Origin of the sequence: Pseudomonas sp. EYE_354, from assembly GCF_023148575.1 — a bacterium.
Taxonomy (GTDB): Bacteria; Pseudomonadota; Gammaproteobacteria; order Pseudomonadales; family Pseudomonadaceae; genus Aquipseudomonas.
In genome coordinates, this window is sequence record NZ_JAHXNQ010000005.1 from 286,164 (window position 1) to 337,165 (window position 51,002).

The following is a 51,002-nucleotide window of genomic DNA, read 5'->3' on the forward strand; positions in this document are numbered from 1 at the left end:
ATGGTCAGGCCTTCGACGGTGCCGGCGTGGCCCGAGTCGAGCACCACCCAATCGCCGATCGACAGGGTGTCTTCGATGATGATGAACAGCCCGGTGATCACATCCTGCACCAGTTGCTGGGAGCCGAAACCAATGGCCAGCCCGACCACCCCGGCGCCCGCCAGCAGCGGCGCGACGTTGATGCCCAGGTTGGCCATGGTGGTAATCGCGCAGATCACCACCAGGATGATCTTCACCGCATTGCGCAGCAACGGCAGGATGGTTTTGACCCGCGTGCTAGGCTGGCGGCTGGAGCGTTTGTTGACCGGTGGTTTGAGTGCCTCCTGGATCGCGGTGTCGAGCACCACCCAGAACAGCCAGGTCATCAGCAGGATCAGGCCGATGCTGCTGAGCGAGTTGCTGATGGCACGGCCTATGGAGTTGCGTTCGGCAAACTCAAACAACGACACGCCCCAGATCCGCCCCAGCACCTCGATAAACGCCACCGCCATGACGATGCGCAGCACCGCGTGCAGCAAGCTGAGGAAGCGCTCTTTATAGGCACTGCTGCGCTGGATCGCCACCTGGCTGCGGGACTTGAACAGGTGCTGCAGCACCGTACTGAGAAACACTGTGCCGATCAGCAAAATCGTGGTGAACAGCGCACAGCGCAAGACCTTTTGATTATCGTCACCGGCGCCGATCAGGTTGATCGCCGAGACCAGCACCATCAACAAAATCGGCCAGTACCAGAGCCCCGAGAAAATCCGCAGCGACTGTTGCAACGCCGGGTGCTTGAGGCGTTGGGCCAACGACCGATTACGGATCAGATGCGCCACGGGACGGCGCAGCCGCACCACCAGCACACCGAAAATCAGCGTGGCGAACAACGCGGTAAACACCGCGATGCCGCTGGTGATATTGCCGCCGAACTGACGGGCGATCTGCGGGCTGGTCAGGGCGTCGCTGAGCGCGGCGAGAAAGCCGATCAGAAACAGCGGTTTGGGACAGTAGTCACGAATAATCCGTACGGCCGTTCGCTTGTGGCCGACGTTGAACATCACGATCACGCACAGCAGCAGCGAGGTGGAAAATATGCCGCTGCTGGTGGCGTAGGCAAAACACAGCGCCAGCGCGCGGCCGACGGAGGTGTCCAGAAAGTGGCTGACGTACAGGGTCAACGGCAGGCAGACGATCGCCGCAATCGTATAGGGCAGCCCGTAGCCCAGCACCGCCAGCAAGCGCCCGCGCCGCTCGAAAAATATGCGCCGGCTCAGCCGTCCCACGATGAAGCGCCCCAGCAGCGTCAACAGCGTAAAGGCGCCGATCCACACCCCGGACAGCAACAGGAAATCCCCGGCCACGCTCCACGGCGAGCGCGCGGCGGTCTGGTCCACCAGGCGTCCGACTTCATTCGCGGCCCGGTCGGCACGCAGGCGCCATTCATCGATGACGTTCTGGTTCAGATCGAGTTTCTGTTGCACGTCATCGATGCTGGAACTGATGGCCCCGAGCAGGCCGCCCTCTACCAGCAATTCCGGCTTGGCCGGTGCCTCGGGTTCGGGCGCGGTCGCCGCGGCCTGCAACGCGCCGCTGGAGCAAAACAGCAGTGCGCCAAGCAGTAATGCAGTCTTGAGATTCAGCAAAACACCGGCCTCGTTCAGAAGGGTCTGTAAGGAACTGACGGGTTTGCGCCACGATCGTTCCCGGGTGCCGTCTGTAGGCGCAGCGAAACTTTCACGCAAATCTCGCAGTCATCCCTCAACGACCCTATTCCCATGGGAGCAATCATGGCGGCGATTCACATCGGCATTTCCGGCTGGCGCTATAAGCCCTGGCGCGGGGACTTCTACCCCGAGGGGCTGACTCAAAAACGCGAGTTGCAGTTTGCCTCACGTGCCGTCAACAGCATCGAAATCAACGGTTCGTTCTATGCACTGCAAACGCCAGCGCGCTATGCCGAGTGGTATGCCGATACGCCTGAGGACTTCATGTTCAGCGTCAAGGCGCCGCGTTACATCACGCATACCCTGCGCTTGAACGACGTGCACGGGGCGCTGGCGAATTTCTTCGCCTCCGGTGTCTTGGAATTGAAAGACAAGCTCGGGCCGTTCCTGTGGCAGTTCCCGCCCAGCTTCAAGTTCGATCCGCTGCTGTTTGAGGCTTTCCTCAAGCAGTTGCCAGCCGACACGCGACAGGCCGCCGCCCTCGCCCGTCAGCACGAGCCACGCCTGAACGGCAAAGCGAGCCTTAAGCCCCACGGCACACGCCCGGTGCGCCACGCGGTGGAGATTCGCCACACGAGTTTTGCCGTACCGGAGTTTGTGCAACTGCTGGACAAATACGGCGTGGCCCTCGTGGTCGCAGACACGGCCGGCAAGTGGCCGTATCTCGAAGATGTGACCGCCGACTTCGTGTACCTGCGCCTGCACGGCGACAAGCAGTTATACGCCAGCGGCTATACCGACGAAGCCCTCCAGCGCTGGGGGGATCGCATTGACTGCTGGCGCCACGGCAAACAGCCGGCGGATGCGCACCTGGCCGCCCCGCAGCACAAGCCCCGCGCACGCAAAAGTCGCGATGTGTTGTGTTTTTTCGACAACGACATCAAGGTCCTGGCCCCCTTCGATGCGCGCCACTTGCTAGAGCGTTTCGACCTGGACAAGCACCTCGCCACGGCGCCAGGAAAACTGCCTGAGCCGGGAGTCCTGCCATGACGCACCCTGAACTGATCCCCGTGACACCAAGCGCCGCCATCACGCATTTCACGGTGCTGACGGTGAATATCCACAAGGGTTTCACCGCCCTGAATCGTCGCTTCATCCTGCCTGAATTGCGTGAAGCGGTACGCAGCGTGGGCGCCGACATCGTGTTTTTGCAGGAAATCCACGGCACCCACGAACGCCATCCGCAGCGCTACAGCGATTGGCCGAACATGCCGCAGTACGAGTTCCTCGCCGACAGCATCTGGCCGCAGGTCGCGTACGGGCGTAACGCGGTCTACCCGCATGGCGACCACGGCAATGCGCTGTTGTCCAAGTTCCAGATTGTGAGTTACGACAACCTCGATATTTCCCAGAGCGGCCATGAAAACCGAGGGCTGCTGCACTGCGTGCTGCGCCTGCCGGGCACCGGGCAAAAGGTGCACGCGATCTGCATGCACCTGGGGCTGCGCGAGGTGCATCGCCAGCAGCAATTGCGCCTGCTGGAACAGCGTATCCGTGAGATTCCCGCCGATGCGCCGCTGGTGGTTGCCGGCGATTTCAACGACTGGCGCCAGCGCGCCGACCTGAGCCAGAGCGGCCTTACGGAGGTGTTCGTGCAGGCCAACGGTAAACCTGCGCGCACCTTCCCGGCGCGCCTGCCGCTGCTGGCGCTGGACCGCATCTACGTACGCAACGTGAAGGTGCACCAGCCACGGGTGCTGAATACGCGCCCGTGGTCACATTTGTCAGACCACGTGCCGTTGTCGGTGGAGATTGAACTATGAACATCGCAGTCGAGCACATTTCCACCGACCAGCCACCGGATGACGCCAAGGCTCGCGATTTGGACTACGGCTGGCAGAGCGGCAACCAGCTCGAGTTGCTGGAAAATGGCGAGGCGTATTTCCCGAAGGTGTTCGAGGCCATGCGCCAGGCCCAGCGCGAAATCCTGCTGGAGACCTTCATTCTTTTCGAGGACAAGGTGGGACATGAGCTGCAAGGCATCCTGATCGACGCGGCGCGGCGTGGCGTGAAAGTGGTCGCGAGCCTCGACGGTTTTGGTTGCGGCGAGCTGAGTGCGTCGTTTCTCAAAGAATTGGCGGACGCCGGCGTGATGGTGCAACTGTTCGACCCCGCATCCAAGACCTTGGGTATCCGCACCAATTGGTTCCGCCGCCTGCATCGCAAGATCGTCGTGGTGGATGCCACCGTGGGGTTTATCGGCGGGATCAATTTTTCGGCCGATCATCTGGGGGATTTCGGCCCCGAAGCCAAACAGGATTACGCCGTGCAGGTGACGGGGCCGGCGGTGGCCGACCTGCATCATTTCGCCCTCGCACAGAGCGGGCGCCAGGTGCGCGCGCGGCGCGGTTGGCGGCGGCGCCAGCAACGGCCCTCGGCATGGCCAGCCGATAACGGCGACGGTCTGGTGCGCCTGATCTACCGCGACAACCTGCAACACCGCGACGACATTGAAGAAGCCTACATCCATGCTTTGAGCAAAGCCCGCACACGCGCGGTGATCGCCAACGCCTACTTCTTCCCCGGCTATCGCCTGTTGCGTGAAATTCGTAACGCGGCGCGCCGGGGCGTCAAGGTGCAGTTGATCATGCAAGGTCAGCCTGATGTGCTGCTGGCCAAGCTCGCGGCACGCATGCTCTATGACTATTTGCTCAAGGACGGTGTGGTGATCCACGAATATTGCCAACGACCACTGCACGGCAAGGTGGCGTTGGTAGATGACGAATGGGCGACCGTGGGCTCCAGCAATCTGGACCCGTTGAGCCTGTCGCTGAACCTGGAAGCCAACGTGCTGATCCGCGACCGCGCGTTCAATCAGTGTTTGTACGAACGCTTGCAAGCACTCGCCGAAGAGCATTGCCAGACCATGCCGGAAAACCGCAAGCCGCGCCTGTGGCTATGGCGCTTGACCGTGGGTTTTCTGGTGTTTCATGTGATGCGTCACTTCCCAGCGCTGACCGGCTGGCTGCCGGCGCATAAACCGCGTCTGAAACCTTTTGAGAGCCACGCCCATGACGTCTGATACCGGCGGTTCGCGTTTCAAGCGCTGGAAGAAACCGTTGACCATCGTTTTTTTCCTGCTGCTGATCGTACTGTTCACCCTGCTCGCGCGGCGCATCGACTGGAGCGAGGTGTTCCAGACCCTCGGCGACTTCAAGCTGCGCACGTTGCTGATCGCCAGCGCGCTGACCCTGTGCAGCTTCCTCGTCTACGCCTGCTTCGACCTGATCGGTCGCACTTACATCGGCCAGAATCTGCGCTGGAAACAGATCCTGCCGGTGGGGGTCATCAGCTACGCGTTCAACCTCAACCTCAGCGCGTGGGTGGGCGGGATCGCGATGCGCTACCGGTTGTATTCGCGGCTGGGGGTGAGCACCAGCAACATCGCGAAAATTCTGGGGCTGAGCCTGGCCACCAATTGGTTCGGCTATATGGCGCTGGCCGGTGCGGTATTCAGCAGCGGGCTGGTGACCATGCCACCGGGCTGGAAGCTCAGCAGCGGCGCGCTGCAAGGCGTCGGTGTGTTGTTGGTGCTGGCGAGCCTGGGGTATCTGGCGGCGTGTCGGTTTTCGACGAAGCGTGCCTGGTCGGTCCGTGGCATTGAGATCAACCTGCCGTCGTTGCGCATGGCGTGCCTGCAATTGGCCCTTGGCGCGTTGAACTGGTCGCTGATGGCGGCGGTGATTTTTACCCTGCTGCCGGCCAAGCTGGATTATCCGCTGGTGCTCGGCGTGTTGCTGATCAGCGCGATTGCCGGCGTGGTGACGCATATCCCCGCCGGACTCGGGGTTCTGGAGGCCGTGTTTATCGGGTTGTTGCAGCATGAGGCATCACGCGGCAGCCTGCTGGCCGGGTTGATTGCGTATCGGGCGATTTATTTTATTTGCCCGCTGTTGATCACCCTGGTGATGTACCTGGGCGTGGAGGCCAAGGCCAAGTCGTTGCGGGTGAAGAAGACCGCCTGACGGCGCGCTAAGGGCAGTGACGAATTATCGGGACTGGATGATGCTCAAGCGCTCACCCACCACCATCTCGGTAATCCAGTCGACCAAAATGGACGTGTAGGCCTGTTGAGACACTGGGTCGCTCAACGAATGGTCCGCGCCATCGATGATGCGGTGGGTCAGGGAATGGGTCTGCTGGCACGCCGCGCGGTAGCTCATGATGGTGGCGTGGGGCACGTGGTCGTCGGTTTCCGATTCGACGATCAGCACATCCCCGGTGAATGCCGAGCACGCATGCAGTGCACGATTGGTGTCGGCCTGCACCAGCGTACTGCGGTAATCCATCAAGTCCATCTTGTCCAGATCACGCTTGGGCTTGGTCCACTCCTGGTCGCGGTACAGCGCCGGCACCCGCAGCGCCAGCCAGCGCACAGGGCGCAGCGAGGTGAGAATCGCCGCCAGGTAACCGCCATAACTGGTGCCCACCACCGCCACAGCCGAGGTGTCGATGGCCGGGTGGGAAAGCAGCCGGTCGTAGGCCGCCAATAGATCTCGCAGGTTATCTTCGCGCGTCACGCGGTTGAGCGGGATACCGGCGCCGGCGTGGCCGCGCAGGTCGAAGGTCAGACATACACACCCGAGCCCGGCAATGCCTTTGGCCCGCTCGAGGTCGCGCTCCTGGCTACCGCCCCATCCGTGCACGAACAACACCCCCGGCACTTTGGATTTTGGGCTGAGGAACGTGCCGCTCATTTGTTCGTCGTCGATATCGATCGCAATGCTTTCGCTTCTAGCCGTCATAAGCTTTAACCGTCACGTATTTCAAAAGAAAGTCGCTGTTCTCGGCCGGGCCGCAGTACACCTCGATCGCATCCGCCGGCAGGGCCTGGTCCTCGTAGGTTTCCACTGAGGACACGCGGATGGCCTTGAGGCCTGGATCCTGGATAAAGCTTTGCAGCGCCGCGACTTCCGCGCTGCTGGCCCCACCCATGCGCCAGGACTGCTCAAGCACGCCACTGCGCTGCCGGCCCTTGCTGTCGCGGCCCTGGGCGATGTCGTAATTGCGCCGCGACGCATAGAAGCCGGGGTAGGCCTCATCGGCGGCGGCGTCAAATACCTGCGCCTGTTCGACGGCCAGGCGCACGTCGTCGGGCAGGTCCAGCCTGAGCAAGGCCTCGTAATAGCCTGGCACTACCAGCAGGTTCGAGCCGCCATAGACCTCTTCGCCCTGCCCGTCCCGCGTCAGATATTGCTCGCCGCAGTAGCTGAACACGTGATCGCCGATAACACTCTGGCCCACACTGTGGGTGACCACATCCTTGAGGTCTTGTTCCAACACCACCCCCTCGCTGAAGCTTTTTGCGGCGTCGGGCCGCGCCAGAAGCGCATCGAATTCGTCGAGGCTGTGGATAACTTCTTGGCCACGTCCGGCGCAGGCGTGCACCGGTTTCACGCGCAGCGGACCGTCGTTGAGCAGGCGCGTAGCGGCAGGTAGTGCATCTTCCAGCGCGAATACGCTGAAGCCGTCCAATACGACGTCCCGCACACGCTCGCAGAATAATGCCGACCACCCCTCGGGTGCCGTGGCGTCCGGGCTTAACAGGCCGTGGCTGATGGCTTTAGTGCAAATAAAATCGTAGTCAACATAGCCGCCCCATAGATCTTCCGGGCCTTTGACATTGAGCGCCCGTGCTTGCGCCGGACCTACCAGGGTTTGGGTCGGCAACAGATAAAGCTCACGGTTGGCGTGTTTGTGCGGGTCGTAGCTGCCGTCGAATGTGAGTCCGAGGATTTGCGCCAGCCAACGGGCCAGCGCGCGGTTAGTATCCACTTCGTGCTGGGGCGCCCCCTCCCTTGTGGAGTGAGCAACTACCCATTTCTTGCGTTGAATCGGGGTCATGCGTCCCCCTTGGCCATCCCGCCATGTGTGTAACGGAAATGTTGCAGGGATCAGGCCAAGGCGCGTTGGCGCAGGATGCTTTTGAAATCAATCAGTTGCTGCAGGGCCGATGGCAGTTGGCCTGTTTTATTCTGCACGACGCTGCCGCGCAGGCGCGGTGTTCTGCACGATTCACACCCCAAATCGGCTGCGGTAATCACTCGGTGCCAGGCCGGTGATTTTCTTGAACGTGGCGCGAAAAGCGCTGGGGTCCTGATAGCCCACGGTCCAGGCGATATGGTCAATGGTGCCGTTGGTGAATTCGAGCATCTGCCGCGCCTTGCCGACGCGCAGGTGCTGGCAGTATTCGGTGGGTTTCAAACCGGTGGCGCTGCGAAACCGCCGCAGGAAAGTGCGCTCTTCCAGCCCCGCCTCTTGCGCCATGGCGGCGATGGACACATCCACCGCGCCGCTGGCCTGCAACCCATGTTGAACCTTGAGGATAGCCGCGTCGCCATGGCTGAGAATCGGCGCGAAGTTACTGCCGCACAGGCTGGCGCTGTCGCTGTGCTCGATCACCAGAAACCGTGCGGTGTCGGCGGCAATGCTGGGCCCCATCAAGCGGTCGACCAGGCGCAGGCCCAGTTCAGACCAGGCCATCAGCCCGGCGGTGGTGATCAAGTCGCCGTCATCGACGATGGGTTTATCGGCTTCCAGGCGCACGGCCGGGTAGCTGGCGGCGAAGGACTCGGCAGAGGACCAATGGGTGGTGGCGCTACGCCCGTCCAGCAGGCCGCTGCGCGCGAGCATGATCGAGCCGATGCACACGCCGCCGAGCACAGTACCCGCGGCATGCTGTCGGCGAAGCCAGTCGAGCAACGCGGGCGGCGCCTGTTCTTCGGTGAACTCGCCAATCGACGGCGGCACCAGCACCGCCATCATCGGCTGGTCGGGGCCGGGGTGGCTGTCGAACGTCCTGGTGGGGCTGCCCCCGTCATCGACGTGCCAATGGCTGATACGTAGCAGCGGCAATTGCGCAGACTGGTGCTCGGCGGCGATCCGGTTCGCCACCCCAAACAGGTCCGTCAAGCCATGCACGGCGGCCAACTGCGCACCTTTGTAGATCAACACGCCCAGCTCAACCACAGCCATTGTCAGTTTTCCCCCTGTTATTGTCGGTGCAGCCAATGCCCGGCGCCGGCGCCAGCTAAGATACTGGGCCCATCAACCCATCACGAGGCAACACCCATGGCCAAGCAAGCGCTCATCCTAATCGATATCCAGAACGACTACTTCCCCCAAGGCAAGTGGCCGCTTGACGGCGTGGAGGCCGCGGCAGACAAGGCGGCCCAGGTGCTCAAAGCGTTTCGTACTGCGGGGGATGCGGTGATTCACGTGCGGCATGAGTTCACGTCCGAAGACGCGCCCTTCTTCACGCCCGCCTCGCAGGGCGCGCATTTGCACCGCAAAGTGCTGAACGAAGGCAACGAACCGGTGGTGCTTAAACACTTTGTGAACGCGTTTCGCGAAACGAACCTGCGTGCCCTGCTGGAGCAGCGCAGCATCACCGAACTGGTGGTGGTCGGCAGCATGAGCCATATGTGCATCGACGCGGTGGTACGCGCGGCGGCAGACCTGGGTTACACGGTCACGGTGATCCATGACGCCTGCGCCACCCGCGACTTGGAGTTCAATGGGCAGGTGATTCCGGCAGCGCAGGTGCATGCCGCGTACATGGCATCGCTGGCGTTCGGCTATGCGGGCGTGATGTCGGCGGATGAGTATGTGCAGGCGCAAACAGCGGCGGCATGACCGCTGCGGAGCCACATGCGGTCATCGGGTCGCGATGATGAACAGGCGCGGAAAGGGCAGCAATACTGTGCCATCGGCCAGCGCAGGATAGGCCTGGACGATGCGCGCCTGGTACTCCTGCAGGAACGCGGCTTTTTCGCCCTCGGTCAAGGGTGCCAGAAAGGGCCGCAGCGCCGACGCTTTGAACCACTCCACCACCGCTGCGTGATCCGCCAGCGGATGCAGGTAGATGGTGCGCCACACATCGACGGTGCTGCAGTGCAGGCTCAGCAGTTCGTAGTAAAAACTGGCCGCGTGGCGCTCATTGTGTTTGACCGCACCGATCTTTGCAGCCCAGGGCCCATCAGCCGCGACGTCGCGCGCCAGACGGTGCGCAGGCTCGTCGAGATTGTCCGGGGTTTGCACCGCCAGCGTACCGCCGGGCGTCAGTTGCCTGACCAACTGTGGATACAGCGTCGCGTGGTGCGGCAGCCATTGCAGGGAGGCGTTGGCGAGGATCACGTCGAACGCGTGCGCAGGGTGCCAGGCGCCGATATCCGCCAGTTCGAAATTGAGCTGCGGCAGGCGTCTGCGGGCGTCGACCAGCATATCGTCGGAACTGTCCAGGCCGGTGACATGCGCCAGAGGGAAGCGCGCGGCCAGCACTTCAGTGGAATTGCCCGGCCCGCACCCGAGGTCGACGGCGGTGCGCACGTCAGTGGTCGCAATAGCCGCCACCAAATCACGGACGGGACGAGTGCGCTGTTGTTCGAACAGCGTGTACTGCTTGGCAGACCAGGTCATCGCGGCGCTCCTTGTTTGTCAGGGGGGTTACAGACTAAATCAGTGGCACCGAGAAGAACAAACCCTGGGGGAGCGAGCATCAGGAGGCTCACACGATGTTTATCCAGGAGGGTGCGGGTTAATCGCCGGGAGTACAAAACCGCAAACAAAAAGCCCCGAGAGCGGGACTCTCGGGGCTTTGGGGAGTAACTTTTCAGGCGGGCCTGAGCGATAACCTAGAATGGGATATCGTCATCAAAACTGTCGAAATCCGGAGCCGGTTGCGGCGCGGCCTGCTGTGGCGCTGGACGCGACTCACGCTGGGGCTGCTGGCTTGGCTGCGGACGCGACTGCTGTGGACGTGGCGCCGAGTTGGACATGCCGCCCTGGCCCTGTTGGTCGCCCTGTGGACGGCCGCCCAGCAGTTGCATGGTGCCTTGCATGTCGACCACGATTTCGGTGGTGTAACGCTTGATGCCGTCTTTTTCCCACTCGCGGGTTTGCAGTTTGCCTTCGATGTACACCTGCGAACCTTTGCGCAGGTATTCACCCGCGATTTCTGCCACCTTGCCGAACATCGACACACGGTGCCATTCGGTCTTCTCGACCTTCTGACCGGTCTGCTTGTCGGTCCACTGTTCGCTGGTCGCCAGACTCAGGTTGGTCACGGCGTTACCGTTAGGCAAGTAGCGAACTTCGGGATCCTGGCCGCATGTACCGACCAATATGACTTTGTTAACCCCACGGGCCATAACGTTCTCCTAGGCTGGGCGCGCTGTCGGCACTGGGTTAACCAGTTGCTCGAGCGTCGCGCGATCCAATAATTCGGTGTCCAATTTGATGTAAATGGCCGCTTCTTCATCGACCACGACTGCATCCGTTACCCCTACGACGGCCTTCAGGCGCTCTACCAGACCCGCTTCGCGGATCGCCTCGGGCGACAGCGGCAAACGCAGACTGGTGACATAGGGAGGTTCGCGCATGGTAACAGCAAAGGCCAGCCAAAGTGCAGCCAGCCCGGCGCATCCAAGGAACACAACCGACAAACCGCCATGCTGGAACATCCAGCCGCCCATGATGCCACCCAGCGCGGAACCCAGGAACTGGCTGGTGGAATACACCCCCATCGCCGTGCCCTTGCCACCTGCCGGTGAAACTTTACTGATCAGCGACGGCAGCGAAGCCTCCAGCAAATTGAACGCGGTGAAGAACACCACCGTGCCGATCACCAGCGCCCGCAGGCTGTCGCCGAACTGCCAGAAGAATAGTTCAGTGAGCATTAAAGTCGCGACGGCGCCGAGCAAAACTCGTTTCATTTTGCGTTTCTTCTCGCCGTAGATGATGAACGGGATCATGGCGAAGAACGAAATCAACAGTGCCGTGAGGTACACCCACCAGTGCTGTTCCTTGGGCAGGCCGGCTTTTTCCACCAGTGCCAGGGGCAGCGCGACGAAGCTGCACATCAGCATGGCGTGTAATACGAAGATACCTAAATCGAGGCGCAGCAGGTCCGGGTGCTTGAGCGTCGGCAATAACGCTTTGCGCGCAACGCCGGATTCACGATGCTGCAGCGTGCCGGTGGAGCGCGGCACCATAAAGGCCACGATCACGATACCGAACAGCGCCATGCCGCCCGTGGCCAGGAACAACCCGTGCAAACCGAACGCGCGCGTCAGCAACGGGCCCACCACCATGGCCACCGCAAACGACAGGCCGATGGTCATGCCGATCATGGCCATGGCTTTGGTACGGTGTTGTTCGCGGGTCAGGTCGGAGAGCAGCGCCATGACGGCTGCGGATATCGCGCCGGCGCCTTGCAGGATACGGCCGGCGATCACGCCCCAGATCGAATCGGACTGCGCGGCGAGCACGCTGCCCAGGGCGAAGACGATCAGCCCCAGGTAGATCACCGGGCGACGACCGATACGGTCGGAGATGATCCCGAATGGAATCTGAAAAATCGCCTGGGTCAGCCCATAGGCGCCAATCGCCAGACCGATCAACGCCGGGGTCGCGCCGGCGAGGTCCATGCCATAGGTCGCCAGCACCGGCAACACCATAAACATGCCCAGCATACGGAAGGCGAACACCAGGGCCAGACCGCTTGCTGCTCGGGTCTCGCCGCTACTCATGCGTTCGCTGTGGGGATCGTGCATGGAAAAACCTCGTGTGAACCGGCGGCGATTCTACCAGTCCCATCGATTGAGAGGGTATATGCGGCGCTTTGCCGCGCAGCTTTCATGTAAGGCTGCACCCGGCAATTTGACAGTGTATATTCATCCAGTCTTCCGTCGTATACTCCCGCATTATTTACGCCCGCCGTGCGAGGCCATCTTGGACAAGATCCTGATTCGTGGGGCTAGAACCCACAACCTGAAGAACATCGACCTGACCCTGCCCCGGGACAAGCTGATCGTCATCACCGGCTTGTCCGGCTCCGGCAAATCATCCCTGGCGTTCGACACGCTGTATGCCGAGGGTCAACGTCGCTACGTGGAATCGCTGTCGGCCTACGCCCGCCAGTTCCTGTCGATGATGGAAAAACCCGACGTCGACACCATCGAAGGCCTGTCGCCGGCGATTTCCATCGAACAGAAGTCGACCTCCCATAACCCACGCTCCACCGTGGGTACCATCACCGAGATCTACGACTACCTGCGCCTGTTGTACGCGCGGGTAGGCATCCCGCGCTGCCCGGACCACGACATTCCCCTGGAAGCCCAGACCGTCAGCCAGATGGTCGACCTGGTGCTGGCCCAACCGGAAGGCGCCAAACTGATGCTGCTGGCGCCGGTGATTCGCGAGCGCAAGGGCGAACACCTCTCGGTATTCGAAGAGCTGCGCGCCCAGGGTTTTGTTCGTGCACGCATCAACGGCAAGCTGTATGAACTGGACGAGGCGCCGAAGCTCGACAAACAGAAGAAGCATTCCATTGATGTGGTAGTCGACCGCTTTAAAGTGCGCGCCGATCTGCAGCAGCGTCTGGCCGAATCGTTTGAGACTGCGCTGAAGCTGGCAGACGGCATTGCCCTGGTGGCGCCGATGGATGACGAGCCGGGCGAAGAGATCATCTTCTCTGCGCGCTTTGCCTGCCCGATCTGCGGCCATGCCATCAGCGAGCTGGAACCCAAGCTGTTTTCCTTCAACAACCCGGCTGGCGCATGCCCGACGTGCGACGGTTTGGGCGTGAAGCAGTTCTTCGACATCAAGCGCCTGGTCAACGGCGAGCTAACACTGGCGGAGGGCGCCATACGTGGCTGGGACAGGCGTAACGTCTACTACTTCCAGATGCTGGGGTCGTTGGCGTCCCACTATAAGTTCAGCCTCGAAGTGCCGTTCAACCAGCTCCCGGCGGACCAGCAGAAAGTGATCCTCCATGGCAGTGGCTCGCAGAACGTCGACTTCAAGTATTTGAACGACCGCGGCGATATCGTTAAACGCTCGCACCCGTTCGAGGGCATCGTGCCGAACCTGGAGCGTCGCTACCGCGAAACCGAATCGGCCAGCGTGCGCGAAGAGCTGGCGAAATTCCTCAGCACCCAACCGTGTCCGGATTGCCGTGGCACTCGCCTGCGTCGCGAGGCACGGCACGTGTGGGTTGGCGAAAAAACCTTGCCCGCCGTCACCAACCTGCCGATCGGCGATGCCTGTGAGTACTTCGGCGTGCTGAAGCTGACCGGACGCCGCGGCGAAATTGCCGACAAGATCCTCAAGGAAATTCGTGAGCGTTTGCAGTTCCTGGTTAACGTCGGCCTGGATTACTTGTCCCTGGATCGCAGCGCCGACACCCTGTCCGGCGGCGAAGCGCAGCGCATTCGTCTGGCCAGCCAGATCGGTGCCGGCCTGGTAGGCGTGCTTTACATCCTCGATGAGCCGTCGATCGGTTTGCACCAACGCGATAACGACCGCCTGTTGGGGACGCTCAAACATCTGCGGGATATCGGCAACACCGTGATCGTGGTCGAGCACGACGAAGACGCGATTCGCCTGGCGGATTATGTGGTGGACATCGGCCCTGGCGCCGGGGTGCATGGTGGTCATATCGTTGCCGAAGGCACACCCGCCGAAGTCATGGCTCATCCGGACTCGTTAACCGGCAAGTACCTGTCTGGCCGCGTAAAAATTGAAGTGCCGGCCAAACGTACGCCGCGCAATAAGAAGATGGCGCTGCACCTCAAGGGCGCACGCGGGAATAACCTGCGTAATGTCGATCTTGAGATTCCGCTGGGCCTGCTGACCTGCGTAACCGGGGTCTCGGGCTCTGGCAAGTCGACCCTGATCAACAACACGCTGTTCCCCTTGAGCGCCACCGCCCTGAACGGTGCCACCACTCTGGAAGCCGCTGCCCATGACAGCATCAAGGGCCTGGAGCACCTGGACAAGGTGGTCGATATCGACCAGAGCCCGATTGGGCGGACACCGCGTTCAAACCCGGCGACGTATACCGGGCTATTTACGCCGATTCGGGAATTGTTCGCCGGCGTGCCCGAGTCACGTTCACGCGGCTACGGTCCTGGACGTTTTTCGTTCAACGTCAAGGGTGGCCGCTGCGAGGCCTGCCAGGGCGATGGCCTGATCAAGGTGGAGATGCACTTCCTGCCGGACATCTACGTGCCGTGCGATGTGTGCAAGAGCAAGCGTTATAACCGCGAAACCCTGGAGATCAAGTACAAGGGCAAAAATATCCACGAAACCCTGGAGATGACCATCGAGGAAGCTCGGGTGTTTTTCGATGCGGTTCCGGCGTTGGCGCGCAAGCTGCAGACCCTGATGGATGTGGGCCTGTCGTATATCAAGCTGGGGCAATCGGCGACCACGCTGTCCGGTGGTGAGGCGCAGCGGGTCAAGCTGTCTCGTGAGCTGTCCAAGCGCGATACCGGCAAAACCTTGTACATCCTCGATGAGCCCACCACGGGTTTGCACTTCGCCGATATCCAGCAATTGCTGGACGTTCTGCACCGATTGCGCGATCACGGCAACACAGTGGTGGTGATCGAGCACAACCTTGATGTAATCAAGACGGCCGATTGGTTGGTGGATTTGGGACCGGAGGGCGGCTCCAAAGGTGGCCAGATCATCGCAGTGGGCACACCGGAGCAGGTCTCCGAGATGCCGCAGTCGCACACCGGTTATTACTTGAAACCGCTGTTGGCGCGCGACCGGGCCTGATTTATCGGGCCCAACAAAAAGCCCCTGTCACTTTGCGGTGACAGGGGCTTTCTTGTACGCGGAAATCAGAACTGCGATTGCAGGTAGTTTTCCAGACCAATCAGCTTGATCAGACCCAACTGCTTTTCCAGCCAGTAGGTGTGATCTTCTTCGGTGTCATTCAACTGCACACGCAGAATTTCGCGGGTGACATAGTCGTTGTGCTGTTCGCAGAGCTCGATGCCTTTGCACAGCGCGGCACGCACCTTGTATTCAAGGCGAAGATCGGCTGCGAGCATGTCAGGCACACTGGTGCCCACATCCAGATCGTCGGGACGCATACGTGGCGTGCCTTCGAGCATCAGGATACGGCGCATCAATGCGTCGGCGTGCTGTGCCTCTTCTTCCATTTCGTGATTGATACGTTCGTAGAGCTCGGTAAAGCCCCAATCCTCGTACATGCGCGAGTGGATGAAATATTGGTCACGAGCTGCCAGTTCGCCCGTCAGCAACGTGTTGAGGTAATCGATTACGTCGGGGTGACCTTGCATCGCCCTACATCTCCCTACTTGAAAGTCTGTAGTTTGAACCATGCTGACTCGGAGGTCACGGGACTAACGGCAGAAAAGTGAAGATTTCCGGAGAAAAGTAGCCGAAATAACGCAAAAACCGCCCAAATGAGGGCGGTTCTGCTTATCGTTTAGACTCAGTTAAGCGATACACCCAGCGCCTTTGCGATTGCTTCTCCGTACGCAGGGTCCGCCTTGTGGAAGTGCGCCAGTTGACGCTGAACCACGTCACTGGATACCCCGGCCATTGCACCGGCGATGTTGTCGGTGAGCAGTGCTTTCTGCTCATCGTTCATCAAACGGAACAAGGCACCTGCATGGCTGTAGTAGTCAGTGTCTTCGCGGTGATCATAACGATCCGCGGTACCGCTCAGAGCCAACGCCGGCTCGGCGTATTGCGGCGCCTGCTTAGGTGCATCAGCGTAACTGTTTGGCTCGTAGTTAGGCGCTGCCCCCCCATTGCTGCCAAAAGCCATGGAGCCGTCGCGCTGGTAGCTATTTACCGGGCTGCGTGGGGCGTTCACCGGCAGTTGCTGGTGGTTGGTTCCGACACGGTAACGGTGCGCATCGGCATACGCGAAAACGCGCCCTTGCAGCATGCGGTCTGGCGACAGGCCAACACCAGGAACCATATTGCTCGGACCAAATGCAGCCTGCTCGACTTCAGCGAAGTAGTTTTGCGGGTTGCGATTGAGTTCCAACTCACCGACTTCGATCAGCGGGAACTCTTTCTGCGACCAGGTTTTGGTCACATCAAAGGGATTCTCATAGTGAGCGTTGGCCTGGGCCTCGGTCATGATCTGGATGCACACGCGCCATTTCGGGAAATCACCACGCTCAATTGCGCCGAACAGATCGCGCTGTGCGTAATCAGGATCGGTGCCCGCCAACCGTGCGGCATCGGCAGGCGCCAGGTTCTTGATGCCCTGCTTGGTCTTGTAGTGCCACTTCACCCAGTGACGCTCGCCCTTGGCGTTGATCAGGCTGTAAGTGTGGCTACCGAAGCCGTGCATATGGCGGTATCCGTCCGGAATGCCACGATCCGAAAACAGGATAGTGACTTGGTGCAGCGCCTCCGGGGAGTGCGACCAGAAGTCCCACATCATCTGCGCACTTTTCAGGTTACTTTGCGGCAGACGCTTTTGGGTGTGGATAAAGTCTGGAAACTTCAGCGGATCGCGGATGAAGAACACCGGCGTATTGTTACCCACGATGTCCCAGTTACCCTCTTCGGTATAGAACTTCAAGGCGAACCCACGTGGGTCACGTTCGGTATCCGCCGAGCCACGCTCACCGCCCACTGTGGAGAAGCGAAGGAATGTTGGAGTTTGCTTACCCACAGATTCGAACAACTTGGCGCAGGTGTACCGAGTGATGTCCTGAGTAACGGTAAATGTACCGTAAGCCCCCGAACCTTTGGCGTGCACACGACGCTCAGGGATGTTTTCACGGTTGAAGTGAGCGAGCTTCTCGATCAGGTGAAAATCGTCGAGCAGCAGCGGACCGCGCGGGCCGGCGGAACGGGAATTCTGGTTATCCGCAACGGGTGCACCGCTGGCGGTGGTAAGGACTTTATTCTGGCTCATGCTCAATTTTCCTCAGGTCGGGCTCGGAACGGCCGGCTAATCGGCTTGGAGGGAGTATTAACCATCAACATGACACGTACAAATTCATTAAATTGTACGTATCGATAGAAAATAACTACCAATAAACCAACAGCCATAGTGCAGAGCATTACCCGCGGAGACTTGTACGAATCGCGCTTTTATTACGCGCACAAAAAACCGGGCACTAGGCCCGGTTCTTCGTTATAGCTTGTCGTCTTACTCGGCGCTTACAGCTTCGCCGGCAGTAGCACGATCAACCAACTCAACGTACGCCATAGGCGCGTTGTCACCAGCGCGGAAACCGCACTTGAGGATGCGCAGGTAGCCACCCTCACGGGTAGCGTAACGCTTGCCCAGGTCGTTGAAGAGCTTACCAACGATAGCTTTCGAACGAGTACGGTCGAAGGCCAGACGGCGGTTAGCCAGGCTGTCTGTCTTAGCCAAAGTGATCAGCGGCTCAGCAACGCGACGCAGTTCTTTAGCTTTCGGCAGTGTAGTTTTGATCAGCTCGTGCTCGAACAGCGACACCGCCATGTTTTGAAACATGGCCTTGCGGTGCGAGCTGGTACGGCTCAGGTGACGACCACTTTTACGATGACGCATGGTTCATTCCTTACCAAACTCACGTTCGGTGATTACGACGATCAGGCAGTCGCCTTGTCGTCCTTCTTAAGACTTGCAGGCGGCCAGTTGTCGAGGCGCATGCCGAGGGACAGACCGCGGGAGGCCAGAACGTCCTTGATTTCAGTCAAGGATTTCTTGCCCAGGTTCGGAGTCTTCAACAGTTCTACTTCGGTACGCTGAATCAGGTCGCCGATGTAGTAAATGTTTTCCGCCTTAAGGCAGTTAGCCGAACGTACAGTCAGTTCCAGATCGTCAACCGGGCGAAGCAGGATCGGATCGATCTCGTCTTCCTGCTCGATTACCACTGGTTCGCTGTCACCTTTGAGGTCGACGAATGCAGCCAACTGCTGTTGCAGGATGGTTGCAGCACGACGAATAGCCTCTTCAGGATCCAGAGTACCGTTGGTTTCCAGATCAATAACCAGCTTGTCCAGGTTAGTACGCTGCTCGACACGGGCGTTTTCCACCACGTATGCGATACGGCGAACCGGGCTGAACGAAGAGTCAAGCTGCAAGCGACCAATGCTGCGACTTTCGTCTTCATCGCTCTGACGCGAGTCGGCCGGTTCATAACCACGACCACGAGCTACAGTGAGCTTCATGTTCAGGGCGCCGTTAGACGCCAGGTTAGCGATTACGTGATCGGGGTTAACGATCTCGACATCATGATCCAGCTGAATATCGGCAGCGGTAACCACCCCCGAACCCTTCTTCGACAAGGTCAGCGTAACTTCGTCACGGCCGTGCAGCTTGATAGCCAGACCTTTAAGGTTCAACAGGATTTCAATTACGTCTTCCTGTACACCTTCGATGGCGCTGTACTCGTGGAGCACACCGTCAATCTCGGCCTCGACTACTGCACAGCCGGGCATTGAGGACAACAGGATGCGGCGCAGCGCGTTGCCCAGGGTGTGGCCAAAACCACGCTCGAGAGGCTCGAGAGTGATCTTGGCGCGGGTTGGACTGACAACCTGCACATCAATGTGGCGGGGTGTCAGGAACTCATTTACCGAAATCTGCATGGATGCACCTATTTTCTAGCCCTTACTTGGAGTAGAGCTCGACAATCAGGCTTTCGTTGATGTCGGCGGACAGATCACTGCGAGCTGGAACGTTCTTGAAAACGCCCGACTTCTTCTCAGTGTCTACTTCTACCCATTCTACGCGGCCACGTTGGGCACACAGATCGAGAGCTTGGACAATGCGAAGTTGGTTTTTTGCTTTCTCGCGAACTGCGACCACGTCACCAGCACGAACCTGGTAAGACGGAACGTTTACGGTCTGACCGTTAACGCTGATCGACTTGTGCGATACCAGCTGACGGGATTCGGCACGAGTAGAACCGAAACCCATACGGTATACAACGTTGTCCAGACGGCATTCGAGCAGTTGCAGCAGGTTTTCACCGGTTGCACCTTTCTTGCCAGCAGCTTCTTTGTAGTAGCCGCTGAACTGACGCTCGAGAACGCCGTAGATACGACGGACCTTCTGCTTTTCACGCAGTTGGGTGCCGTAATCGGACTGGCGACCGCGGCGTTGGCCGTGGATACCAGGTGCTGCTTCAATGTTGCACTTCGATTCGATCGCGCGCACGCCGCTCTTCAGGAAGAGATCGGTGCCTTCGCGACGAGCGAGTTTGCATTTTGGACCAATGTAACGAGCCATTCTTTACAATCTCCTGGATTACACGCGGCGCTTCTTCGGCGGACGGCACCCGTTGTGCGGGATTGGCGTCACGTCGGTGATGCTGGCGATCTTATAGCCACAGCCGTTCAAAGCACGGACAGCAGACTCACGACCTGGACCTGGACCTTTGACGTTAACGTCGAGGTTTTTCAGGCCGTATTCCAGCGCAGCTTGACCAGCACGTTCAGCAGCTACTTGAGCAGCAAACGGGGTGGACTTGCGGGAACCGCGGAAACCCGAACCACCGGAGGTAGCCCAAGACAGCGCGTTACCTTGACGGTCGGTGATGGTCACGATTGTGTTGTTAAAAGACGCATGGATGTGGGCGATGCCATCAACCACTGTCTTTTTAACTTTTTTACGAGGACGAGCAGCAGGTTTTGCCATGATAATTTTCCTGTCGATTCGCGTGGGCGATTACTTGCGGATCGGCTTACGCGGACCTTTACGGGTACGCGCGTTAGTCTTGGTACGCTGACCGCGTACTGGAAGACCACGACGATGACGCAGACCACGGTAGCAACCGAGGTCCATCAAACGCTTGATTTTCATGTTGATTTCGCGACGCAGGTCACCTTCAGTGGTGAACTTCGCCACTTCGCCACGCAACAGCTCAATCTGCTCGTCGCTCAGATCTTTGATCTTTGCGGCTGGGTTTACCCCAGTGTCTGCGCAAATTTTCTGCGCAGTAGTGCGACCAACACCATAGATGTAGGTCAGCGAGATAACAGTGTGCTTGTTATCTGGAATGTTAACGCCTGCAATACGGGCCATTCAGTGGGACTCCAATTGACAGCTACCTACGCCCCGGAAGCCAAGAAATAGGGCGCGAGATAATATCGCTGTAATAACAAATAATCAACCCGGCAGCGCACTAGCTGCCGGGCTTCAAGCGGATCACACTCAGCCTTGGCGCTGTTTGTGACGCGGTTCCGCGCTGCAAATTACTCGAACAACACCTTCGCGGCGAATAATCTTGCAGTTACGGCACAGCTTTTTCACCGATGCACGAACTTTCATCACCAACTCCTCGAACCTTATGGGGTACTCAGCGCAACATGCCGCTGCCGTAGCCCTTCAGGTTGGCTTTCTTCATCAGGGATTCGTACTGGTGCGAAACGAGGTGCGATTGTACTTGGGACATGAAGTCCATCACAACCACGACCACGATCAGCAACGAGGTCCCGCCAAGGTAGAACGGAACGTTTGCTGCAACCACCAGGAACTGGGGAAGCAAGCACACGGCCGTCATATATAGAGCACCGAACAGGGTCAAACGAGTCAGAACACCATCAATGTAGCGTGCAGACTGCTCACCTGGACGGATGCCCGGAATAAAGGCACCGGACTTCTTCAGGTTTTCCGCTACGTCTTTCGGATTGAACATCAACGCCGTATAGAAGAAGCAGAAGAAAATAATCCCTGCACTAAACAGCAGAATATTCAACGGCTGACCAGGAGCGATCGACTGAGAGAGGTCCTGCAGCCAGCCCATATTTTCAGACTGACCAAACCAGGTACCCAACGAAGCCGGAAACAGCAAAATGCTGCTCGCGAAAATTGCCGGAATAACACCGGCCATATTCACTTTCAGCGGCAAGTGGCTGGTCTGCGCAGCAAAAACCTTACGGCCCTGCTGACGCTTGGCGTAGTGAACAGCAATACGACGCTGGCCACGCTCAATGAACACCACAAAACCGATAATCGCTACTGCCAGCAAACCGATGGCAACCAAGGCGAAAATATTGATATCACCCTGACGCGCAGACTCGAAAGACTGCCCAATCGCTCTCGGAAGACCGGCGACGATACCTGCGAAAATCAACATCGAGATACCGTTGCCAACACCACGCTCAGTAATCTGCTCACCCAGCCACATCATGAACATCGCACCAGCCACAAACGTGGATACCGCGACGAAATGGAAGCCAAAGTCACCAGTGAACGCAACGCCCTGCCCCGCCAAGCCAACGGACATGCCGATAGCTTGAACCAAGGCGAGGACGACAGTGCCGTAGCGGGTGTACTGGCTAATCTTGCGACGACCAGCTTCACCTTCCTTCTTCAACTGCTCCAACTGCGGGCTGACGGCTGTCATCAGTTGCATGATGATCGATGCCGAAATGTACGGCATGATCCCCAGGGCAAAGATGCTCATCCGCTCCAGCGCACCGCCGGAAAACATGTTGAACAAGCTAAGAATGGTCCCCTCATTCTGTCGAAACAGGTCTGCGAGTCGGTCCGGGTTGATACCTGGAACCGGGATGTGTGCGCCTATTCGGTAGACGATAATCGCCAGGAACAGAAAACGCAGACGAGCCCAAAGTTCAGACATACCGCCTTTGCCGAGCGCTGAGAGAGCACCTTGCTTAGCCATTTATTCCTCGAACTTGCCGCCAGCTGCTTCGATAGCCGAACGCGCACCTTTGGTGGCGCCGATTCCCTTGCCGATAGTGACAGCGCGAGTCACTTCACCGGACAGCATGATTTTCACACGCTGTACGTTGACGTTAATCACGTTGGCATCTTTCAGGGTCTGCACAGTAACGATGTCGCCTTCCACTTTAGCCAGCTCGGACAGACGCACTTCCGCGCGGTCCATGGCTTTCAGGGATACGAAACCGAACTTAGGCAGGCGACGATGCAGCGGCTGTTGACCGCCTTCAAAGCCTGGAGCGATGGTGCCACCGGAACGGGAGGTTTGACCTTTGTGGCCACGGCCACCAGTCTTACCCAAACCGCTACCGATACCACGGCCCGGACGATGCTTTTCGCGACGGGAACCCGGCGCCGGACTCAGATCATTGAGTTTCATCGATTAACCCTCGACACGCAGCATGTAGTAAGCTTTGTTGATCATCCCGCGATTCTCGGGAGTATCCTGGACTTCTACAGTGTGACCGATGCGACGCAGACCCAAACCCTTAACGCACAATTTGTGGTTAGGGATGCGGCCGGTCATGCTTTTGATCAGCGTTACTTTAACGGTAGCCATGATCAGAAGATCTCCTTGACGCTTTTGCCACGCTTGGCGGCAATGGATTCAGGAGATTGCATAGCTTTCAAACCCTTGAAAGTGGCGTGAACCACGTTTACTGGGTTAGTCGAGCCATAGCACTTGGCCAGAACGTTCTGAACGCCAGCAACTTCGAGGACAGCACGCATAGCGCCGCCAGCGATGATACCGGTACCTTCAGAAGCAGGCTGCATGTACACCTTGGAAGCACCGTGAGCGGACTTCATTGCGTACTGCAGCGTGGTGCCGTTCAGATCAACTTGGATCATGTTGCGACGAGCAGCTTCCATTGCCTTCTGGATCGCAGCAGGCACTTCACGTGACTTGCCACGGCCGAAGCCAACACGCCCTTTACCATCACCCACCACGGTCAACGCGGTGAAAGTGAAAATACGGCCGCCTTTAACGGTTTTGGCTACGCGGTTAACTTGAACCAGCTTCTCAATGTAGCCTTCGTCGCGCTTTTGGTCGTTATTTGACATAACTTAGAACTCCAGCCCAGCTTCACGAGCAGCATCAGCCAGCGCTTTCACGCGACCGTGGTACTTGAAGCCAGAGCGGTCGAAAGCCACTTGCGAGACGCCCACGGCCTTAGCACGTGTAGCGACCAGCTGGCCAACCTTTGTGGCCGCGTCGATGTTGCCGGTGGCACCATCACGCAGTTCTTTATCCAAAGTCGAGGCGCTTGCCAGGACTTTGTTGCCGTCGGCCGAGATGACCTGGGCGTAGATGTGCTGCGACGAGCGGTACACGCAGAGACGCACGACTTCGAGTTCGTGCATTTTCAGGCGTGCTTTGCGAGCGCGACGCAGTCGAGTAACTTTTTTGTCGGTCATTTGCTATGCCCTACTTCTTCTTGGCTTCTTTACGACGGACGACTTCGTCCGCGTAGCGCACACCTTTGCCTTTGTACGGCTCTGGTGGACGGAAGTCGCGGATCTCAGCGGCCACCTGACCTACCAGCTGCTTATCAATACCCTTGATCAGGATATCGGTTTGGCTAGGGGTCTCAGCGGTGATGCCTTCCGGCAGTTCGTAATCCACTGGGTGCGAGAAGCCAAGGGCCAGGTTCAAAACCGTGCCTTTTGCTTGCGCTTTGTAACCAACACCGACCAGCTGGAGCTTACGCTCGAAGCCTTGGCTTACGCCTTGGACCATGTTGTTTACCAACGCACGCGTGGTACCGGCCATTGCGCGAGTTTGTTGATCGCCATTGCGAGCAGCGAAACGCAGCTCACCAGCTTCTTCAACGATCTCAACGGACGAATGGATGTTCAGTTCAAGAGTGCCCTTGGCACCCTTCACCGAAAGCTGTTGGCCTGCGAATTTTACTTCGACACCGGCTGGCAGCTTAACGGGGTTCTTAGCGACGCGAGACATGCTTATCCCCCCTTAGAACACAGTGCAAAGAACTTCGCCGCCGACACCGGCAGCGCGCGCAGCACGATCCGTCATCACACCTTTGTTGGTGGAGACGATAGACACGCCCAGACCGCCACGAACTTTCGGCAGATCTTCAGCGGACTTGTACTGACGCAGGCCTGGACGGCTAACGCGCTTCACTTCTTCAATGACCGAACGGCCTTCGAAGTACTTCAGCTCGATGGACAGCAGTGGCTTGGTTTCGCTGCTGATCTGATAACCCGCAATGTAGCCTTCGTCTTTCAGGACTTTGGCAACAGCTACCTTCAACTTGGAAGATGGCATGCTTACGACGGACTTTTCAGCCATCTGGGCATTACGGATACGAGTTAGCATGTCCGCTAACGGGTCCTGCATACTCATGGGCTAGACGCTCCTAATACAAAAAAATTAGCCTTGCGGCTACATATGTCGCCGAGAATCTCCGGGCATAAAAAACACGGGCTCAGGCGAGCCGCGTATTTTAGACATACTCCGGAAATGAAACAAGCCCCAAAAGGGGCTTGTTCCAGATTCAAGGTCACCGGCGGTCAGTATCTTGCGATTCTGCCCACCTGGACGCTGAAAGTACTTACCAGCTTGCTTTAACCAGACCTGGTACGTCACCACGCATTGCCGCTTCACGCAGTTTGTTACGGCCAAGGCCGAACTTGCGGTAAACGCCGTGTGGACGACCGGTCAGGCGGCAGCGGTTACGCATGCGCGAAGCGCTTGCGTCACGTGGCTGCTTCTGCAGAGCAACTGTCGCTTCCCAACGCGCTTCTGGACTTGCGTTCAGATCAACGATGATCGCTTTCAGTGCTGCACGCTTCTTGGCGTACTTGGCAACCGTGAGCTGACGCTTCAGCTCGCGGTTTTTCATGCTCATCTTGGCCATGGTCCTACTCCAATCAGTTGCGGAACGGGAATTTGAAAGCACGCAACAGGGCGCGACCTTCATCATCGTTCTTGGCAGTGGTGGTCAGGGTGATGTCCAGACCGCGGAGAGCATCGATCTTGTCGTAGTCGATTTCCGGGAAGATGATCTGCTCTTTCACGCCCATGCTGTAGTTACCACGACCATCGAAGGACTTGGCATTCAGGCCGCGGAAGTCGCGAACCCGAGGCAGGGAGATCGACAGCAGACGATCCAGGAATTCATACATACGCTCACGGCGCAGAGTCACTTTGACGCCGATAGGCCAACCTTCACGGACTTTAAAGCCAGCGATGGATTTCCGAGCGTAAGTCACAACGACTTTTTGACCGGTGATCTTTTCCAGGTCAGCAACAGCGTGCTCGATGACTTTTTTGTCACCGACCGCCTCGCCCAGACCCATGTTCAGGGTGATTTTGGTAATGCGTGGAACTTCCATCACGTTCGAAAGCTTAAGTTCTTCCTTAAGCTTCGGTGCGATTTCTTTCCAGTAAATCTCTTTTAGTCGTGCCATGGTCTTCTACCTAGCAGTGTTCAAGCATCAACCGCTTTTTGGGTCGACTTGAAGACACGAATTTTCTTGCCGTCTTCTACTTTGAAACCAACGCGGTCAGCCTTGTTGGTTTCGCCGTTGAAAATGGCGACGTTAGAAGCGTCCAGTGGAGCTTCTTTTTCGACGATACCGCCTTGTACGCCCGACATCGGGTTAGGCTTGGTATGACGCTTAACCAGGTTCAGACCACCGATAACCAGACGGTTATTAGCGAGAACCTTAAGCACCTTACCGCGCTTACCTTTGTCTTTGCCGGCGATCACGATGATCTCGTCGTCACGACGAATCTTTTGCATGTCGGATCTCCTTACAGCACTTCTGGGGCGAGCGAGACGATCTTCATGAACTTCTCAGTACGAAGTTCACGGGTCACTGGCCCAAAGATACGGGTGCCGATCGGCTCTTGCTTGTTGTTCAGAAGAACAGCAGCGTTGCCATCAAAGCGGATAATGGAGCCATCAGCACGACGTACGCCGTGACGAGTGCGGACTACAACAGCAGTCATCACTTGGCCTTTTTTCACTTTACCGCGAGGAATTGCTTCCTTCACGGTAACTTTGATGATGTCACCGATACCAGCGTAACGACGATGGGAGCCACCCAGCACCTTGATGCACATAACACGGCGAGCGCCGCTGTTATCGGCCACATCGAGCATGGATTGAGTCTGAATCATATAATTTCTCCGACCCCTAGTCCTTAGACTTCCACAGCGCGTTCGAGAACATCAACCAGTGCCCAAGACTTGGTCTTGGCCAGCGGACGAGTTTCACGAATAGTGACTTTGTCGCCGATATGGCACTGATTGGTTTCGTCGTGCGCGTGCAGCTTAGTCGAACGCTTAACATATTTACCGTAGATCGGGTGCTTAACGCGACGCTCGATCAAAACGGTGATGGTTTTGTCCATCTTGTCGCTGACAACACGGCCAGTCAGCGTACGGACAGTCTTTTCGGCTTCAGCCATGATCACTTACCTGCCTGCTGGTTGAGCACAGTTTTCACGCGAGCAATGTCACGCTTAACTTGCGAGAGCAGATGAGACTGCCCCAACTGGCCAGTTGCTTTCTGCATACGCAGATTGAACTGGTCGCGCAGCAGGCCGAGCAGTTGCTCGTTCAACTGCTGTGCGGATTTTTCACGAAGTTCATTCGCTTTCATCACATCACCGTCCGTTTAACAAAGGCGGTGGCGAGCGGCAGCTTTGCAGCAGCCAAGGCAAAAGCCTCACGCGCCAGCTCTTCAGTTACACCCTCGATTTCATACAGGACTTTGCCTGGCTGAATCTGGGCTACCCAGTATTCCACGCTACCCTTACCTTTACCCATCCGAACCTCAAGAGGCTTTTTGGAGATCGGCTTGTCCGGGAATACACGGATCCAGATCTTGCCGCCACGTTTAACGTGACGGGTCAGTGCACGACGCGCTGACTCAATCTGACGAGCGGTGAGACGACCACGAGCTACAGACTTCAGCGCGAACTCGCCGAAGCTGACTTTGCTACCGCGCTGAGCCAGACCACGGTTGTGGCCTGTCATCTGCTTGCGGAACTTCGTACGCTTAGGTTGCAACATTTGGCGTACCCCTTACTTAGCAGCTTTTTTACGAGGCGCTGGTGCTTGTGGTTTCAGTTCTTCTTGGCGACCACCAATTACTTCGCCCTTGAAGATCCAAACCTTTACACCGATCACACCGTAAGTGGTGTGAGCTTCGTAGTTGGCATAGTCGATGTCGGCACGCAGGGTGTGCAGTGGCACACGACCTTCGCGATACCATTCAGTACGTGCGATTTCAGCACCGCCGAGACGACCGCTCACTTGGATTTTGATGCCTTTGGCACCAATGCGCATGGCGTTCTGTACGGCGCGCTTCATAGCGCGACGGAACATTACGCGACGCTCCAGCTGCTGAGCTACGCTCTGCGCAACCAGCATACCGTCGAGCTCCGGCTTGCGGATCTCTTCGATATTGATGTGCACAGGCACACCCATTTGCTTGGTCAGGTCCTGACGCAGTTTCTCAACATCTTCACCTTTCTTCCCGATAACGATACCTGGACGAGCGGTGTGGATGGTGATACGTGCAGTTTGTGCCGGACGATGGATATCGATACGGCTTACGGACGCGCTTTTTAGTTTGTCTTGGAGATACTCACGCACCTTCAGATCAGCGAACAAATAGTCCGCATAAGTCCGACCGTCTGCGTACCAGACGGAGGTGTGCTCCTTGACGATTCCCAGGCGAATGCCAATGGGATGTACTTTCTGACCCATCTCTTCGACTCCGTTACTTGTCAGCAACCTTGACAGTGATATGGCAAGACCGCTTGACGATGCGATCAGCACGGCCTTTGGCACGTGGCATGATGCGCTTCAGCGAACGCCCTTCGTTGACGAAAACGGTGCTGACCTTCAGGTCATCAACGTCTGCGCCTTCGTTATGCTCGGCGTTGGCTACGGCCGACTCCAGCACTTTTTTCATGATCTCGGCGGCTTTCTTACTGCTGAAAGCCAACAAGTTGAGCGCTTCGCCCACCTTCTTCCCGCGAATCTGGTCGGCGACCAAGCGGGCTTTTTGGGCGGAGATTCGAGCGCCCGACAACTTAGCGGCTACTTCCATTTCCTAACCCCTTAACGCTTGGCTTTCTTGTCTGCCACGTGCCCACGATAAGTGCGGGTACCGGCAAACTCGCCCAGTTTGTGGCCAACCATGTCTTCGTTCACAAGAACTGGGACGTGCAGACGACCGTTGTGTACAGCGATGGTCAGACCGACCATTTGTGGCAGGATCATCGAACGACGCGACCAGGTTTTAACCGGCTTGCGATCATTCTTTTCCGCCGCCACTTCGATCTTCTTCAGTAGGTGAAGATCGATAAAAGGACCTTTTTTCAGAGAACGTGGCACTGTCGTATCCCTCTATTTACTTGCGACGACGGACGATCATTTTGTCGGTACGCTTATTACCACGAGTCTTCGCGCCCTTAGTCGGGAAGCCCCATGGCGATACCGGATGACGACCACCAGAGGTACGACCTTCACCACCACCATGTGGGTGGTCAACCGGGTTCATGGCAACACCACGAACGGTTGGGCGAACGCCACGCCAGCGTTTGGCACCAGCTTTACCCAGCGAACGCAGGCTGTGCTCGGAGTTCGAGACTTCACCCAGGGTCGCGCGGCATTCAGCCAGCACTTTACGCATCTCACCAGAACGCAGACGCAGGGTCACGTAGACACCTTCACGAGCGATCAGCTGAGCCGAAGCACCAGCGGAACGAGCGATTTGCGCGCCTTTACCTGGCTTCAATTCGATGCCGTGTACGGTGCTACCAACTGGAATGTTACGCAGTTGCAGAGCGTTGCCCGGCTTGATCGGCGCCAAAGCACCTGCGATCAGCTGGTCACCAGCACTCACGCCCTTAGGGGCAATGATGTAGCGACGCTCGCCATCTGCGTACAGCAGCAGAGCGATGTGAGCAGTACGGTTTGGATCGTATTCGATACGCTCGACAGTGGCAGCGATGCCATCTTTGTCGTTGCGACGGAAGTCGACCAGACGATAATGCTGCTTATGGCCACCACCGATGTGACGAGTGGTAATACGACCATTGTTGTTACGACCACCAGTCTTCGATTTTTTCTCGAGCAGCGGTGCGTGAGGAGCGCCTTTATGCAGCTCCTGGTTGACCACCTTGACCACAAAACGGCGGCCAGGGGAAGTCGGTTTGCATTTAACGATTGCCATGATGCACCCCTTCCTTACTCAGCACTGCTGCTGAAATCGAGATCTTGGCCTGGCTGAAGGGAGATAACTGCCTTCTTCCAGTCATTACGCTTGCCCAGACCGCGAGCAGTGCGCTTGCTCTTACCCAGAACATTCAGGGTAGTAACACGCTCTACTTTCACGCTGAACAGGCTTTCGACGGCCTTCTTGATTTCCAGCTTGGTTGCGTCAGTTGCAACCTTGAAAACGAACTGGCCTTTCTTGTCAGCCAGAACCGTAGCCTTTTCGGAAACGTGCGGGCCAAGCAGAACTTTAAATACGCGTTCCTGGTTCATCCCAGCAGCTCCTCGAATTTCTTCACGGCCGACACGGTGATCAACACCTTGTCGTATGCGATCAGACTAACTGGATCGGAACCTTGCACGTCACGTACATCAACGTGTGGCAGGTTACGAGCAGCCAGGTACAGGTTCTGATCAACAGCTTCAGACACGATCAAAACGTCGGTCAGGCTCATGTCGTTCAGTTTGCCCAGTAGGTCTTTAGTTTTTGGACTTTCAACAGCGAAGTCCTGAACCACAACCAGACGATCGGTACGCACGAGTTCAGCAAGGATGGAGCGCAGTGCTGCGCGATACATCTTCTTGTTGAGCTTCTGCGAGTGATCCTGTGGACGAGCTGCGAAAGTGGTACCACCGCCACGCCAGATTGGGCTACGGATAGTACCGGCACGAGCACGGCCAGTACCTTTCTGACGCCAAGGGCGCTTACCGCCACCACGAACGTCGGAACGGGTCTTTTGCTGCTTGCTACCTTGACGGCCGCCAGCCATGTAGGCCACGACTGCTTGGTGAACGAGCGTCTCGTTGAATTCGCCGCCAAATGTCAGTTCGGAAACTTCGATCGCTTGAGCGTCATTTACATTTAATTGCATGTCAGCTTCCCCTTAACCGCGAGCCTTGGCCGCTGGACGTACAACCAGGTTGCCGCCAGTAGCGCCAGGAACAGCACCCTTGACCAACAACAGATTGCGTTCAGCGTCGACGCGCACTACTTCGAGGGACTGCACGGTCACGCGCTCAGCGCCCATATGACCGGACATTTTTTTGCCCTTGAATACACGACCAGGAGTCTGGCACTGGCCAATAGAGCCCGGGACGCGGTGGGAGACGGAGTTACCGTGAGTGTTGTCTTGGCCACGGAAATTCCAACGCTTGATCGTACCCTGGAAGCCTTTACCTTTGGACTGACCGGTTACATCAACCAGTTGACCAGCGGCGAAGATTTCAGCGTTGATCAGATCGCCAGCCTGGTAGTCGCCGTCTTCAAGACGGAACTCCATAACAGTGCGACCAGCTGCAACGTTTGCTTTAGCGAAGTGACCTGCTTGAGCAGCAGTCACACGCGAAGCACGACGCTCGCCGACAGTGACTTGCACTGCACGATAGCCATCGGTCTCTTCAGTTTTGAACTGGGTGACGCGATTCGGCTCGATCTCAATGACCGTAACCGGAATGGAGACACCTTCTTCGGTGAAAATACGGGTCATACCGCATTTACGACCGACTACACCAATAGTCATGTTGTAAACCTCATGAGTGTACGGGGCTTTCACCCGCTATGGCCGCCCATTTCAGAGCGTTACACGACTAAGACCCAAGTCTTAGCCGAGGCTGATCTGTACTTCCACACCGGCCGCCAGATCGAGCTTCATAAGTGCATCAACGGTTTTATCCGTTGGCTGGACGATGTCCAGTACGCGCTTATGAGTACGGATCTCGTACTGGTCACGCGCGTCTTTGTTGACGTGCGGGGAGACCAGAACGGTGAACCGCTCTTTACGGGTAGGCAGTGGAATTGGACCACGCACTTGAGCACCAGTACGTTTCGCGGTTTCCACGATTTCCTGGGTGGATTGGTCGATCAGGCGATGGTCAAAAGCCTTCAACCTGATACGGATTTGCTGATTTTGCATTGGATTTCAGACTCCGGCTGCTATTCCCAGCGAGCGCAATACGCCCGTTAAAAGGAGGCGCAATTCTATAGACGCCCCAGATGGGTGTCAACCCAATAAAAAAGGCCCCCGCTAAGCGGGGGCCTTCTCAAAACATCGAAGCTATCTCAGAAGAGATAATTACTCGATGATTTTAGCTACAACGCCAGCACCAACGGTACGGCCGCCTTCGCGAATAGCGAAACGCAGACCGTCTTCCATTGCGATGGTTTTGATCAGGGTAACAACCATTTTGATGTTGTCGCCCGGCATTACCATCTCAACGCCTTCCGGCAGTTCGCAGTTACCAGTCACGTCAGTAGTACGGAAGTAGAACTGCGGACGGTAGCCTTTGAAGAACGGAGTGTGACGACCGCCTTCTTCTTTGCTCAGCACGTACACTTCAGCTTCGAACTTGGTGTGCGGCTTAACCGAACCCGGCTTAACCAGAACCTGGCCACGCTCAACGTCGTCACGCTTGGTACCACGCAGCAGAACGCCGCAGTTCTCGCCAGCACGACCTTCGTCGAGCAGTTTACGGAACATTTCAACACCGGTGCAGGTGGTGACGGTAGTGTCACGCAGACCAACGATTTCCAGTGGATCTTGAACCTTAACGATACCGCGCTCGATACGACCAGTCACAACAGTACCACGACCGGAGATCGAGAATACGTCTTCGATTGGCATCAGGAACGGCTTGTCGATAACACGGACTGGATCTGGGATGTAGCTGTCCAGAGTCTCAACCAGTTTACGAACGGACGTGGTGCCCATTTCGTTGTCATCTTTGCCTTCCAGAGCCATACGAGCAGAACCGATGATGATCGGAGTGTCGTCACCTGGGAAGTCGTAAGTGCTCAACAGGTCGCGCACTTCCATCTCAACCAGTTCCAGCAGCTCAGCGTCGTCTACCAGGTCAGCCTTGTTCAGGTAAACCACGATGTACGGAACGCCTACCTGGCGGGACAGCAGGATGTGCTCACGGGTCTGTGGCATCGGACCATCAGCGGCCGAGCAAACCAGGATAGCGCCGTCCATTTGAGCAGCACCGGTGATCATGTTCTTCACATAGTCAGCGTGACCTGGGCAGTCAACGTGAGCGTAGTGACGGATCAGCGAGTTGTATTCAACGTGCGCGGTGTTGATGGTGATACCACGAGCTTTCTCTTCTGGTGCGCTGTCGATTTTATCGAAATCAACGATTGCAGAACCGAAAACTTCGGAGCAAACGCGAGTCAGAGCAGCAGTCAGAGTGGTTTTACCGTGGTCAACGTGACCGATGGTGCCAACGTTGACGTGCGGTAGGGAACGATCAAATTTTTCTTTAGCCACGACAATTAACTCCTTGCCTAAAGGACTGAATCAGCCTTGTTTTTTGGATACAGTTTCAGCGATGTGCGCCGGAGCTGTGTTGTATTTTTTGAATTCCATAGAGTAGCTTGCGCGACCCTGAGACATGGAGCGAACGTCGGTCGCATAACCGAACATCTCACCCAACGGAACCTCGGCGCGAATCACTTTGCCGGAAACCGTGTCTTCCATACCCAAGATCATGCCGCGACGACGGTTAAGGTCGCCCATGACATCACCCATATAGTCTTCAGGTGTAACAACTTCTACCGCCATGATTGGCTCAAGCAACTCACCACCGCCCTTCTGGGCCAGTTGCTTGGTTGCCATGGAAGCAGCCACCTTAAACGCCATCTCGTTGGAGTCGACGTCGTGGTAAGAACCGTCAAAAACGGTTGCTTTCAGGCCGATCAGCGGATAGCCGGCAACAACACCGTTCTTCATCTGCTCTTCGATACCCTTCTGGATAGCAGGGATGTATTCCTTAGGAACAACACCACCAACTACTTCGTTCACGAATTGCAGACCTTCCTGACCTTCGTCAGCAGGAGCAAAACGGATCCAGCAGTGACCGAACTGACCACGACCGCCGGACTGACGAACGAACTTGCCTTCGATTTCACAGTTCTTCGTGATGCGCTCACGATAGGAAACCTGAGGCTTACCGATGTTGGCTTCGACGTTGAACTCACGGCGCATCCGGTCAACCAGGATGTCCAGGTGAAGCTCGCCCATGCCGGAGATGATCGTTTGACCAGTCTCTTCATCAGTCTTGACGCGGAAAGATGGATCTTCCTGAGCAAGCTTGCCCAGAGCGATACCCATTTTTTCCTGGTCATCCTTGGTCTTAGGCTCTACGGCTACCGAAATAACCGGCTCCGGGAAGTCCATGCGAACCAGGATGATTGGCTTGTCAGCGTTGCACAAGGTCTCACCGGTGGTGACGTCCTTCATGCCGATCAAGGCCGCGATGTCACCAGCGCGTACTTCCTTGATCTCTTCGCGGGCGTTTGCGTGCATTTGCACCATACGACCCACGCGCTCTTTCTTGCCTTTAACCGAGTTGATCACGCCGTCGCCGGAGTTCAACACACCCGAGTAAACGCGGACGAAGGTCAAGGTACCCACGAATGGGTCAGTGGCAATTTTAAATGCCAGAGCGGAGAACGGTTCTGCGTCGTCTGCATGACGCTCCAGCTCGATAGTCTCGTCATCCGGGTCAGTACCCTTGATGGCAGGAATATCAACTGGTGCCGGCAGGTAGTCGATCACAGCATCGAGAACCAGGGGAACACCCTTGTTCTTGAACGAGGAACCGCAAACAGCCAAGACGATCTCACCAGCGATAGTACGCTGACGCAGAGCGGCTTTGATTTCCACGTTGGTGAGTTCTTCACCTTCGAGGTACTTGTTCATCAGCTCTTCGTTGGCTTCGGCCGCAGCTTCAACCATGTTGTTGCGCCATTCGTCAGCCAGTTCCTGCAGTTCAGCAGGGATAGGCTTGCGAACAGGAACCATACCTTTGTCAGCGTCGTTCCAGTAAACAGCTTCCATGGTCAGCAGATCGATCTGGCCTTGGAAATTGTCTTCGGAACCGATGGCCAACTGGATTGGCACCGGGGTGTGACCCAGACGCTGCTTGATCTGACCGATCACGCGCAGGAAGTTCGCACCAGCACGGTCCATCTTGTTTACGTAAACAAGACGTGGAACGCCGTATTTGTTGGCTTGACGCCATACGGTTTCCGACTGAGGCTCAACGCCCGAGGTACCGCAGAACACAACGACAGCGCCGTCGAGTACGCGCAGGGAACGTTCAACTTCAATGGTGAAGTCTACGTGGCCCGGGGTATCGATTACGTTGAAGCGGTGCTCATCTTTGTACTGCTTCTCGGAACCTTTCCAGAAGGCGGTAATAGCAGCAGAAGTAATGGTAATACCACGCTCCTGCTCCTGAACCATCCAGTCTGTGGTCGCGGCGCCGTCATGCACCTCGCCCATCTTGTGACTTTTGCCGGTGTAAAACAGTACGCGCTCGGTGGTGGTGGTTTTACCAGCATCCACGTGAGCAACGATACCGATGTTACGGTAACGGCTAATCGGAGTAGTACGAGCCATAAAGCCCTCGCAAAATTAGTGAAGCTAAGATTAGAAGCGGTAGTGCGAGAAAGCTTTGTTAGCTTCAGCCATACGGTGCACGTCTTCACGCTTCTTAACAGCAGCACCTTTACCTTCAGCAGCGTCCAACAGTTCGCCAGCCAAACGCAGGGCCATAGACTTCTCGCCGCGTTTACGGGCGAAGTCTACCAACCAGCGCATTGCCAGAGCGTTACGACGGGACGGACGAACTTCAACCGGAACCTGGTAAGTAGCACCGCCTACACGGCGCGACTTCACTTCGACCAGCGGAGCGATGGCGTCGAGAGCTTTCTCGAAGATTTCCAGGGGGTCGCTGTTCTTGCGTTCTTTAACCTTTTCCAGCGCGCCATAAACGATACGCTCGGCAACGGCTTTCTTGCCGCTTTCCATTACGTGGTTCATGAACTTGGCCAGAATTTGGCTTCCGTATTTTGGATCGTCAAGCACTTCGCGCTTGGCTGCTACGCGTCTTCTTGGCATGGATAAGCCCTCAAACGGTCTTCAGGTTCGCTCGGAATTAGCGCCCTTTCGGGACGGCTCCGACCTTACTCTTATCGACTCAGAAAATAAGATGATTCAGTTTTACAAAAAGCCGCTACTACTTAGGCTTCTTGGTACCGTACTTCGAACGACCCTGGTTACGACCTTTAACGCCGGAAGTATCCAAGGAGCCGCGTACGGTGTGGTAACGAACACCTGGCAAGTCTTTTACACGACCGCCGCGGATCAGTACCACGCTGTGCTCTTGCAGGTTGTGGCCTTCACCGCCGATGTACGAGGAAACCTCGAAACCGTTGGTCAGACGCACACGGCATACTTTACGCAGTGCCGAGTTAGGTTTTTTCGGCGTGGTGGTATACACACGAGTGCATACGCCACGACGTTGCGGGCAGTTCTGCAGCGCAGGCACGTCGGATTTCTCGACGATACGCTTACGCGGCTGACGTACCAGCTGGTTGATAGTTGCCATCTACTAGCTCCACTGTTGTCTTGCGACGCTATTGTCTTGCAAGAAAAGCAAAATGGCAGGAACGAATTCCCGCCAAATTTAGGGGTACAAGAGTCTAAAGAGGATCTTGTCCCCAGTCAAGGCAAGGCCCCGACCTCTCCTCTCGTCGAACCGGTGCATAAATGCCTCGATCCGACGAACGGAGCTGCCAGGGCCCGGACTCATCTATCGCAGAACTCAGTTACCGCTTGAGTTCAGCGCTTCGGTCAGTGCAGCTTCCACTTCACTGGCGCTTACACGCAACGGCTTGTCAGCATCACGGCGACGCTTACGCTCGCTGTGGTAAGCCAAACCGGTACCGGCTGGGATCAGACGACCCACAACCACGTTTTCTTTCAGGCCGCGCAGGTAATCGCGCTTGCCGGTTACCGCTGCTTCGGTCAGTACGCGAGTGGTCTCCTGGAAGGAGGCCGCCGAGATGAACGACTCAGTGGACAACGACGCCTTGGTGATACCCAACAACACGCGAGTGAACTTGGAAACAAACTTGTCTTCCGCGCTCAGACGCTCGTTCTCTACCAGTACGTGAGTCAGTTCCATCTGGTCGCCCTTGATGAAACTGGAATCGCCGGATTCAGCGATTTCAACTTTACGCAACATCTGACGCAGGATGGTCTCGATGTGCTTATCGTTGATCTTCACGCCTTGCAGACGGTAAACGTCCTGGATCTCGTTAACGATGTACTTGGCCAGCGCACTCACACCCAGCAGACGCAGGATGTCGTGTGGATCGCTCGGACCGTCAGAGATAACTTCGCCGCGATTTACCTGTTCGCCTTCGAAGACGTTCAGGTGGCGCCACTTCGGAATCAGCTCTTCGTACGGATCGCTACCGTCGTTCGGGGTAATGACCAGACGGCGCTTGCCTTTGGTTTCTTTACCGAACGCGATGGTGCCGCTGACTTCAGCCAGAATCGACGCTTCTTTCGGACGACGAGCTTCGAACAAGTCGGCAACACGCGGCAGACCACCGGTGATGTCGCGGGTCTTCGAAGTTTCTTGCGGGATACGAGCGATAACATCACCGATCGCGATCTTCGCACCATCCGCTACACCGACCAGGGCGTTGGCTGGCAGGAAGTACTGAGCGATTACGTCAGTGCCTGGCAGCAACAAGTCCTTGCCGTTGTCATCGACCATCTTCACGGCAGGACGGATGTCTTTACCGGCAGCTGGACGATCTTTCGCGTCGAGTACTTCAATGTTGGTCATACCGGTCAATTCGTCAGTCTGACGCTTGATCGTGATGCCTTCTTCCATGCCCACGTAGGTCACGGTACCTTTCATTTCGGTAACAATTGGGTGAGTGTGCGGATCCCACTTGGCCACTATTGCGCCAGCGTCGACCTTGTCACCCTCTTTAACCGAAATCACAGCACCGTACGGCAGCTTGTAACGCTCACGCTCACGACCGTAGTCATCAGCGATTGCCAGCTCACCGGAACGAGACACAGCAACCAGGCAACCATCCACTCGCTCAACGTGCTTCAGGTTATGCAGACGGACGGTACCGCCATTCTTCACCTGAACGCTGTCAGCTGCAGAGGTCCGGCTTGCCGCACCACCGATGTGGAACGTACGCATGGTCAGCTGGGTACCCGGTTCACCGATGGACTGGGCAGCAATTACGCCAACCGCCTCACCGATGTTCACCTGGTGACCACGAGCCAAGTCACGGCCGTAGCACTTGGCGCAAATGCCGTAGCGGGTTTCGCAGCTGATCGGCGAGCGAACAATCACTTCGTCGATGCTGTTGAGTTCGATGAACTCGACCCACTTCTCGTCTACCAGGGTGCCGGCAGGAACAATAATGTCCTCGGTGCCTGGCTTGAATACGTCACGGGCGATGACTCGACCCAGTACACGCTCACCCAACGGTTCTACAACGTCGCCGCCTTCGATGTGCGGAGTCATCAGCAGACCGTGTTCGGTGCCGCAGTCAACTTCAGTTACAACCAAGTCTTGCGCAACGTCCACCAGACGACGAGTCAGGTAACCGGAGTTAGCCGTTTTCAACGCGGTATCCGCAAGACCCTTACGAGCACCGTGAGTGGAGATGAAGTACTGAAGTACGCTCAAACCTTCACGGAAGTTCGCAGTAATCGGCGTTTCGATGATGGAGCCGTCCGGCTTGGCCATCAGGCCACGCATACCGGCGAGCTGACGGATCTGCGCAGCAGAACCCCGTGCGCCCGAGTCGGCCATCATGTACATCGAGTTGAACGACTCTTGATCGACTTCTACGCCATGACGGTCGATAACCTTCTCTTTCGAGAGGTTAGCCATCATCGCTTTCGACACTTCGTCGTTGGCCTTGGACCAAAGGTCGATCACTTTGTTGTACTTCTCGCCCTGGGTTACCAGGCCGGAGGCGTACTGGCTTTCGATCTCTTTCACTTCATCAGTTGCAGCATTGATGATCTGGGCTTTTTCATCCGGGATAACGAAGTCGTTAACACCGATGGAAACGCCGGAAATGGTCGAATAAGCAAAGCCGGTGTACATCAACTGGTCAGCGAAGATCACGGTCTCTTTCAAACCAACCACGCGGTAGCACTGGTTGATCAGCTTGGAGATCGCCTTTTTCTTCATCGGCAGGTTGACGACGTCGTACGACAGGCCTTTTGGCACAACTTGATACAGCAAGGCACGGCCGACAGTGGTGTCGACAATACGGGTGCCGCTTACGCTGCCGCCATCACGGTCGTTGACGGTTTCGTTGATCCGCACTTTGACCTTGGCGTGCAGCGCGGCTTCGCCGGCACGGAACACACGGTCAACTTCCTGCAGGTCAGCGAACACACGACCTTCGCCTTTGGCGTTGATCGCTTCACGGGTCATGTAGTACAGACCCAATACAACGTCCTGCGAAGGAACGATGATCGGCTCACCGTTGGCTGGCGACAGAATGTTGTTGGTCGACATCATCAACGCGCGCGCTTCCAACTGGGCTTCCAGTGTCAGCGGTACGTGCACGGCCATTTGGTCGCCGTCGAAGTCGGCGTTGTACGCAGCACAGACCAGAGGGTGCAGCTGGATAGCCTTACCTTCGATCAGTACCGGTTCAAACGCCTGGATACCCAGACGGTGAAGGGTCGGTGCGCGGTTGAGGAGGACCGGGTGTTCGCGAATCACTTCAGCGAGAACGTCCCAAACCTCTGGCAGTTCGCGCTCGACCATTTTCTTGGCCGCTTTGATGGTGGTCGCGAGACCGCGCATTTCCAGCTTGCCGAAGATGAATGGCTTGAACAGCTCGAGCGCCATCTTCTTAGGCAGACCGCACTGGTGCAGACGCAGGGTCGGACCTACGGTAATTACCGAACGACCGGAGTAGTCAACACGCTTCCCGAGCAAGTTCTGACGGAAACGGCCTTGCTTACCCTTGATCATGTCAGCCAAGGATTTCAGAGGACGCTTGTTCGAACCGGTGATAGCACGACCACGACGACCGTTGTCGAGCAAGGCGTCGACAGCTTCTTGCAACATACGCTTTTCGTTGCGCACGATGATGTCCGGAGCGGACAGATCAAGCAGGCGCTTCAAGCGGTTGTTACGGTTGATCACACGGCGGTACAGGTCGTTGAGGTCGGATGTCGCGAAACGACCGCCGTCCAACGGTACCAGCGGACGCAGATCTGGCGGCAGAACCGGCAGAACGGTCAGCACCATCCACTCTGGCAAGTTGCCGGAACCCTGAAAGGCTTCCATCAACTTCAGACGTTTAGACAGCTTCTTGATCTTGGTTTCGGAGTTGGTTTGCGGAATTTCTTCGCGCAGACGGCCAATCTCGTGTTCCAGGTCGATAGCGTGCAGCAGTTCACGGACAGCTTCGGCACCCATGCGGGCATCGAAATCGTCGCCGAACTCTTCCAGCGCTTCGAAGTACTGCTCGTCGTTCAGCAGCTGACCTTTCTCAAGGGTGGTCATGCCTGGATCGATAACGACATAGCTCTCGAAGTAGAGAACGCGTTCGATATCACGCAGGGTCATGTCCATCAGCAAGCCGATACGGGACGGCAGCGATTTCAGGAACCAGATGTGGGCAACCGGCGAAGCCAGTTCGATGTGCGCCATGCGCTCACGACGAACTTTAGCCAGTGCAACTTCAACGCCGCACTTCTCGCAGATCACACCGCGGTGCTTCAAGCGCTTGTACTTACCGCACAGGCACTCGTAATCCTTTACCGGGCCAAAGATCTTGGCGCAGAACAGGCCGTCACGCTCAGGTTTGAACGTACGGTAGTTGATGGTTTCCGGCTTTTTAACTTCACCGAACGACCACGAACGGATCATCTCAGGCGATGCCAATCCAATGCGGATGGCGTCGAACTCTTCGACTTGACCCTGGTTTTTCAGCAAATTCAGTAGGTCTTTCAAGGCCTTTCCTCCTGGCGGAGCAGAGAACGGGCTAAACAGCCCCGCTCTCGATTCGCGTCACGTGTTATTCGGTTTCCAGATCGATATCGATGCCGAGGGAACGAATTTCTTTGATCAACACGTTAAAGGACTCGGGCATGCCCGGCTCCATACGGTGATCGCCGTCCACGATGTTTTTGTACATCTTGGTACGACCGTTCACATCGTCCGACTTCACTGTGAGCATTTCTTGCAGAGTGTATGCAGCACCGTATGCTTCCAGTGCCCAGACCTCCATCTCCCCGAAACGCTGACCACCGAACTGAGCCTTACCACCCAGCGGCTGCTGGGTAACCAGGCTGTACGAACCGGTAGAACGAGCGTGCATCTTGTCGTCCACCAAGTGGTTCAGCTTCAGCATGTACATGTAGCCAACAGTAACCGGGCGCTCGAACTTGTTGCCGGTACGGCCGTCGAACAGCTGCATCTGGCCGCTTTCCGGCAGATCTGCCAGTTTCAGCATGGCCTTGATCTCGCTTTCCTTGGCACCGTCGAACACCGGGGTAGCCATTGGAACGCCGCCGCGCAGGTTCTTCGCCAGATCCAGGATTTCCTGGTCGGAGAAGGTGTCCAGCTCTTCGTTGCGACCGCCGATTTCGTTGTAGATCTCGTGCAGGAACTTACGCAGGTCAGCGACCTTGCGCTGCTCTTCGATCATACGGTTGATCTTTTCGCCCAGACCTTTGGCCGCGAGGCCCAAGTGGGTTTCAAGGATCTGACCAACGTTCATACGCGAAGGTACGCCCAGCGGGTTGAGGACGACGTCGACCGGGGTGCCATTGGCATCGTGCGGCATGTCTTCAACCGGCATGATCACGGAGACCACACCTTTGTTACCGTGACGACCGGCCATCTTGTCGCCAGGCTGAATGCGGCGACGGATTGCCAGGTAAACCTTGACGATTTTCAGCACGCCTGGAGCCAGGTCATCGCCCTGCTGCAGTTTGCGCTTCTTGTCTTCGAACTTGTCGTCCAGCAGACGGCGGCGATCAACGATGTAGGCCTGAGCCTTCTCGAGCTGCTCGTTCAGAGCATCTTCAGCCATGCGCAGTTTGAACCACTGGCCGTGCTCAAGACCGTCGAGGATTTCGTCGGTGATGTCCTGACCTTTTTTCAGACCTGCCCCGCCTTCGGCCTTGTGGCCTACCAGAGCGGAACGCAGACGCTCGAAGGTCGCGCCTTCAACGATACGGAACTCTTCGTTCAAATCCTTGCGGATCTCGTCGAGCTGAGTTTTCTCGATGGACAGTGCACGAGCATCACGCTCAACGCCGTCACGGGTGAAGACCTGTACGTCGATGACAGTACCCTTGGTGCCGGTAGGCACACGCAGAGAGGTGTCTTTAACGTCGCTGGCTTTTTCACCGAAGATGGCACGCAGCAGCTTCTCTTCCGGAGTCAGTTGGGTCTCGCCTTTCGGAGTGACCTTACCAACCAGGATGTCGCCAGCGCCAACTTCAGCACCTACGTAAACGATACCTGCTTCGTCCAGCTTGTTCAGTGCAGCTTCACCCACGTTCGGGATGTCTGCAGTGATTTCCTCAGGCCCAAGCTTGGTGTCACGTGCCACACAGGTCAGTTCCTGGATGTGGATCGTGGTGAAGCGATCTTCTTGAACAACACGCTCGGACAGGCAGATGGAGTCTTCGAAGTTGAAGCCGTTCCATGCCATGAACGCGATGCGCATGTTCTGACCCAGTGCCAGTTCACCCATGTCGGTGGACGGGCCGTCGGCCATGATGTCACTACGCTGAACGCGATCACCCTTGCTCACCAGCGGACGCTGGTTGATGCAGGTGTTCTGGTTCGAGCGGGTGTATTTGGTCAGGTTGTAAATGTCGACACCGGCTTCGCCAGTTTCAACTTCGTCATCTGCAACACGAACCACGATACGGCTTGCATCGACGGAGTCGATTACGCCGCCACGACGAGCCACGACGCAAACGCCGGAGTCACGGGCTACGTTACGCTCCATGCCGGTACCTACCAGCGGCTTGTCGGCACGCAGGGTCGGTACAGCTTGACGCTGCATGTTGGAACCCATCAACGCACGGTTGGCGTCATCGTGCTCCAGGAACGGGATCAACGACGCTGCAACCGAAACTACCTGCTTCGGCGAAACGTCCATCAAGGTGACGTCTTCCGGCGCCTTAACGGTGAACTCATTCAAGTGACGAACAGCTACCAACTCGTCGATCAGAACTTTCTTGTCGTTCATCGTGGCCGAAGCCTGAGCGATCACGTGATCAGCTTCTTCGATGGCGGACAGGAAAACGATCTCGTCGGTGACCAGAGCGTCTTTCACCACACGGTACGGGCTCTCGAGGAAACCGTACTGGTTTGTGCGCGCATAGGCAGCCAGGGAGTTGATCAGGCCGATGTTCGGACCTTCCGGCGTTTCGATCGGGCAAACACGACCGTAGTGCGTCGGGTGTACGTCACGAACCTCAAAGCCAGCACGCTCACGAGTCAGACCGCCCGGGCCCAGTGCGGAAACACGGCGTTTGTGGGTGATCTCGGAGAGCGGGTTGTTCTGGTCCATGAACTGCGAGAGCTGGCTGGAACCGAAGAACTCTTTCACCGCCGCAGCTACGGGCTTGGCGTTGATCAAGTCTTGCGGCATCAGGCCTTCGCTTTCAGCCATTGACAGGCGCTCTTTGACCGCACGCTCAACACGCACCAAGCCAACGCGGAACTGGTTTTCAGCCATTTCGCCTACGCAGCGAACACGACGGTTACCCAGGTGGTCGATGTCATCGACGATGCCTTTACCGTTACGGATGTCGACCAGAGTCTTCAGTACCGCAACGATGTCTTCCTTGCACAACACGCCCGAACCTTCGATCTCGGTGCGACCGATACGACGGTTGAACTTCATGCGGCCGACCGCAGACAGGTCGTAGCGCTCAGGGCTGAAGAACAGGTTGTTGAACAGAGTTTCGGCAGCGTCTTTGGTTGGCGGCTCGCCTGGACGCATCATGCGATAGATCTCGACCAGCGCTTCCAATTGGTTGCTGGTGGAGTCGATCTTCAGCGTGTCGGAGACGAACGGACCGCAGTCGATATCGTTGGTGTACAGAGTCTCGATGCGAACAACCTGGGCCTTGGCGATTTTTGCCAGGATCTCGGTATTCAGCTCGGTGTTGCACTCAGCCAGGATTTCACCTGTGGCCGGGTGAACGATGACCTTGGCGGTCGTGCGACCCAGGACGTAGTCCAGAGGCACGTCCAGCGACTTGATACCGGCTTTTTCGATCTGGTTGATGTGGCGCGCAGTAATACGACGGCCCGCTTCAACAATGACTTTGCCCTTCTCGTCCTGGATGTCCAGAACAGCAATCTCACCACGCAGGCGCGAAGGCACCAATTCCAGGCTGAGGGTTTCATCCTTCAGGCTGAATACGTTGGTGGTGTAGAAAGCGTCCAGCACCTGCTCAGTGGTGTAGCCGAGCGCGCGCAGCAGTACCGAGGCCGGCAGCTTACGACGACGGTCGATACGCACGAACACGCAGTCCTTCGGGTCGAACTCGAAGTCCAACCACGAACCGCGGTACGGAATGATCCGCGCGGAGTACAGCAGCTTACCGGAGCTGTGCGTCTTGCCACGGTCGTGGTCGAAGAACACGCCCGGGGAACGGTGCAGCTGGGAAACAATTACACGCTCGGTACCGTTGATAACGAAGGTACCGTTTTCAGTCATCAATGGGATCTCGCCCATGTAGACTTCTTGCTCTTTGATGTCCTTGATCGCTTTATTCGACGATTCTTTATCGAAAATGATCAGACGGACTTTTACCCGCAAAGGTACGGCGTACGTAACGCCACGCAACACGCATTCTTTGACATCAAATGCCGGTTCGCCCAGGCGATAACCGACGTACTCCAGCGCAGCATTGCCGGAGTAGCTGATGATCGGGAAAACGGATTTGAAGGCCGCATGCAGGCCCACGTCGCGGAACTGATCTTTGGTCGCTCCCGCCTGCAAGAATTCACGATACGAATCCAGCTGGATAGCCAGAAGGTACGGGACATCCATGACGTCCGGCAACTTGCTAAAGTCCTTGCGGATACGTTTTTTCTCAGTATATGAGTAAGCCATCAGCGTTCCCCAGCTTGGTCACCTGCTTGTTTGGCCCCTCCGACGGGAGCAGCCAGAAAATCTTGCAAACCCCATGGTTTGCACCACCGCATCGGGTGGCTACAGCGCGTTAATGGCGGCGACCGAGTCGACAGCCAAGAACGGAAAAAGGCCGGTGGCAAGAGCCACCAGCCATCAGCCTTCAGCTTAAAGCTTGGGCTGGAGACGCAAGGTCGATGCTTACTTCAGCTCGACTTTAGCGCCCGCTTCTTCCAGAGTAGCTTTGGCTTTGTCAGCAGCGTCTTTCGACACAGCTTCCAGAACCTGGGCAGGAGCGCCGTCAACTACAGCCTTGGCTTCTTTCAGGCCCAGACCGGTCAGTTCACGTACTGCCTTGATCACGTTTACTTTCTTCTCGCCAGCTTCCAGCAGCATGACGTTGAATTCGGTTTGCTCTTCAGCAGCGACAGCAGCAACAGCTGGGCCAGCGGAAGCAGCGGCAGCGGAAACGCCGAATTTTTCTTCGAAAGCTTTGATCAGCTCAACAACCTGCAGAACCGACATTTCAGCTACGGCGTTGAGGATATCGTCTTGGGAGATAGACATTGCTGTATTTCCTGAATTGGGGGACGGCCTACGCGGCCATCGAAATAAACAAAAATACGCGAGAGAGTCTGCTCAGCCTTAGGCTGCGGCAGCTTCTTTTTGCTCGCGAACTGCAGCCAGAGTACGAGCCAGCTTGCTGGTAGCGCCTTGAATCACGCTCATCAGCTGCGAAATGGCTTCGTCGCGGGTCGGCAGTGTTGCCAGTACGTCGATTTGGTTAGCTGCGAGGAACTTGCCCTCGAACGCAGCTGCCTTGATCTCGAACTTATCCTGACTCTTAGCGAATTCTTTGAACAAACGGGCAGCAGCGCCTGGATGATCTTTGGAGAACGCAATCAGAGTCGGGCCGGTGAACACGTCGTTGAGGACACTGTATTCAGTGTCAGCAACAGCGCGCTTGAGCAGGGTGTTACGTACAACACGTACGTATACACCAGCTTCACGAGCCTCTTTACGGAGTCCGGTCATAGCGCCTACTGTCACACCACGGGCATCAGCCACGACAGCGGACAGAGCAGCTTTGGCAGCCTCGTTGACTTCAGCGACGATGGCCTTCTTGTCTTCGAGATTAATTGCCACGGGTTTAACTCCTGCTTGTTACCGTTTCATCTGGCCGGAGCCGGATGTCGTTTTGGTGTCTGATTCGGTAAGGAACCGGGAGCACCATCTGCGTAGGCTTTTGGTTTAAGACTTGCGTCGCCTACGGTCTTGGATAGCCCCCGCCAGGCAGGGACCCCAATTTTTTCCAATTGGCGCAATCGCTTGCGCCAATCTGTGTTTTATACGTCCAGCGAACCTTGGTCGATCACCAGGCCTGGGCCCATAGTGGTGCTCAGGGTAACGCGCTTGACGTAGATACCTTTCGAGGAAGCTGGCTTGATGCGCTTCAGATCAGCGATCAGGGCTTCAACGTTTTCCTTCAGCTTGACGGCATCAAAGCCGACTTTGCCAACGGAGGTGTGAATGATGCCGTTTTTGTCGGTGCGATAACGAACCTGACCGGCCTTGGCGTTTTTAACCGCGGTAGCTACGTCTGGGGTTACGGTACCGACTTTCGGGTTAGGCATCAGGCCACGCGGACCCAGGATCTGACCCAGTTGACCAACAACGCGCATTGCATCTGGGGAAGCAATAACCACGTCATAGTTCAGGTCGCCGCCTTTCATTTCGGCAGCCAGGTCATCCATACCAACGCGATCAGCGCCAGCGGCCAGAGCAGCTTCAGCTGCCGGGCCTTGGGTGAAGACAGCAACACGTACAGTCTTGCCAGTACCGTGTGGCAGCACAGTAGCGCTACGGACGACCTGGTCGGATTTACGTGGGTCAACACCCAGGTTCACAGCAACGTCAACGGACTCGCTGAACTTGACAGTCGACAGCTCTGTCAGCAGAGCAGCAGCGTCTACAAAGTTGTAGGACTTGCCCGCTTCGATTTTGCCGGCGATAGCCTTTTGACGCTTAGTCAGCTTAGCCATTACACACCCTCCACGTTAAGGCCCATGCTACGAGCAGAACCGGCGATGGTACGCACGGCTGCATCCATATCAGCTGCAGTCAGATCCGCGTTTTTGGTTTTCGCGATTTCTTCCAGCTGAGCACGAGTCACGGTGCCAACCTTAACGGTGTTAGGACGAGCGGAACCGCTAGTCAGACCAGCAGCTTTCTTCAGCAAAACCGAGGCCGGAGTCGACTTGGTTTCGAAAGTGAAGCTACGGTCGCTGTATACAGTGATGATCACTGGAGTCGGCAGTCCTGGCTCAAGACCCTGAGTACGGGCGTTGAAGGCCTTGCAGAATTCCATGATGTTCACGCCGTGCTGACCCAGAGCGGGACCAACAGGTGGACTTGGGTTGGCCTGAGCGGCCTTCACTTGCAGCTTGATGTAAGCGGTAATCTTCTTGGCCATGAGGCACTCCAATTACGGGTTCAAACGCCTCGAAAGGCTCCCCGGTTACTTGCGCGTTTATCCCAGTGACGACAAAACCCCACAGCCTAGGGCTGCGGGGTTGGGATGCTTGCCCAGCTAGACCTTTTCGACCTGGCTGAACTCTAACTCTACCGGGGTAGAGCGACCGAAAATGAGCACAGCCACTTGGATCCGACTCTTTTCGTAGTTAACTTCTTCGACAGTGCCGTTAAAATCAGCAAACGGACCGTCAGTGACACGAACAACCTCACCCGGCTCGAACAACGTCTTCGGCTTAGGCTTATCGCTGCCATCAGCAACACGACGCAGAATTGCTTCCGCCTCTTTGTCAGTGATCGGAGCAGGCTTATCAGCAGTACCACCAATGAAGCCCATGACACGAGGGGTATCCTTGACTAAGTGCCAAGTACCTTCGTTCATATCCATCTGTACCAGCACGTAGCCAGGGAAGAACTTGCGTTCGCTTTTACGCTTCTGCCCATTCCGCATTTCAACCACTTCTTCAGTGGGAACCAGAATTTCGCCGAAGCCATCTTCCATGCCTGCCAGCTTTACGCGCTCCAGCAAAGAGCGCATAACATGCTTCTCGTAACCCGAGTAAGCATGCACAACGTACCAACGCTTAGCCACGGGACACCCTTAGCCAACAATCAAGGAAACAAGCCAGCCGAGCAGGGAGTCAAGCCCCCACAACAGCAACGCCATAACCAAAACAACAGCCACTACAATCAATGTGGTCTGAGTGGTTTCTTGGCGAGTCGGCCAAACGACTTTACGGATTTCGGTGCGAGCTTCCTTTACCAGGACCGCGAAAGACTTGCCCTTGGCAGTCTGCAGACCCACAAAAGCAGCCACAGCAGCAAGAGCCAGCAAAGCAAGAACACGGTACAGGATCGGCGAAGCAGAATAGTACTGATTGCCAACAACGCCTACGACCACCAAGGCGGCCACAGCGAGCCACTTAAACAGATCGAAACGAGAGCTTTGAGCTTCAGCCTTAGGAGTCATCTATGAAGATCCTGTGAAAAGAAAGCCAGATACACCACGTGAATCTGGCAGGTCAGGAGGGAATCGAACCCCCAACCTACGGTTTTGGAGACCGTCGCTCTGCCAATTGAGCTACTGACCTAAAACAAAATCAGGCCGACCATTATGCAGGCCTGAAAAAGACTTTACAACAACCAACCCCACAAGACCTGAAATCAATCAACAACCTTCAAGCCGAGGCAGCTGTTAAAACAAAGGCAGATATTTTCATATCTGCCTTGTCATATGGAGCTCTTGAGCGGATTTGAACCGCTGACCTCACCCTTACCAAGGGTGTGCTCTACCAACTGAGCTACAAGAGCAAAACACCGTGCACAACCTGCAAACTTGGAGCGGGTAGCGGGAATCGAACCCGCATCATCAGCTTGGAAGGCTGAGGTTCTACCACTAAACTATACCCGCGGAGCTTGCAGCTCACGCTAAAATGGTGGAGGGGGAAGGATTCGAACCTTCGAAGTCGTAGACGTCAGATTTACAGTCTGATCCCTTTGGCCGCTCGGGAACCCCTCCTAAGCGAGCCGGCATTCTATATCATGCCAGCCTTCTGTCAAGCATTTTCTCATTTAAATTATGAGGTTAGCTGCATTGACCGTTGCTTCTCTGCGTCAACCTTAAAGGTCTTCACTGCGAAGCGGGCGCCATTCTATGCAAACTATTCGACAGTTGCAATGCCTTCACACAGCATTATTTTATGTTTTAACTCATTGAATTCCTTAGCAAGGTTTTCAAAGGACAGATCTTCGGCCAGACGCCGGCTTTCTGGGGCCACTCGAAGCCAGTAACCCGACACGTCAGCGACGCTCAGCAACTGGACCTTGACCTTTATATCCAAGCTAGTGAGGCGCTGCTCGACCATCTGAGCCTGATGCTGATCAGCAAAGCCACCTATGTACAAACACGTACTTTGTGCATCCGTGACTTTCAGCCGATCTCTCCGCACAGCGGCGTCCGAAGATTCGCTCAGGAGGCGAATATCTTGCTGAGCGCCTCGAGATAGACTCAGAGGCGTTACGTCCTTGGCGCGCAATGGCGCCTCTTGCTGATGCCAAACGTAGTAAAAGGCGTTGAGGACGAGCAATAACAAAAACAACCAACGCATAAATACCTCAAGACAAAGGGCACGCCATCGCAAGACCAACAAACACCAGATCTGGAACGAGCAGAGCCTGCGGTACAGCATCCGAGATCAAATCTGCATCCCCCCCGGTCAGGAAGACTGTAAATTCACTCCCCCAGTAGCTACGAGCCAGCTCCAGCTGAGTGAGCACAAACCCTCTAAGCATAAGCATACACCCACGCTCAACCGCCTCTACCGTTGTACGCCCCGGCGAGAAACCTTCCAGAGCGCGCTCTGCAGCAGCATCGTCATAACGAATCTTACGCGTATGTGTTCGTAGCTGACTGCGCATAAGAGGCATACCTGGGCAAATGAAACCACCCAGGTGCTCACCGTCGGCGGCAACGAAATCAGCAGTCGCGGCAGTGCCGAAATCCAGAACGAGGCACGCGCGGGCCGCTAACTTGTACCCACCCAACACCGCCAGCCAGCGATCAAGACCCAGTCGCTCGAAATCCTCATAACCATTGCGTACCCCTGCCAGTTCCTTAGCAGGCGCAGCGCAGGAGACCGCAACACCGAACGCCCTTACAAGAGCCGACACCAGCGCCTCAGTCTCCTCTGATGCGCGAACACTCACGAGCCTGCAGTGCACCAGCGACAAGCCTGGAAGCGCTACAAGGCTTTGAATCAAGACCTCATCCGAGCTCGCGACACCTTCCGCAAAAGTTATTACTGTGACGGAATCCAGTACTCGCCATTTTATAAAGCTATTCCCACAGTCGAGCTCAAGAATCATCACGCAACCTCAGGCTTAGCTCACCACCGCTGTATATTTTCTCCACTCCGCTCACACCCAAACGTAACGCGCCCTGACTGTCTATACCCAGCACTACGCCATCAACCTGATTGACTCCAGCAATAAGAGAAACTGCTCGCCCCTGCCAAAGGTGACTCGACTCCCACTCCTGCTGGAGGGCGGAAAAGCCAAATGCTCGATGCCTTTCCAGGTAATGCTGCAACTGCATCCCTAGCTGTGCCACCAAGCAATTACGATTGATAGACGCTCCAGTCTCAAGATGCACCGAAGTCCATTGCTGGTCGACATCTGCTGCACTTTGCATATTTACGTTTATGCCGATACCGAGTACTACGTGACAAATATCCGCAGGATCTCCGACTAATTCCAGCAGGATGCCTGCGATTTTTTTCGGACCCACCAGGACGTCGTTTGGCCATTTCAAGCCAGCATTCTGTACACCTGCATTTTGCAAGGTCTGCATGACTGCCAATCCGACAACCAGGCTGAGCCCCTCCAACTGCCGTAAACCACCCTCAATGCGCAACACAAGGCTGTAATAGATATTCTGAGCAAATGGGCTTACCCACTTGCGGCCGCGCCTGCCACGCCCCGCACTCTGCTGCTCAGCGAGCACCAAAAACGGCGTATTGCACGCACCGCCTATCAGCCTTAGAGCCTCAGCATTTGTAGAGTCGATAGAGTCGAATATATGAATAGGCCATGCCAACGACGGCGCATTTGCGCCTATCTCTTCAGCATCCAGCAAAAACAGAGGCGCAGCGAGCTGATATCCTTTACCCCGAACTTTATGAATAGGTAGATTTAATTCCCCCTCAAGATGCTGGAGCTGCTTCCATACAGCACTACGACTCACCCCCAAGGCAGCACCTAGGGCCTCACCGGAATGAAATCGTCCATCTTTTAGAAGTTTTAACAGCGTCAGCATGCAGGTATCGCCTCACAATGAGGCACGCATGATAGCCATGCGCAGGGCCATTGCATAGAAAGGGTACACTTCAGCCCATCAATAAGCCTCCACGTACTTTCCGAGCGCCCAAAACAAAACCCCTGTCTGCGTGAGCAAACAGGGGTTCTGGAATTTAATCTTGACGATGACCTACTCTCACATGGGGAAACCCCACACTACCATCGGCGATGCATCGTTTCACTGCTGAGTTCGGGATGGGATCAGGTGGTTCCAATGCT

The 51,002-nt window shown here is 56.6% G+C and carries 58 protein-coding genes, 4 tRNA genes and 1 rRNA gene (1 of these 63 only partly in view); 6 read left to right on the forward strand and 57 right to left on the reverse strand.

Annotation, left to right across the window (positions count from 1 at the left end; translation table 11 throughout):
• Positions 1-1,625 carry the 5' portion of a mechanosensitive ion channel domain-containing protein gene (locus KZX66_RS09485; RefSeq protein WP_248078700.1) on the reverse strand. Its footprint begins 472 nt before the window's first position, so the window shows 1,625 of its 2,097 coding nt (coding positions 1-1,625); the start codon lies at positions 1,623-1,625; its stop codon lies off the left edge, out of view.
• Between the two features lie 144 nt (positions 1,626-1,769).
• Between KZX66_RS09485 and KZX66_RS09490 the strand changes: the two genes are divergently transcribed.
• Genes KZX66_RS09490 through KZX66_RS09505 form a run of 4 tightly spaced genes read left to right on the forward strand, consistent with a single transcriptional unit; the run spans position 1,770 to position 5,671 of the window.
• Positions 1,770-2,696 carry a DUF72 domain-containing protein gene (locus tag KZX66_RS09490; RefSeq protein WP_248078703.1) on the forward strand — a complete coding sequence of 309 codons (927 nt, stop codon included), beginning with the start codon at positions 1,770-1,772 and terminating at the stop codon, positions 2,694-2,696.
• Positions 2,693-3,469: an endonuclease/exonuclease/phosphatase family protein gene (locus KZX66_RS09495; protein ID WP_248078706.1), complete on the forward strand. Its 777-nt coding sequence runs from the start codon at positions 2,693-2,695 to the stop codon at positions 3,467-3,469. Before KZX66_RS09490 ends, KZX66_RS09495 begins: the two co-directional genes overlap by 4 nt.
• Complete coding sequence (gene clsB, locus KZX66_RS09500; RefSeq protein WP_248078709.1) at positions 3,466-4,728, forward strand: cardiolipin synthase ClsB; 1,263 nt, start codon at positions 3,466-3,468, stop codon at positions 4,726-4,728. Before KZX66_RS09495 ends, clsB begins: the two co-directional genes overlap by 4 nt.
• The gene (locus KZX66_RS09505; RefSeq protein ID WP_248078712.1) at positions 4,718-5,671 is read left to right on the forward strand and encodes a lysylphosphatidylglycerol synthase domain-containing protein; all 954 of its coding nucleotides are present in this window, start codon (positions 4,718-4,720) and stop codon (positions 5,669-5,671) included. The genes clsB and KZX66_RS09505 overlap by 11 nt, the downstream gene beginning before the upstream one ends.
• A 24-nt stretch (positions 5,672-5,695) precedes the next feature.
• Here KZX66_RS09505 and KZX66_RS09510 read toward each other — a convergent pair whose 3' ends face one another.
• The 3 genes from KZX66_RS09510 to KZX66_RS09520 all read right to left on the reverse strand — a co-directional run bounded on the left by KZX66_RS09510 (position 5,696) and on the right by KZX66_RS09520 (position 8,681).
• Positions 5,696-6,451: an alpha/beta fold hydrolase gene (locus tag KZX66_RS09510; RefSeq protein WP_248078714.1), complete on the reverse strand. Its 756-nt coding sequence runs from the start codon at positions 6,449-6,451 to the stop codon at positions 5,696-5,698.
• Entirely contained in the window at positions 6,441-7,550 is a 1,110-nt protein-coding gene (locus tag KZX66_RS09515; RefSeq protein ID WP_248078716.1) for a DUF3182 family protein, read from the reverse strand. Before KZX66_RS09515 ends, KZX66_RS09510 begins: the two co-directional genes overlap by 11 nt.
• A gap of 171 nt (positions 7,551-7,721) precedes the next feature.
• On the reverse strand, positions 7,722-8,681 hold the full coding sequence (locus KZX66_RS09520; RefSeq protein ID WP_248078717.1) for a GlxA family transcriptional regulator: 960 nt from the start codon (positions 8,679-8,681) through the stop codon (positions 7,722-7,724).
• 96 nt (positions 8,682-8,777) lie between these two features.
• On the opposite strand from KZX66_RS09520, the gene KZX66_RS09525 reads away from it, so the two are divergent.
• A complete protein-coding gene (locus tag KZX66_RS09525) occupies positions 8,778-9,341 on the forward strand; it encodes a cysteine hydrolase family protein (RefSeq protein ID WP_248078718.1) in 564 nt (187 codons plus the stop codon).
• A gap of 21 nt (positions 9,342-9,362) precedes the next feature.
• On the opposite strand, the gene tam is transcribed toward KZX66_RS09525, so the two are convergent.
• The 3 genes from tam to KZX66_RS09540 all read right to left on the reverse strand — a co-directional run bounded on the left by tam (position 9,363) and on the right by KZX66_RS09540 (position 12,259).
• Complete coding sequence (gene tam, locus KZX66_RS09530) at positions 9,363-10,124, reverse strand: trans-aconitate 2-methyltransferase (RefSeq protein WP_248078719.1); 762 nt, start codon at positions 10,122-10,124, stop codon at positions 9,363-9,365.
• A gap of 215 nt (positions 10,125-10,339) precedes the next feature.
• On the reverse strand, positions 10,340-10,855 hold the full coding sequence (locus KZX66_RS09535; RefSeq protein WP_003232445.1) for a single-stranded DNA-binding protein: 516 nt from the start codon (positions 10,853-10,855) through the stop codon (positions 10,340-10,342).
• Between the two features lie 9 nt (positions 10,856-10,864).
• A complete protein-coding gene (locus KZX66_RS09540) occupies positions 10,865-12,259 on the reverse strand; it encodes an MFS transporter (protein WP_248078721.1) in 1,395 nt (464 codons plus the stop codon).
• Between the two features lie 178 nt (positions 12,260-12,437).
• On the opposite strand from KZX66_RS09540, the gene uvrA reads away from it, so the two are divergent.
• Positions 12,438-15,272 carry an excinuclease ABC subunit UvrA gene (gene uvrA, locus KZX66_RS09545; protein ID WP_248078723.1) on the forward strand — a complete coding sequence of 945 codons (2,835 nt, stop codon included), beginning with the start codon at positions 12,438-12,440 and terminating at the stop codon, positions 15,270-15,272.
• Between the two features lie 65 nt (positions 15,273-15,337).
• Here the strand turns inward: uvrA and bfr are convergent, their stop codons facing one another.
• From bfr to rrf, 50 genes are all read right to left on the reverse strand, one after another.
• Complete coding sequence (gene bfr / locus KZX66_RS09550) at positions 15,338-15,802, reverse strand: bacterioferritin (RefSeq protein ID WP_248078726.1); 465 nt, start codon at positions 15,800-15,802, stop codon at positions 15,338-15,340.
• 155 nt (positions 15,803-15,957) lie between these two features.
• Positions 15,958-17,406, reverse strand: a complete 1,449-nt coding sequence (locus tag KZX66_RS09555; RefSeq protein WP_248078729.1) for a catalase — start codon at positions 17,404-17,406, stop codon at positions 15,958-15,960.
• A 237-nt stretch (positions 17,407-17,643) separates the two neighbouring features.
• Positions 17,644-18,030, reverse strand: a complete 387-nt coding sequence (rplQ, locus tag KZX66_RS09560) for a 50S ribosomal protein L17 (RefSeq protein WP_003176402.1) — start codon at positions 18,028-18,030, stop codon at positions 17,644-17,646.
• A 41-nt stretch (positions 18,031-18,071) separates the two neighbouring features.
• The gene (gene rpoA / locus KZX66_RS09565) at positions 18,072-19,073 is read right to left on the reverse strand and encodes a DNA-directed RNA polymerase subunit alpha (protein ID WP_003176403.1); all 1,002 of its coding nucleotides are present in this window, start codon (positions 19,071-19,073) and stop codon (positions 18,072-18,074) included.
• A gap of 22 nt (positions 19,074-19,095) precedes the next feature.
• Positions 19,096-19,716 (reverse strand): 30S ribosomal protein S4, encoded by a 621-nt coding sequence (gene rpsD, locus KZX66_RS09570; RefSeq protein WP_003176404.1) that lies wholly within the window; start codon positions 19,714-19,716, stop codon positions 19,096-19,098.
• Between the two features lie 18 nt (positions 19,717-19,734).
• A complete protein-coding gene (gene rpsK, locus KZX66_RS09575; protein WP_002555466.1) occupies positions 19,735-20,124 on the reverse strand; it encodes a 30S ribosomal protein S11 in 390 nt (129 codons plus the stop codon).
• A 30-nt stretch (positions 20,125-20,154) separates the two neighbouring features.
• Positions 20,155-20,511, reverse strand: a complete 357-nt coding sequence (gene rpsM / locus KZX66_RS09580) for a 30S ribosomal protein S13 (RefSeq protein WP_003210063.1) — start codon at positions 20,509-20,511, stop codon at positions 20,155-20,157.
• A 129-nt stretch (positions 20,512-20,640) separates the two neighbouring features.
• The gene (rpmJ, locus tag KZX66_RS09585; RefSeq protein WP_002555468.1) at positions 20,641-20,757 is read right to left on the reverse strand and encodes a 50S ribosomal protein L36; all 117 of its coding nucleotides are present in this window, start codon (positions 20,755-20,757) and stop codon (positions 20,641-20,643) included.
• Between the two features lie 28 nt (positions 20,758-20,785).
• Positions 20,786-22,114 (reverse strand): preprotein translocase subunit SecY, encoded by a 1,329-nt coding sequence (secY, locus tag KZX66_RS09590; RefSeq protein ID WP_003194637.1) that lies wholly within the window; start codon positions 22,112-22,114, stop codon positions 20,786-20,788.
• Positions 22,115-22,552: a 50S ribosomal protein L15 gene (rplO, locus tag KZX66_RS09595; protein ID WP_003176407.1), complete on the reverse strand. Its 438-nt coding sequence runs from the start codon at positions 22,550-22,552 to the stop codon at positions 22,115-22,117.
• 3 nt (positions 22,553-22,555) lie between these two features.
• On the reverse strand, positions 22,556-22,732 hold the full coding sequence (rpmD, locus tag KZX66_RS09600; RefSeq protein ID WP_003176408.1) for a 50S ribosomal protein L30: 177 nt from the start codon (positions 22,730-22,732) through the stop codon (positions 22,556-22,558).
• Positions 22,733-22,734: 2 nt separating this feature from the next.
• Positions 22,735-23,235 carry a 30S ribosomal protein S5 gene (gene rpsE, locus KZX66_RS09605; protein ID WP_003186035.1) on the reverse strand — a complete coding sequence of 167 codons (501 nt, stop codon included), beginning with the start codon at positions 23,233-23,235 and terminating at the stop codon, positions 22,735-22,737.
• 3 nt (positions 23,236-23,238) lie between these two features.
• Entirely contained in the window at positions 23,239-23,589 is a 351-nt protein-coding gene (gene rplR / locus KZX66_RS09610; protein WP_017135964.1) for a 50S ribosomal protein L18, read from the reverse strand.
• Between the two features lie 10 nt (positions 23,590-23,599).
• On the reverse strand, positions 23,600-24,133 hold the full coding sequence (gene rplF / locus KZX66_RS09615; RefSeq protein WP_003176412.1) for a 50S ribosomal protein L6: 534 nt from the start codon (positions 24,131-24,133) through the stop codon (positions 23,600-23,602).
• A 12-nt stretch (positions 24,134-24,145) separates the two neighbouring features.
• Positions 24,146-24,538 (reverse strand): 30S ribosomal protein S8, encoded by a 393-nt coding sequence (rpsH, locus tag KZX66_RS09620; protein WP_010566853.1) that lies wholly within the window; start codon positions 24,536-24,538, stop codon positions 24,146-24,148.
• A 208-nt stretch (positions 24,539-24,746) separates the two neighbouring features.
• Entirely contained in the window at positions 24,747-25,052 is a 306-nt protein-coding gene (rpsN, locus tag KZX66_RS09625) for a 30S ribosomal protein S14 (RefSeq protein WP_003176414.1), read from the reverse strand.
• A 13-nt stretch (positions 25,053-25,065) separates the two neighbouring features.
• On the reverse strand, positions 25,066-25,605 hold the full coding sequence (gene rplE / locus KZX66_RS09630; protein WP_248078731.1) for a 50S ribosomal protein L5: 540 nt from the start codon (positions 25,603-25,605) through the stop codon (positions 25,066-25,068).
• 20 nt (positions 25,606-25,625) lie between these two features.
• Entirely contained in the window at positions 25,626-25,940 is a 315-nt protein-coding gene (rplX, locus tag KZX66_RS09635; RefSeq protein ID WP_003176416.1) for a 50S ribosomal protein L24, read from the reverse strand.
• Between the two features lie 11 nt (positions 25,941-25,951).
• Positions 25,952-26,320 (reverse strand): 50S ribosomal protein L14, encoded by a 369-nt coding sequence (rplN, locus tag KZX66_RS09640; RefSeq protein WP_002555479.1) that lies wholly within the window; start codon positions 26,318-26,320, stop codon positions 25,952-25,954.
• 23 nt (positions 26,321-26,343) lie between these two features.
• Positions 26,344-26,610, reverse strand: coding sequence for a 30S ribosomal protein S17 (gene rpsQ / locus KZX66_RS09645; protein ID WP_003176419.1), 267 nt, complete (start codon positions 26,608-26,610; stop codon positions 26,344-26,346).
• A 2-nt stretch (positions 26,611-26,612) separates the two neighbouring features.
• A complete protein-coding gene (rpmC, locus tag KZX66_RS09650; RefSeq protein ID WP_002555481.1) occupies positions 26,613-26,804 on the reverse strand; it encodes a 50S ribosomal protein L29 in 192 nt (63 codons plus the stop codon).
• Positions 26,804-27,217: a 50S ribosomal protein L16 gene (rplP, locus tag KZX66_RS09655; RefSeq protein WP_008145497.1), complete on the reverse strand. Its 414-nt coding sequence runs from the start codon at positions 27,215-27,217 to the stop codon at positions 26,804-26,806. Before rplP ends, rpmC begins: the two co-directional genes overlap by 1 nt.
• A gap of 12 nt (positions 27,218-27,229) precedes the next feature.
• Positions 27,230-27,916, reverse strand: a complete 687-nt coding sequence (rpsC, locus tag KZX66_RS09660; RefSeq protein WP_003176422.1) for a 30S ribosomal protein S3 — start codon at positions 27,914-27,916, stop codon at positions 27,230-27,232.
• Between the two features lie 13 nt (positions 27,917-27,929).
• Positions 27,930-28,262: a 50S ribosomal protein L22 gene (gene rplV, locus KZX66_RS09665; RefSeq protein WP_003103908.1), complete on the reverse strand. Its 333-nt coding sequence runs from the start codon at positions 28,260-28,262 to the stop codon at positions 27,930-27,932.
• 11 nt (positions 28,263-28,273) lie between these two features.
• Positions 28,274-28,549: a 30S ribosomal protein S19 gene (rpsS, locus tag KZX66_RS09670; RefSeq protein ID WP_003232420.1), complete on the reverse strand. Its 276-nt coding sequence runs from the start codon at positions 28,547-28,549 to the stop codon at positions 28,274-28,276.
• Between the two features lie 16 nt (positions 28,550-28,565).
• A complete protein-coding gene (gene rplB / locus KZX66_RS09675) occupies positions 28,566-29,390 on the reverse strand; it encodes a 50S ribosomal protein L2 (protein WP_003210080.1) in 825 nt (274 codons plus the stop codon).
• Between the two features lie 14 nt (positions 29,391-29,404).
• On the reverse strand, positions 29,405-29,704 hold the full coding sequence (rplW, locus tag KZX66_RS09680) for a 50S ribosomal protein L23 (RefSeq protein WP_002555488.1): 300 nt from the start codon (positions 29,702-29,704) through the stop codon (positions 29,405-29,407).
• Positions 29,701-30,303, reverse strand: coding sequence for a 50S ribosomal protein L4 (rplD, locus tag KZX66_RS09685; RefSeq protein ID WP_049711296.1), 603 nt, complete (start codon positions 30,301-30,303; stop codon positions 29,701-29,703). Before rplD ends, rplW begins: the two co-directional genes overlap by 4 nt.
• Before the next feature lie 12 nt (positions 30,304-30,315).
• Positions 30,316-30,951 (reverse strand): 50S ribosomal protein L3, encoded by a 636-nt coding sequence (rplC, locus tag KZX66_RS09690; protein ID WP_003194649.1) that lies wholly within the window; start codon positions 30,949-30,951, stop codon positions 30,316-30,318.
• 81 nt (positions 30,952-31,032) lie between these two features.
• Positions 31,033-31,344: a 30S ribosomal protein S10 gene (gene rpsJ / locus KZX66_RS09695; RefSeq protein WP_003186070.1), complete on the reverse strand. Its 312-nt coding sequence runs from the start codon at positions 31,342-31,344 to the stop codon at positions 31,033-31,035.
• A gap of 159 nt (positions 31,345-31,503) precedes the next feature.
• Entirely contained in the window at positions 31,504-32,697 is a 1,194-nt protein-coding gene (tuf, locus tag KZX66_RS09700; RefSeq protein ID WP_003176426.1) for an elongation factor Tu, read from the reverse strand.
• Positions 32,698-32,727: 30 nt separating this feature from the next.
• Positions 32,728-34,833 (reverse strand): elongation factor G, encoded by a 2,106-nt coding sequence (gene fusA / locus KZX66_RS09705; protein WP_015886136.1) that lies wholly within the window; start codon positions 34,831-34,833, stop codon positions 32,728-32,730.
• Positions 34,834-34,863: 30 nt separating this feature from the next.
• Entirely contained in the window at positions 34,864-35,334 is a 471-nt protein-coding gene (gene rpsG, locus KZX66_RS09710; protein WP_002555493.1) for a 30S ribosomal protein S7, read from the reverse strand.
• A gap of 118 nt (positions 35,335-35,452) precedes the next feature.
• Positions 35,453-35,824, reverse strand: a complete 372-nt coding sequence (gene rpsL / locus KZX66_RS09715; protein ID WP_002555494.1) for a 30S ribosomal protein S12 — start codon at positions 35,822-35,824, stop codon at positions 35,453-35,455.
• A gap of 216 nt (positions 35,825-36,040) precedes the next feature.
• Complete coding sequence (rpoC, locus tag KZX66_RS09720; protein WP_248078735.1) at positions 36,041-40,240, reverse strand: DNA-directed RNA polymerase subunit beta'; 4,200 nt, start codon at positions 40,238-40,240, stop codon at positions 36,041-36,043.
• Positions 40,241-40,304: 64 nt separating this feature from the next.
• Positions 40,305-44,378, reverse strand: coding sequence for a DNA-directed RNA polymerase subunit beta (rpoB, locus tag KZX66_RS09725; protein WP_248078738.1), 4,074 nt, complete (start codon positions 44,376-44,378; stop codon positions 40,305-40,307).
• A gap of 219 nt (positions 44,379-44,597) precedes the next feature.
• Entirely contained in the window at positions 44,598-44,963 is a 366-nt protein-coding gene (gene rplL, locus KZX66_RS09730) for a 50S ribosomal protein L7/L12 (protein WP_003176432.1), read from the reverse strand.
• 78 nt (positions 44,964-45,041) lie between these two features.
• Entirely contained in the window at positions 45,042-45,542 is a 501-nt protein-coding gene (rplJ, locus tag KZX66_RS09735) for a 50S ribosomal protein L10 (protein WP_003232405.1), read from the reverse strand.
• 200 nt (positions 45,543-45,742) lie between these two features.
• Complete coding sequence (gene rplA / locus KZX66_RS09740) at positions 45,743-46,438, reverse strand: 50S ribosomal protein L1 (RefSeq protein WP_003176434.1); 696 nt, start codon at positions 46,436-46,438, stop codon at positions 45,743-45,745.
• Positions 46,438-46,869, reverse strand: coding sequence for a 50S ribosomal protein L11 (rplK, locus tag KZX66_RS09745; RefSeq protein ID WP_003176435.1), 432 nt, complete (start codon positions 46,867-46,869; stop codon positions 46,438-46,440). Before rplK ends, rplA begins: the two co-directional genes overlap by 1 nt.
• A gap of 117 nt (positions 46,870-46,986) precedes the next feature.
• The gene (gene nusG, locus KZX66_RS09750; protein ID WP_003176436.1) at positions 46,987-47,520 is read right to left on the reverse strand and encodes a transcription termination/antitermination protein NusG; all 534 of its coding nucleotides are present in this window, start codon (positions 47,518-47,520) and stop codon (positions 46,987-46,989) included.
• 9 nt (positions 47,521-47,529) lie between these two features.
• On the reverse strand, positions 47,530-47,898 hold the full coding sequence (secE, locus tag KZX66_RS09755) for a preprotein translocase subunit SecE (RefSeq protein WP_248078741.1): 369 nt from the start codon (positions 47,896-47,898) through the stop codon (positions 47,530-47,532).
• A gap of 45 nt (positions 47,899-47,943) precedes the next feature.
• Positions 47,944-48,019, reverse strand: a tRNA-Trp gene (locus KZX66_RS09760).
• Between the two features lie 144 nt (positions 48,020-48,163).
• Positions 48,164-48,239 (reverse strand) — tRNA-Thr (locus KZX66_RS09765).
• Positions 48,240-48,265: 26 nt separating this feature from the next.
• Positions 48,266-48,339: transfer RNA gene (locus KZX66_RS09770), tRNA-Gly, on the reverse strand.
• A 23-nt stretch (positions 48,340-48,362) separates the two neighbouring features.
• A tRNA-Tyr gene (locus KZX66_RS09775) sits at positions 48,363-48,447 on the reverse strand.
• Positions 48,448-48,589: 142 nt separating this feature from the next.
• On the reverse strand, positions 48,590-49,036 hold the full coding sequence (locus tag KZX66_RS09780) for a hypothetical protein (RefSeq protein WP_248078743.1): 447 nt from the start codon (positions 49,034-49,036) through the stop codon (positions 48,590-48,592).
• A gap of 7 nt (positions 49,037-49,043) precedes the next feature.
• Complete coding sequence (locus tag KZX66_RS09785) at positions 49,044-49,793, reverse strand: pantothenate kinase (protein ID WP_248078746.1); 750 nt, start codon at positions 49,791-49,793, stop codon at positions 49,044-49,046.
• On the reverse strand, positions 49,783-50,742 hold the full coding sequence (gene birA / locus KZX66_RS09790) for a bifunctional biotin--[acetyl-CoA-carboxylase] ligase/biotin operon repressor BirA (RefSeq protein ID WP_248078748.1): 960 nt from the start codon (positions 50,740-50,742) through the stop codon (positions 49,783-49,785). Before birA ends, KZX66_RS09785 begins: the two co-directional genes overlap by 11 nt.
• Before the next feature lie 158 nt (positions 50,743-50,900).
• Positions 50,901-51,002, reverse strand: a 5S ribosomal RNA gene (rrf, locus tag KZX66_RS09795); the annotation flags it as partial.

Excerpts from the sequence above, each read along its gene's own strand:
- KZX66_RS09785 (WP_248078746.1), bottom strand. The coding sequence starts at position 49,793 with ATGATTCTTGAGCTCGACTGTGGGAATAGCTTTATAAAATGGCGAGTA.
- rplN (WP_002555479.1), bottom strand. The coding sequence starts at position 26,320 with ATGATTCAGACTCAATCCATGCTCGATGTGGCCGATAACAGCGGCGCT.
- KZX66_RS09780 (WP_248078743.1), bottom strand. The coding sequence starts at position 49,036 with ATGCGTTGGTTGTTTTTGTTATTGCTCGTCCTCAACGCCTTTTACTAC.
- KZX66_RS09490 (WP_248078703.1), top strand. The coding sequence starts at position 1,770 with ATGGCGGCGATTCACATCGGCATTTCCGGCTGGCGCTATAAGCCCTGG.
- rplB (WP_003210080.1), bottom strand. The coding sequence starts at position 29,390 with ATGGCAATCGTTAAATGCAAACCGACTTCCCCTGGCCGCCGTTTTGTG.
- KZX66_RS09540 (WP_248078721.1), bottom strand. The coding sequence starts at position 12,259 with ATGCACGATCCCCACAGCGAACGCATGAGTAGCGGCGAGACCCGAGCA.
- KZX66_RS09520 (WP_248078717.1), bottom strand. The coding sequence starts at position 8,681 with ATGGCTGTGGTTGAGCTGGGCGTGTTGATCTACAAAGGTGCGCAGTTG.
- rpsL (WP_002555494.1), bottom strand. The coding sequence starts at position 35,824 with ATGGCAACTATCAACCAGCTGGTACGTCAGCCGCGTAAGCGTATCGTC.
- rpsJ (WP_003186070.1), bottom strand. The coding sequence starts at position 31,344 with ATGCAAAATCAGCAAATCCGTATCAGGTTGAAGGCTTTTGACCATCGC.
- rplA (WP_003176434.1), bottom strand. The coding sequence starts at position 46,438 with ATGGCTAAGCTGACTAAGCGTCAAAAGGCTATCGCCGGCAAAATCGAA.
- bfr (WP_248078726.1), bottom strand. The coding sequence starts at position 15,802 with ATGCAAGGTCACCCCGACGTAATCGATTACCTCAACACGTTGCTGACG.
- KZX66_RS09495 (WP_248078706.1), top strand. The coding sequence starts at position 2,693 with ATGACGCACCCTGAACTGATCCCCGTGACACCAAGCGCCGCCATCACG.
- KZX66_RS09505 (WP_248078712.1), top strand. The coding sequence starts at position 4,718 with ATGACGTCTGATACCGGCGGTTCGCGTTTCAAGCGCTGGAAGAAACCG.
- rpsD (WP_003176404.1), bottom strand. The coding sequence starts at position 19,716 with ATGGCTCGTTACATTGGTCCAAAATGCAAACTCGCTCGTCGCGAAGGC.
- rpsM (WP_003210063.1), bottom strand. The coding sequence starts at position 20,511 with ATGGCCCGTATTGCAGGCGTTAACATTCCAGATAACAAGCACACTGTT.
- fusA (WP_015886136.1), bottom strand. The coding sequence starts at position 34,833 with ATGGCTCGTACTACTCCGATTAGCCGTTACCGTAACATCGGTATCGTT.
- KZX66_RS09525 (WP_248078718.1), top strand. The coding sequence starts at position 8,778 with ATGGCCAAGCAAGCGCTCATCCTAATCGATATCCAGAACGACTACTTC.
- rpmD (WP_003176408.1), bottom strand. The coding sequence starts at position 22,732 with ATGGCTACCGTTAAAGTAACGCTGATCAAAAGCATGACCGGCCGCATC.
- KZX66_RS09510 (WP_248078714.1), bottom strand. The coding sequence starts at position 6,451 with ATGACGGCTAGAAGCGAAAGCATTGCGATCGATATCGACGACGAACAA.
- rpsN (WP_003176414.1), bottom strand. The coding sequence starts at position 25,052 with ATGGCCAAGATGAGCATGAAAAACCGCGAGCTGAAGCGTCAGCTCACG.
- rpsE (WP_003186035.1), bottom strand. The coding sequence starts at position 23,235 with ATGTCAAATAACGACCAAAAGCGCGACGAAGGCTACATTGAGAAGCTG.
- rplQ (WP_003176402.1), bottom strand. The coding sequence starts at position 18,030 with ATGCGTCATCGTAAAAGTGGTCGTCACCTGAGCCGTACCAGCTCGCAC.
- rplF (WP_003176412.1), bottom strand. The coding sequence starts at position 24,133 with ATGTCTCGCGTCGCTAAGAACCCCGTTAAGCTGCCAGCCGGTGTCGAA.
- tam (WP_248078719.1), bottom strand. The coding sequence starts at position 10,124 with ATGACCTGGTCTGCCAAGCAGTACACGCTGTTCGAACAACAGCGCACT.
- rpsC (WP_003176422.1), bottom strand. The coding sequence starts at position 27,916 with ATGGGTCAGAAAGTACATCCCATTGGCATTCGCCTGGGAATCGTCAAG.
- secY (WP_003194637.1), bottom strand. The coding sequence starts at position 22,114 with ATGGCTAAGCAAGGTGCTCTCTCAGCGCTCGGCAAAGGCGGTATGTCT.
- rpsH (WP_010566853.1), bottom strand. The coding sequence starts at position 24,538 with ATGAGTATGCAGGACCCGTTAGCGGACATGCTAACTCGTATCCGTAAT.
- clsB (WP_248078709.1), top strand. The coding sequence starts at position 3,466 with ATGAACATCGCAGTCGAGCACATTTCCACCGACCAGCCACCGGATGAC.
- rpoB (WP_248078738.1), bottom strand. The coding sequence starts at position 44,378 with ATGGCTTACTCATATACTGAGAAAAAACGTATCCGCAAGGACTTTAGC.
- rplO (WP_003176407.1), bottom strand. The coding sequence starts at position 22,552 with ATGAAACTCAATGATCTGAGTCCGGCGCCGGGTTCCCGTCGCGAAAAG.
- rplC (WP_003194649.1), bottom strand. The coding sequence starts at position 30,951 with ATGACTATTGGTGTAGTCGGTCGTAAATGCGGTATGACCCGTATTTTC.
- KZX66_RS09555 (WP_248078729.1), bottom strand. The coding sequence starts at position 17,406 with ATGAGCCAGAATAAAGTCCTTACCACCGCCAGCGGTGCACCCGTTGCG.
- rplV (WP_003103908.1), bottom strand. The coding sequence starts at position 28,262 with ATGGAAGTAGCCGCTAAGTTGTCGGGCGCTCGAATCTCCGCCCAAAAA.
- rplX (WP_003176416.1), bottom strand. The coding sequence starts at position 25,940 with ATGCAAAAGATTCGTCGTGACGACGAGATCATCGTGATCGCCGGCAAA.
- rplK (WP_003176435.1), bottom strand. The coding sequence starts at position 46,869 with ATGGCCAAGAAGATTACCGCTTACATCAAGCTGCAAGTGAAGGCCGCT.
- birA (WP_248078748.1), bottom strand. The coding sequence starts at position 50,742 with ATGCTGACGCTGTTAAAACTTCTAAAAGATGGACGATTTCATTCCGGT.
- KZX66_RS09535 (WP_003232445.1), bottom strand. The coding sequence starts at position 10,855 with ATGGCCCGTGGGGTTAACAAAGTCATATTGGTCGGTACATGCGGCCAG.
- rpsK (WP_002555466.1), bottom strand. The coding sequence starts at position 20,124 with ATGGCAAAACCTGCTGCTCGTCCTCGTAAAAAAGTTAAAAAGACAGTG.
- KZX66_RS09515 (WP_248078716.1), bottom strand. The coding sequence starts at position 7,550 with ATGACCCCGATTCAACGCAAGAAATGGGTAGTTGCTCACTCCACAAGG.
- rplR (WP_017135964.1), bottom strand. The coding sequence starts at position 23,589 with ATGACCGACAAAAAAGTTACTCGACTGCGTCGCGCTCGCAAAGCACGC.
- rpmJ (WP_002555468.1), bottom strand. The coding sequence starts at position 20,757 with ATGAAAGTTCGTGCATCGGTGAAAAAGCTGTGCCGTAACTGCAAGATT.
- rplW (WP_002555488.1), bottom strand. The coding sequence starts at position 29,704 with ATGAACCAGGAACGCGTATTTAAAGTTCTGCTTGGCCCGCACGTTTCC.
- rpmC (WP_002555481.1), bottom strand. The coding sequence starts at position 26,804 with ATGAAAGCGAATGAACTTCGTGAAAAATCCGCACAGCAGTTGAACGAG.
- rpsG (WP_002555493.1), bottom strand. The coding sequence starts at position 35,334 with ATGCCAAGAAGACGCGTAGCAGCCAAGCGCGAAGTGCTTGACGATCCA.
- secE (WP_248078741.1), bottom strand. The coding sequence starts at position 47,898 with ATGACTCCTAAGGCTGAAGCTCAAAGCTCTCGTTTCGATCTGTTTAAG.
- rplL (WP_003176432.1), bottom strand. The coding sequence starts at position 44,963 with ATGTCTATCTCCCAAGACGATATCCTCAACGCCGTAGCTGAAATGTCG.
- rplE (WP_248078731.1), bottom strand. The coding sequence starts at position 25,605 with ATGGCACGACTAAAAGAGATTTACTGGAAAGAAATCGCACCGAAGCTT.
- rplP (WP_008145497.1), bottom strand. The coding sequence starts at position 27,217 with ATGTTGCAACCTAAGCGTACGAAGTTCCGCAAGCAGATGACAGGCCAC.
- rpsQ (WP_003176419.1), bottom strand. The coding sequence starts at position 26,610 with ATGGCTGAAGCCGAAAAGACTGTCCGTACGCTGACTGGCCGTGTTGTC.
- rplD (WP_049711296.1), bottom strand. The coding sequence starts at position 30,303 with ATGCAATTAAATGTAAATGACGCTCAAGCGATCGAAGTTTCCGAACTG.
- rpoA (WP_003176403.1), bottom strand. The coding sequence starts at position 19,073 with ATGCAGATTTCGGTAAATGAGTTCCTGACACCCCGCCACATTGATGTG.